This window comes from Streptomyces sp. NPDC056628 (assembly GCF_042792555.1).
In the GTDB taxonomy this organism is placed as follows: domain Bacteria; phylum Actinomycetota; class Actinomycetes; order Streptomycetales; family Streptomycetaceae; genus Streptomyces.
The window spans coordinates 66023-121389 of the sequence record NZ_JBHTWG010000016.1; the positions used below are offsets into that span (position 1 = coordinate 66023).

The 55367-nt window shown below is 72.8% G+C and carries 53 protein-coding genes, 7 tRNA genes and 1 pseudogene (1 of these 61 cut by a window edge); 43 read left to right on the forward strand and 18 right to left on the reverse strand.

Annotated elements, in window-relative coordinates:
* Window positions 1-653: hypothetical protein (locus ACFRAC_RS20525; protein WP_382925515.1), on the reverse strand; the 653-nt coding region annotated here is incomplete at its 3' end.
* A gap of 269 nt (window positions 654-922) precedes the next feature.
* On the opposite strand from ACFRAC_RS20525, the gene argH reads away from it, so the two are divergent.
* The 4 genes from argH to ACFRAC_RS20545 all read left to right on the forward strand — a co-directional run bounded on the left by argH (window position 923) and on the right by ACFRAC_RS20545 (window position 5567).
* A complete protein-coding gene (gene argH, locus ACFRAC_RS20530) occupies window positions 923-2353 on the forward strand; it encodes an argininosuccinate lyase (protein ID WP_382925517.1) in 1431 nt (476 codons plus the stop codon).
* 77 nt (window positions 2354-2430) lie between these two features.
* Window positions 2431-3402, forward strand: a complete 972-nt coding sequence (locus ACFRAC_RS20535) for an aldo/keto reductase (RefSeq protein ID WP_382925519.1) — start codon at window positions 2431-2433, stop codon at window positions 3400-3402.
* Between the two features lie 84 nt (window positions 3403-3486).
* Entirely contained in the window at window positions 3487-4038 is a 552-nt protein-coding gene (locus ACFRAC_RS20540; RefSeq protein WP_382925521.1) for a TetR/AcrR family transcriptional regulator, read from the forward strand.
* On the forward strand, window positions 4035-5567 hold the full coding sequence (locus ACFRAC_RS20545) for an MFS transporter (RefSeq protein ID WP_382925523.1): 1533 nt from the start codon (window positions 4035-4037) through the stop codon (window positions 5565-5567). Before ACFRAC_RS20540 ends, ACFRAC_RS20545 begins: the two co-directional genes overlap by 4 nt.
* A 24-nt stretch (window positions 5568-5591) precedes the next feature.
* Here ACFRAC_RS20545 and ACFRAC_RS20550 read toward each other — a convergent pair whose 3' ends face one another.
* The gene (locus ACFRAC_RS20550) at window positions 5592-6266 is read right to left on the reverse strand and encodes a lysophospholipid acyltransferase family protein (RefSeq protein WP_382925635.1); all 675 of its coding nucleotides are present in this window, start codon (window positions 6264-6266) and stop codon (window positions 5592-5594) included.
* Between the two features lie 364 nt (window positions 6267-6630).
* Here ACFRAC_RS20550 and ACFRAC_RS20555 point away from each other — a divergent pair, with 364 nt between their 5' ends.
* The 3 genes from ACFRAC_RS20555 (at window position 6631) to ACFRAC_RS20565 (ending at window position 8918) form a co-directional block, all read left to right on the forward strand.
* The gene (locus ACFRAC_RS20555; RefSeq protein WP_382925525.1) at window positions 6631-7791 is read left to right on the forward strand and encodes a glycerophosphodiester phosphodiesterase; all 1161 of its coding nucleotides are present in this window, start codon (window positions 6631-6633) and stop codon (window positions 7789-7791) included.
* 74 nt (window positions 7792-7865) lie between these two features.
* Entirely contained in the window at window positions 7866-8375 is a 510-nt protein-coding gene (locus tag ACFRAC_RS20560) for an RNA polymerase sigma factor (protein WP_382925527.1), read from the forward strand.
* Between the two features lie 45 nt (window positions 8376-8420).
* Window positions 8421-8918: a GNAT family N-acetyltransferase gene (locus tag ACFRAC_RS20565; RefSeq protein ID WP_382925529.1), complete on the forward strand. Its 498-nt coding sequence runs from the start codon at window positions 8421-8423 to the stop codon at window positions 8916-8918.
* On the opposite strand, the gene ACFRAC_RS20570 is transcribed toward ACFRAC_RS20565, so the two are convergent.
* Window positions 8908-9345, reverse strand: a complete 438-nt coding sequence (locus ACFRAC_RS20570) for a hypothetical protein (protein WP_382925531.1) — start codon at window positions 9343-9345, stop codon at window positions 8908-8910. The genes ACFRAC_RS20565 and ACFRAC_RS20570 overlap by 11 nt on opposite strands.
* Window positions 9326-9685 carry a hypothetical protein gene (locus ACFRAC_RS20575; RefSeq protein WP_382925533.1) on the reverse strand — a complete coding sequence of 120 codons (360 nt, stop codon included), beginning with the start codon at window positions 9683-9685 and terminating at the stop codon, window positions 9326-9328. Before ACFRAC_RS20575 ends, ACFRAC_RS20570 begins: the two co-directional genes overlap by 20 nt.
* Window positions 9686-9756: 71 nt before the next feature.
* On the opposite strand from ACFRAC_RS20575, the gene ACFRAC_RS20580 reads away from it, so the two are divergent.
* The 9 genes from ACFRAC_RS20580 (at window position 9757) to ACFRAC_RS20620 (ending at window position 21897) form a co-directional block, all read left to right on the forward strand.
* Entirely contained in the window at window positions 9757-10404 is a 648-nt protein-coding gene (locus tag ACFRAC_RS20580) for an HAD-IA family hydrolase (protein ID WP_382925534.1), read from the forward strand.
* A gap of 369 nt (window positions 10405-10773) precedes the next feature.
* Entirely contained in the window at window positions 10774-11808 is a 1035-nt protein-coding gene (locus tag ACFRAC_RS20585; protein ID WP_382925536.1) for a methionine ABC transporter ATP-binding protein, read from the forward strand.
* Window positions 11805-12530: a methionine ABC transporter permease gene (locus tag ACFRAC_RS20590; protein ID WP_382925537.1), complete on the forward strand. Its 726-nt coding sequence runs from the start codon at window positions 11805-11807 to the stop codon at window positions 12528-12530. Before ACFRAC_RS20585 ends, ACFRAC_RS20590 begins: the two co-directional genes overlap by 4 nt.
* A 73-nt stretch (window positions 12531-12603) precedes the next feature.
* Window positions 12604-13437 (forward strand): MetQ/NlpA family ABC transporter substrate-binding protein, encoded by an 834-nt coding sequence (locus ACFRAC_RS20595; protein WP_382925539.1) that lies wholly within the window; start codon window positions 12604-12606, stop codon window positions 13435-13437.
* A 161-nt stretch (window positions 13438-13598) separates the two neighbouring features.
* Window positions 13599-14237, forward strand: coding sequence for a GNAT family N-acetyltransferase (locus ACFRAC_RS20600; RefSeq protein ID WP_382925541.1), 639 nt, complete (start codon window positions 13599-13601; stop codon window positions 14235-14237).
* Between the two features lie 114 nt (window positions 14238-14351).
* Window positions 14352-15563 (forward strand): precorrin-6y C5,15-methyltransferase (decarboxylating) subunit CbiE, encoded by a 1212-nt coding sequence (cbiE, locus tag ACFRAC_RS20605; protein ID WP_382925542.1) that lies wholly within the window; start codon window positions 14352-14354, stop codon window positions 15561-15563.
* A 368-nt stretch (window positions 15564-15931) separates the two neighbouring features.
* A complete protein-coding gene (cobT, locus tag ACFRAC_RS20610) occupies window positions 15932-19594 on the forward strand; it encodes a nicotinate-nucleotide--dimethylbenzimidazole phosphoribosyltransferase (protein ID WP_382925544.1) in 3663 nt (1220 codons plus the stop codon).
* Window positions 19595-19761: 167 nt separating this feature from the next.
* Window positions 19762-21015, forward strand: a complete 1254-nt coding sequence (gene cobA / locus ACFRAC_RS20615) for a uroporphyrinogen-III C-methyltransferase (RefSeq protein WP_382925546.1) — start codon at window positions 19762-19764, stop codon at window positions 21013-21015.
* Between the two features lie 63 nt (window positions 21016-21078).
* Window positions 21079-21897 carry a TrmH family RNA methyltransferase gene (locus ACFRAC_RS20620; protein WP_382925548.1) on the forward strand — a complete coding sequence of 273 codons (819 nt, stop codon included), beginning with the start codon at window positions 21079-21081 and terminating at the stop codon, window positions 21895-21897.
* A 2-nt stretch (window positions 21898-21899) separates the two neighbouring features.
* On the opposite strand, the gene ACFRAC_RS20625 is transcribed toward ACFRAC_RS20620, so the two are convergent.
* A complete protein-coding gene (locus tag ACFRAC_RS20625) occupies window positions 21900-23279 on the reverse strand; it encodes a serine/threonine-protein kinase (RefSeq protein ID WP_382925637.1) in 1380 nt (459 codons plus the stop codon).
* Between the two features lie 614 nt (window positions 23280-23893).
* Here ACFRAC_RS20625 and ACFRAC_RS20630 point away from each other — a divergent pair.
* The 3 genes from ACFRAC_RS20630 (at window position 23894) to ACFRAC_RS20640 (ending at window position 25595) form a co-directional block, all read left to right on the forward strand.
* Entirely contained in the window at window positions 23894-24091 is a 198-nt protein-coding gene (locus ACFRAC_RS20630; protein ID WP_361340185.1) for a hypothetical protein, read from the forward strand.
* A gap of 187 nt (window positions 24092-24278) precedes the next feature.
* Entirely contained in the window at window positions 24279-25223 is a 945-nt protein-coding gene (locus ACFRAC_RS20635; RefSeq protein WP_382925550.1) for a phosphotransferase family protein, read from the forward strand.
* A gap of 81 nt (window positions 25224-25304) precedes the next feature.
* A complete protein-coding gene (locus ACFRAC_RS20640) occupies window positions 25305-25595 on the forward strand; it encodes a zf-TFIIB domain-containing protein (protein ID WP_382925552.1) in 291 nt (96 codons plus the stop codon).
* A 51-nt stretch (window positions 25596-25646) separates the two neighbouring features.
* On the opposite strand, the gene ACFRAC_RS20645 is transcribed toward ACFRAC_RS20640, so the two are convergent.
* From ACFRAC_RS20645 to ACFRAC_RS20665, 5 genes are all read right to left on the reverse strand, one after another.
* A tRNA-Val gene (locus tag ACFRAC_RS20645) sits at window positions 25647-25718 on the reverse strand.
* 34 nt (window positions 25719-25752) lie between these two features.
* Window positions 25753-25824, reverse strand: a tRNA-Val gene (locus ACFRAC_RS20650).
* Window positions 25825-25858: 34 nt separating this feature from the next.
* Window positions 25859-25930, reverse strand: a tRNA-Val gene (locus tag ACFRAC_RS20655).
* A 1-nt stretch (window position 25931) separates the two neighbouring features.
* Window positions 25932-26005, reverse strand: a tRNA-Cys gene (locus ACFRAC_RS20660).
* Window positions 26006-26043: 38 nt separating this feature from the next.
* Window positions 26044-26116, reverse strand: a tRNA-Gly gene (locus tag ACFRAC_RS20665).
* A 179-nt stretch (window positions 26117-26295) separates the two neighbouring features.
* Here ACFRAC_RS20665 and ACFRAC_RS20670 point away from each other — a divergent pair.
* From ACFRAC_RS20670 to ACFRAC_RS20680, 3 genes are read left to right on the forward strand one after another with little or no spacing between them, the layout of a single operon-like run.
* Window positions 26296-27342: a chorismate-binding protein gene (locus ACFRAC_RS20670; protein WP_382925554.1), complete on the forward strand. Its 1047-nt coding sequence runs from the start codon at window positions 26296-26298 to the stop codon at window positions 27340-27342.
* Window positions 27339-28160, forward strand: coding sequence for an aminotransferase class IV (locus tag ACFRAC_RS20675; RefSeq protein ID WP_382925555.1), 822 nt, complete (start codon window positions 27339-27341; stop codon window positions 28158-28160). Before ACFRAC_RS20670 ends, ACFRAC_RS20675 begins: the two co-directional genes overlap by 4 nt.
* Before the next feature lie 49 nt (window positions 28161-28209).
* Window positions 28210-29034, forward strand: coding sequence for a GNAT family N-acetyltransferase (locus tag ACFRAC_RS20680; RefSeq protein WP_382925557.1), 825 nt, complete (start codon window positions 28210-28212; stop codon window positions 29032-29034).
* Here the strand turns inward: ACFRAC_RS20680 and ACFRAC_RS20685 are convergent.
* The gene (locus ACFRAC_RS20685; protein WP_382925559.1) at window positions 29031-29564 is read right to left on the reverse strand and encodes a DsbA family protein; all 534 of its coding nucleotides are present in this window, start codon (window positions 29562-29564) and stop codon (window positions 29031-29033) included. The genes ACFRAC_RS20680 and ACFRAC_RS20685 overlap by 4 nt on opposite strands.
* Window positions 29565-29743: 179 nt before the next feature.
* Here ACFRAC_RS20685 and ACFRAC_RS20690 point away from each other — a divergent pair, with 179 nt between their 5' ends.
* Together ACFRAC_RS20690 and ACFRAC_RS20695 are read left to right on the forward strand one after the other, a co-directional pair.
* On the forward strand, window positions 29744-30187 hold the full coding sequence (locus ACFRAC_RS20690) for a hypothetical protein (protein WP_382925560.1): 444 nt from the start codon (window positions 29744-29746) through the stop codon (window positions 30185-30187).
* A gap of 155 nt (window positions 30188-30342) precedes the next feature.
* On the forward strand, window positions 30343-30495 hold the full coding sequence (locus ACFRAC_RS20695) for a hypothetical protein (RefSeq protein ID WP_004002639.1): 153 nt from the start codon (window positions 30343-30345) through the stop codon (window positions 30493-30495).
* Between the two features lie 65 nt (window positions 30496-30560).
* Here the strand turns inward: ACFRAC_RS20695 and ACFRAC_RS20700 are convergent, their stop codons facing one another.
* Window positions 30561-31121, reverse strand: coding sequence for a CGNR zinc finger domain-containing protein (locus tag ACFRAC_RS20700; RefSeq protein ID WP_361340205.1), 561 nt, complete (start codon window positions 31119-31121; stop codon window positions 30561-30563).
* A 324-nt stretch (window positions 31122-31445) separates the two neighbouring features.
* The gene (locus ACFRAC_RS20705) at window positions 31446-31859 is read right to left on the reverse strand and encodes an SsgA family sporulation/cell division regulator (RefSeq protein WP_004002642.1); all 414 of its coding nucleotides are present in this window, start codon (window positions 31857-31859) and stop codon (window positions 31446-31448) included.
* Between the two features lie 191 nt (window positions 31860-32050).
* Between ACFRAC_RS20705 and ACFRAC_RS20710 the strand changes: the two genes are divergently transcribed.
* The 3 genes and pseudogenes from ACFRAC_RS20710 to ACFRAC_RS20720 all read left to right on the forward strand — a co-directional run.
* A complete protein-coding gene (locus ACFRAC_RS20710) occupies window positions 32051-32509 on the forward strand; it encodes a TIGR02611 family protein (RefSeq protein WP_382925562.1) in 459 nt (152 codons plus the stop codon).
* Between the two features lie 85 nt (window positions 32510-32594).
* Window positions 32595-32666, forward strand: a tRNA-Val gene (locus ACFRAC_RS20715).
* 255 nt (window positions 32667-32921) lie between these two features.
* Window positions 32922-33603 (forward strand): annotated as a pseudogene (locus ACFRAC_RS20720) (ABC transporter substrate-binding protein); the annotation flags it as partial.
* Between the two features lie 55 nt (window positions 33604-33658).
* Here ACFRAC_RS20720 and ACFRAC_RS20725 read toward each other — a convergent pair.
* Complete coding sequence (locus ACFRAC_RS20725; RefSeq protein WP_382925563.1) at window positions 33659-36043, reverse strand: SCO7613 C-terminal domain-containing membrane protein; 2385 nt, start codon at window positions 36041-36043, stop codon at window positions 33659-33661.
* Window positions 36044-36147: 104 nt separating this feature from the next.
* On the opposite strand from ACFRAC_RS20725, the gene ACFRAC_RS20730 reads away from it, so the two are divergent.
* Together ACFRAC_RS20730 and ACFRAC_RS20735 are read left to right on the forward strand one after the other, a co-directional pair.
* Complete coding sequence (locus tag ACFRAC_RS20730; protein ID WP_382925565.1) at window positions 36148-36606, forward strand: SRPBCC family protein; 459 nt, start codon at window positions 36148-36150, stop codon at window positions 36604-36606.
* Window positions 36607-36645: 39 nt separating this feature from the next.
* Window positions 36646-36717: transfer RNA gene (locus ACFRAC_RS20735), tRNA-Val, on the forward strand.
* Between the two features lie 46 nt (window positions 36718-36763).
* Here the strand turns inward: ACFRAC_RS20735 and ACFRAC_RS20740 are convergent.
* Window positions 36764-37489 (reverse strand): 3'-5' exonuclease, encoded by a 726-nt coding sequence (locus ACFRAC_RS20740; RefSeq protein WP_382925639.1) that lies wholly within the window; start codon window positions 37487-37489, stop codon window positions 36764-36766.
* 167 nt (window positions 37490-37656) lie between these two features.
* On the opposite strand from ACFRAC_RS20740, the gene ACFRAC_RS20745 reads away from it, so the two are divergent.
* The 3 genes from ACFRAC_RS20745 to thrS all read left to right on the forward strand — a co-directional run bounded on the left by ACFRAC_RS20745 (window position 37657) and on the right by thrS (window position 41553).
* Window positions 37657-38223, forward strand: a complete 567-nt coding sequence (locus ACFRAC_RS20745) for a DUF4365 domain-containing protein (protein ID WP_382925567.1) — start codon at window positions 37657-37659, stop codon at window positions 38221-38223.
* A complete protein-coding gene (locus ACFRAC_RS20750) occupies window positions 38220-39449 on the forward strand; it encodes a hypothetical protein (protein WP_382925569.1) in 1230 nt (409 codons plus the stop codon). The genes ACFRAC_RS20745 and ACFRAC_RS20750 overlap by 4 nt, the downstream gene beginning before the upstream one ends.
* 127 nt (window positions 39450-39576) lie before the next feature.
* A complete protein-coding gene (thrS, locus tag ACFRAC_RS20755) occupies window positions 39577-41553 on the forward strand; it encodes a threonine--tRNA ligase (protein ID WP_382925571.1) in 1977 nt (658 codons plus the stop codon).
* Window positions 41554-41582: 29 nt separating this feature from the next.
* Here thrS and ACFRAC_RS20760 read toward each other — a convergent pair whose 3' ends face one another.
* A complete protein-coding gene (locus tag ACFRAC_RS20760) occupies window positions 41583-42242 on the reverse strand; it encodes a potassium channel family protein (RefSeq protein ID WP_382925573.1) in 660 nt (219 codons plus the stop codon).
* Between the two features lie 78 nt (window positions 42243-42320).
* Here ACFRAC_RS20760 and ACFRAC_RS20765 point away from each other — a divergent pair, with 78 nt between their 5' ends.
* Window positions 42321-42869 (forward strand): HIT domain-containing protein, encoded by a 549-nt coding sequence (locus tag ACFRAC_RS20765; RefSeq protein ID WP_361340225.1) that lies wholly within the window; start codon window positions 42321-42323, stop codon window positions 42867-42869.
* Between the two features lie 55 nt (window positions 42870-42924).
* Here the strand turns inward: ACFRAC_RS20765 and ACFRAC_RS20770 are convergent, their stop codons facing one another.
* Together ACFRAC_RS20770 and ACFRAC_RS20775 are read right to left on the reverse strand one after the other, a co-directional pair.
* On the reverse strand, window positions 42925-44586 hold the full coding sequence (locus ACFRAC_RS20770) for a hypothetical protein (protein WP_382925576.1): 1662 nt from the start codon (window positions 44584-44586) through the stop codon (window positions 42925-42927).
* 268 nt (window positions 44587-44854) lie between these two features.
* Window positions 44855-47053 (reverse strand): elongation factor G-like protein EF-G2, encoded by a 2199-nt coding sequence (locus ACFRAC_RS20775; RefSeq protein ID WP_382925578.1) that lies wholly within the window; start codon window positions 47051-47053, stop codon window positions 44855-44857.
* 303 nt (window positions 47054-47356) lie between these two features.
* Between ACFRAC_RS20775 and pgsA the strand changes: the two genes are divergently transcribed.
* The 10 genes from pgsA to ruvB form a co-directional block, all read left to right on the forward strand.
* Window positions 47357-48043, forward strand: coding sequence for a phosphatidylinositol phosphate synthase (gene pgsA, locus ACFRAC_RS20780; RefSeq protein ID WP_382925580.1), 687 nt, complete (start codon window positions 47357-47359; stop codon window positions 48041-48043).
* Window positions 48040-48948, forward strand: a complete 909-nt coding sequence (locus ACFRAC_RS20785) for a phosphatidylinositol mannoside acyltransferase (RefSeq protein ID WP_382925581.1) — start codon at window positions 48040-48042, stop codon at window positions 48946-48948. The genes pgsA and ACFRAC_RS20785 overlap by 4 nt, the downstream gene beginning before the upstream one ends.
* A complete protein-coding gene (locus ACFRAC_RS20790; protein ID WP_382925583.1) occupies window positions 48945-50123 on the forward strand; it encodes a glycosyltransferase family 4 protein in 1179 nt (392 codons plus the stop codon). The genes ACFRAC_RS20785 and ACFRAC_RS20790 overlap by 4 nt, the downstream gene beginning before the upstream one ends.
* Before the next feature lie 311 nt (window positions 50124-50434).
* Entirely contained in the window at window positions 50435-50977 is a 543-nt protein-coding gene (locus tag ACFRAC_RS20795) for a hypothetical protein (protein ID WP_382925584.1), read from the forward strand.
* A 126-nt stretch (window positions 50978-51103) separates the two neighbouring features.
* Window positions 51104-52009 carry a pyridoxal 5'-phosphate synthase lyase subunit PdxS gene (pdxS, locus tag ACFRAC_RS20800; RefSeq protein WP_382925585.1) on the forward strand — a complete coding sequence of 302 codons (906 nt, stop codon included), beginning with the start codon at window positions 51104-51106 and terminating at the stop codon, window positions 52007-52009.
* Window positions 52009-52614, forward strand: a complete 606-nt coding sequence (gene pdxT, locus ACFRAC_RS20805; protein WP_382925587.1) for a pyridoxal 5'-phosphate synthase glutaminase subunit PdxT — start codon at window positions 52009-52011, stop codon at window positions 52612-52614. Before pdxS ends, pdxT begins: the two co-directional genes overlap by 1 nt.
* A gap of 48 nt (window positions 52615-52662) precedes the next feature.
* Complete coding sequence (locus tag ACFRAC_RS20810; RefSeq protein WP_361340244.1) at window positions 52663-53415, forward strand: YebC/PmpR family DNA-binding transcriptional regulator; 753 nt, start codon at window positions 52663-52665, stop codon at window positions 53413-53415.
* 112 nt (window positions 53416-53527) lie between these two features.
* Complete coding sequence (gene ruvC, locus ACFRAC_RS20815; protein WP_361340247.1) at window positions 53528-54067, forward strand: crossover junction endodeoxyribonuclease RuvC; 540 nt, start codon at window positions 53528-53530, stop codon at window positions 54065-54067.
* The gene (gene ruvA / locus ACFRAC_RS20820) at window positions 54064-54669 is read left to right on the forward strand and encodes a Holliday junction branch migration protein RuvA (protein ID WP_382925589.1); all 606 of its coding nucleotides are present in this window, start codon (window positions 54064-54066) and stop codon (window positions 54667-54669) included. Before ruvC ends, ruvA begins: the two co-directional genes overlap by 4 nt.
* Before the next feature lie 73 nt (window positions 54670-54742).
* Window positions 54743-55367 carry the 5' portion of a Holliday junction branch migration DNA helicase RuvB gene (gene ruvB / locus ACFRAC_RS20825; protein WP_382925590.1) on the forward strand. 449 nt of this gene lie beyond the right edge of the window, so only the first 625 of its 1074 coding nucleotides appear in the window; the start codon lies at window positions 54743-54745; the stop codon falls past the right edge of the window.

Consider the following 55367-nt stretch of genomic DNA (forward strand, 5'->3'; position numbering starts at 1 on the left):
GTCTGGAGGAGGGTGAGGTTGCGGTCGACCTCGGCCCGGGCGGAGGCGGGGATCGCGGGGAGCTTCCCGGTGACGTCGGGGCAGGTGATCGTGCCCACGCCGGTGTTGCCGCCGCCGTTTCCGTTGTTCCCACCGTTCCCGTTGCCCTGGCCGGCGCCCGCGCCCCCGCCGCCCGAGGTCTGGCTCGGCGCGGGCGTGGCCTGCGCCCCGCCGGTGTTCAGCGTGCAGGTGGCGAACGCCTCCAGCCCTTGCGGCTTCGCCGCCGTGCGCCCGATTGAGAGGGCGATGCGGTCGAGGGTGGCGACGCGCTTGTCCTTGAGCGGGCCGAGGATGGCGTTCTGGACGAAGTCGGGGCCGCCCTGTCCGACGGTGTCCGCGAGGCGCTGGTCGGCCTCGGTGATCTGGGTCTGGAGGAGGGTGAGGTTGCGGTCGACCTCGGCCCGGGCGGAGGCGGGGATCGCGGGGAGCTTCCCGGTGACGTCGGGGCAGGTGATCGTGCCCGGACCGGCCAGGGTGCGGGCGGTGCCGGCGCGCTGCCCGTCCTCCCCGGCCAGGGCGAATCCGGCGATCACCGTGCCGGACAGCGCCACCGCGGCGGCGCCGCCGGCGAACGCGACACGACGCTTGCTGTACTTCGGAAGAGCCCTGGACATACGGATGCCTCACTCGGGTTCGGGGTGCCGTCGGGTGAGAACGCGGCGCCTGCGCTCGCCGGGAGATACGAGTAAGCGGTTACCCGTGTTCAACGGGAGCCCGCGCTTTCCGCTCCGACCCGGCCCGGATTGACGAAACATGCAGACCTCTGCATACTCATGCAGGACAATGCGTGGTGAGCCGGCCGGCGCCCACTAGCGTGGCGACGGCCCCTCGTGCACCCCACGGGGGACCGACGCCACACCCAGACCTCCGAGGAGCACAGCGAGTGAGCAGCAACAGCGGTGACGTCCGGCTCTGGGGCGGCCGTTTCGCCGACGGTCCCGCCGAGGCCCTGGCCAAGCTGTCCGCCTCCGTCCACTTCGACTGGCGGCTGGCGCCCTACGACATCGCCGGGTCCCGTGCGCACGCGCGCGTGCTCCACGCGGCGGGACTGCTCACCGAGGACGAGCTGACCCGCATGATCGCCGGCCTGGAGCAGCTGGAGGCGGACGTCGCCGACGGTTCGTTCGTGGGCACCGTCGCCGACGAGGACGTCCACACGGCCCTGGAGCGTGGCCTGCTGGAGCGCCTCGGCCCCGACCTCGGCGGCAAGCTGCGCGCGGGCCGGTCCCGCAACGACCAGGTCGCCACCCTCTTCCGGATGTACCTGCGCGACCACGCCCGGATCATCGGCGGCCTGATCGCCGACCTCCAGGACGCGCTGATCGGGCTCGCCGAGGCCCACCCGGACGTGGCGATGCCCGGCCGCACACACCTCCAGCACGCCCAGCCTGTGCTCTTCGCCCACCACGTCCTCGCCCACGTCCAGTCCCTGTCCCGGGACGCCGAACGGCTGCGGCAGTGGGACGAGCGGACGGCGGTCTCGCCGTACGGCTCGGGCGCGCTCGCGGGCTCCTCGCTCGGGCTGGACCCGGAGGCGGTGGCCGAGGACCTCGGGTTCGAGCACGGCTCCGCCGCCAACTCGATCGACGGCACGGCCTCCCGTGACTTCGTCGCCGAGTTCGCCTTCATCACCGCGATGATCGGCGTGAACCTCTCCCGGATCGCCGAGGAGATCATCATCTGGAACACGAAGGAGTTCTCCTTCGTGACCCTCCACGACGCCTTCTCCACGGGCTCGTCGATCATGCCGCAGAAGAAGAACCCGGACATCGCCGAGCTCGCCCGGGGCAAGAGCGGCCGTCTGATCGGCAACCTCACGGGCCTGATGGCCACGCTCAAGGCGCTGCCGCTCGCCTACAACCGAGACCTCCAGGAGGACAAGGAGCCGGTGTTCGACTCCTGCGACCAGCTGGAGGTGTTGCTCCCCGCCTTCACCGGCATGATGGCCACCCTCACGGTCAACCGCGCGCGCATGGAGGAACTGGCCCCGGCCGGCTTCTCCCTGGCCACCGACATCGCCGAGTGGCTGGTCAAGCAGGGCGTCCCCTTCCGGGTCGCCCACGAGGTCGCCGGCGAGTGCGTGAAGGTCGCCGAGGCCGAGGGCAAGGAGCTCGACGAGCTGACGGACGAGCAGTTCGCGAAGATCTCCGCCCATCTGACGCCCGAGGTGCGGACCGTGCTGAACGTGCCCGGCGCCCTGGCCTCCCGCAGCGGCCGCGGGGGCACCGCCCCGAGCGCGGTCGCCGTCCAGCTCGCCGAGGTCAAGGCCGACGTGGCGGCCCAGCACGCCTGGGCCACGGCCAAGAAGGGCTGAGGCCCGCCCCGTGGGCCGGGGCGTCGCGGGTTACGTTGGTCGGACAGCGGTACGCAGCCGACCGAACGGAGCCCGCGATGCCCTTCGCCCGACTGGCGACAGCGACGACCCCGACCTGCCACATCGGACTCGGCCTCGCCGCCGTCGGCCGCCCCGGCTACATCAACCTCGGCCGCGACGACGACCTCGGGGCCGACCGCAGCGTCGAGGCGCTGCGTACCCGCACCCATGAACTCCTCGACGCCGCCTACGCCCAGGGCGTGCGCTACTTCGACGCCGCCCGCTCCTACGGCCGTTCGGAGGAGTTTCTCGCCGGCTGGCTGACCGCACGGCCGGACGTCGACGATGTCGTCGTCGGCAGCAAGTGGGGCTACACCTACACCGCGGACTGGACGACGGACGCCGAGCGGCACGAGGTCAAGGACCACGGCCTCGCCACCTACGAGCGCCAGCGCGCCGAGACCGCCGCGCTGCTCGGCGACCGTCTGGACCTCTACCAGATCCACTCGGTCACCCCGGACAGCCCCGCGCTCACCGACAAGGAACTGCACGCGCGCCTCGCGGAGGCCGCGGCGCAGGGCGTCACCATCGGTTTCTCCACCAGCGGCCCGGCCCAGGCGGACGCCGTGCGCGCCGCCCTCGCCGTGACGGTCGACGGCGAACCCCTCTTCCGCACGGTCCAGTCGACGTACAACGTCCTGGAGACCTCGGCGGGCCCTGCCCTCGCCGAGGCGCACGACGCCGGGCTCACGGTGATCGTCAAGGAGGGCATGGCCAACGGCCGGCTCGCCGGCCCGACCGCGCCCGAGGCGCTGAAGGCCCTGGCCGCCGAGACCTCCCAGGGCTGCGACGCGGTCGCCCTCGCGTTCGTCCTGCGCGAGCCCTGGGCCGGTGTCGTCCTCTCCGGTGCGGCGACCACCGAGCAGCTGGCGTCCAACCTGCACGCCGCCGTGGTCGACCTGGACGAGGACCGGCTGGCACGGCTCACGGCCCTCGCGGAGGAGCCGGGCGTGTACTGGGAGAAGCGCGGCCACCTGCCCTGGCACTGATCTCTCTTCGCCTCCGGCGACCGGTGATGAGTCGCGCACGCCCTGAATGAGACATTGCTGTCTCATGTGCGTTACCCTCGTGTCATGGCTGTCGATCGTGAACACGTGCTGCGCAGTGCCGCGGCCCTGCTGACCCGCAAGGCCACCGCGACCATGGACGAGGTCGCCAAGGCCGCCGGGATCAGCCGCGCCACCCTGCACCGGCAGTTCGCGGGACGCGAAGCGCTCGTCCGCGCCCTGGAGTCGCTGGGCATCGCCGAGTGCGAGGCCGCGCTGGACGCGGCCGACCTCGACAGCGGCTCCGCGTCCGACGCCGTCCGCCGGCTCGTACGCGCGATCGAGCCGGCCGCGGGACTCCTCGCCTTCCTCTACACCGAGAACCAGCTCTACGAGGGCGAGGAGATCAACCCCGGCTGGACCGCGATCGACGAGCGCATCGCCGCCCTGTTCCGGCGCGGGCAGCTCGGCGGCGAGTTCCGTATCGACCTGACCCCGGCCTGGCTCACCGAGGCGCTGTTCGGACTGATGGCCTCCGGCGCCTGGATGGTGCAGAGCGGCAAGGGAGCGCCCAGGGACTTCCACCACATGATCGTCGGGCTGCTGCTCGGCGGCGCACTCCGGAGAGAGGAATCATGACCAGCACCCTGCGGCCGGCGGAGACGACCGAGGCGGTGACCAGGCGCCGGGGACGTTGGCTCGCGCTGTCCGTCCTCGTCCTCGCCGTGCTGCTGGTGGCCGTCGACGCGACCGTCCTCGGTCTCGCGACCCCGTACATCAGCGAGGACCTCAAGCCCTCCGGCACCCAGCTCCTGTGGATCGGCGACGTCTACTCGTTCGTGATCGCGGGTCTGCTCGTGTCGATGGGCAGCCTCGGCGACCGCATCGGCCGCAAGCGGATCCTGCTCGTCGGCGCCACCGCGTTCGGCGCGCTGTCCGTCCTCAACGCCTACGCCACGAGCCCCGAGATGCTGATCGCCGCCCGGGCGCTGCTCGGCGTCGCGGGCGCCACCCTGATGCCGGCGACCCTCGCCCTGATCCGCAACCTCTTCCACGATCCGCGCGAGCGCAGCCTCGCCATCGGCATCTGGGGCGCGACGGCGTCCGCGGGCACGGCTGTCGGTCCGATAGCCGGCGGCTTCCTGCTCGAACACTTCTGGTGGGGCTCGGTCTTCCTGATCAACCTGCCCGTGATGGTGGTCCTGGTCCTCGTCGGCGTCCGGCTGCTGCCCGAGTCCCGCGATCCGGCCCCTGGCCCCTGGGACCTGCCCAGCGTCCTGCTGTCGCTGCTCGGCATGGTCGGCGTCGTCTACGCCGTCAAGGAGGCCGCCGCGCACGGCTTCACCTGGCTCACGCTCGTCGCGGGCCTGGCGGGCGCGGGCGCCCTGTACGGCTTCGTCCGGCGCCAGCTCACGATGCCGGCGCCGCTGCTCGACATGCGGCTGTTCCGCCACCGGGGCTTCAGCGGCGCCGTCCTGGCCGACCTGCTCACCATCCTCGGCCTGTCCGGACTGGTCTTTTTCCTGTCGCAGTTCCTCCAGTTGGTGCAGGGCAGGGGACCGCTCGAGGCGGGTCTGGCCGAACTGCCCGCGGCGATCGGCGCGGTGGTCGCCGGGCTGGTCGCGGGCCGTGCGGCCCGCCGCTTCTCGGTCCGGGCCGTCGTCTCGGCCGGCCTCGCCGCGATCGGCGTCGCACTCGCCGTGCTCACGGTGGTCGACCGCACCACGGGCTACCCCCTGCTGGGCGCGGCTCTCCTCGTGGTGGGCGTCGGCGCGGGCTTCTCCTTCACGGTGACGTCGGACGTCATCCTCTCCTCCGTGCCGAAGGAGCAGGCGGGCGCCGCGTCGGCGGTGTCGGAGACGGCGTACGAACTCGGCGCGGCCCTCGGCATCGCGGTGCTCGGCTCGATCGTCACCGGCGTCTACCGGGGCTTCACCGGCCCGGCCGGCACCCCGGCCGAGGCCCACGAGTCGCTGGGCGGAGCGGTGGAGGCGGCGGCGGACCTGCCCGCCCGAACCTCCGAGGCGATGCTGGACGCGGCCCGCACCGCCTTCGTCGACGGTCTCGCCCTGGCGGCGGGAGCCGGAGCCGCGGTCCTGCTGGCGGCGGCGGTGGCGGCGTGGTTCCTGCTGCGGGGGCAGCGACTGGACGACTCGGCGTCCCGGTAAGGGCGGCCCCCGCGGTGGGCCGTGTTACGCCGCTTCCTTGGCCTTGCTGGCGTACATGTCCACGTACTCCTGCCCGGACAGCCGCATGACCTCGGTCATCACGGAGTCGGTCACCGCGCGCAGCACATAGCGGTCGCGGTCCATCCCCTCGTAGCGGGAGAACTCCATCGCCTCGCCAAAGCGCACGGTCACCTTGCGCGGGCGGGGCATGCCGGCGCCGTTCGGCTGGATCTTGTCGGTGCCGATCATGGCGAAGGGCACGACCGGCGCGCCCGTCATCAGCGTCAGGCGGGCGATGCCGGTGCGGCCCCGGTACAGGCGGCCGTCGGGGGAGCGGGTGCCCTCGGGGTAGATGCCGAAGACCTTGCCCTCCTCCAGGATGCGGCGCCCGGTCATCAGCGCGGCGACGCCGCCCCGGCCGCCGTCGCGGTCCACCGGGATCATGCCGACGCCCGTGAAGAACCAGGCCATGAGGCGGCCCTTGACGCCCTTGCCGGTGACGTACTCGTCCTTGCCGATGAAGTAGACCTGCCGGTCGCACACCAGCGGAAGGATCATCGAGTCGATGAACGTGAGGTGGTTGCCGGCCAGGATGACCGGACCGTCGCCCGGGATGTGCTCCGCGCCCTCCACCTGTGGGCGGAACATCAGGCGCATGATCGGTCCGAGCACTGCCTTGATGAGCGCGAAGCGGGACAACGGGCCCTCCGGTGTCAAGGGATTCATCTATGTCTGTGCAGGTGAGGACGATACTCGCGGTCGCCGCGTTCCCGCACATCGGGGACGCGGACTTCACCCAGGTCTTACTCGCCGTTGACCTGCGTTCACCTGCGGTGACGCGGCGCCGCCGGGCCGTAACGCGGTCGCAACGGTGTGACGGACGTCGCTCGTGCGGCGCATCCCGGGTTCCCCGCCCGGGCGTGGCGAATCCGACGATCCGTCACCTCGCCGCCCCCACACGCCATCCGGCGTCACCCACGTGTTCGGCTCGGGGTCTCCCCTCTGTCATGCACGCGCACCTACGATCGGCGCGCACCGACGCATCGAGGCAGGAAGGGCGCTCATGGGAACCCAGGACAACGAGCAGACCGCCACCACCGGACGGCGGACTCTTCTCGGCGCGGCCGTACTCGGGGCGGGAGGCGTCCTCGGGCTCTCCGGTCAGGCGGAGGCCGCCGGCGGCGGGCACGGGGGCGGTGGACTGGAGAGCCTGCCCAAGCCGACGATCATCGGGCACCGAGGCGCCAGCGGCTACCGGCCCGAGCACACCCTCGGCTCCTACCAGCTCGCCCTCGACCTCGGGGCCGACATCGTGGAGGCCGGCGACCTCGTCCCCACCCGGGACGGCCACCTCGTCTGCCGGCACGAACCGGAGATCGGCGGTACGACCGACGTCGCGAGCCGTCCCGAGTTCGCCGGCCGGAGGAAGACGAAGTCGCTCGACGGGGTCGCGACGACCGGCTGGTTCACCGAGGACTTCACGCTGGCCGAGCTGAAGACCCTGCGGGCGACCGAGCGCATCCCGGCCAACCGCCCGCACAACACCCTCTACGACGGCCGCTGGGCGATCCCCACGTTCGAGGAGGTCCTCGCCTGGCAGGACGAGCAGACCCGCAGGCGGGGCAGGCAGGTCTGGATCTACCCCGAGCTCAAGCACCCCACCTACTTCCGCGAGCAGGGCCTCGGCCTGGAGGAGCGGGTCGCCAAGGTGCTGCGCCGGCACGGCAAGGACCGGCGGGACTCGCCCGTCATCCTCCAGTCCTTCGAGCCCACCAGCGTCCAGCGCATGGACAAGCTCGTCGGCAACCCGCTCGTCGTCCTGCTCTCCGGGGCGGCCACCCGCCCCTGGGACTTCGAGAGGACCGGGGACCCGCGCACCGTCGCCGACCTCGTCACCCCGGCCGGGCTGCGGGAGATCGCCTCCTACGCCCAGGGCATCGGGCCCACCCTGGACCTGGTCATCCCCAAGGACGCGGCCGGGCGGCTCACCACCCCCACCACCCTGGTCCGGGACGCGCACAGGGCGGGGCTCCTCCTGCACCCCTACACGATGCGCAACGAGAACCCGTTCCTGCCCGCCGAGTTCCGCAAGGGCACCGACCCGGACGCCTACGGCGACGTCTTCGGCGCCTACCGCGCGTACTTCGCCACCGGGATCGACGGAGTCTTCACCGACAACCCCGACACCGGGCTGCTGGCCCGCCAGGACTTCGTCAACCGCTGAGGCGCGGCCCCCGGTTGGGGTGACCCGCGGCCGCCCAGGCAACCCCGCGCCCGGGCGGCCGCGTCGTGCCGCACATGAGGGACGACCTGGTGACCACCCTGCACCCCCTGCTCGCCGCCGAGGCCCGGGCCGAGGCGTCCGCCTCCGGAGCCGAGCCCGCCGACCTGGAACAGGCGGTGTGGCTGCGTCTCCTGGAACACCTCGACGCGGACGGCCCGCCCGCCGACCCGCACGCCTGGCTGCGCCGCGCCGTCCGCGCCGAGTCCCGCCGCAGCCGCCGTACGGCCCGGCACGAACGGCCCTACGAGCGCGAGCCCGTGGCCGACACCGACCGGCACGATCCCGAGCGCCTGGCGCTGGCCGCCGCCCGCCGCCGCGCCCTGCGCGACGCGGTCCGCCGGCTGCCCGGCCGCTGCCCCCGTCTGCTGGAGGCGCTGCTCTCCCCGGACGACCCGACCTACCGCGAGATCGCGGGGGAGTTGGGTATCTCACAGGGCAGTCTCGGCCCGGAACGTTCCAGATGCCTGGGATGTCTGCGTCGACTGCTCACACCGGAGGTTGCGGCCCGCAGTGCGCGGGGATAGGAGTGAGGGACGACCGGTGATCAGGTGAGCGGGAGGCGTGCGCACATGGGCATGAGCGTGACCATCTCTGCGGCGACCGAGCAGGACGCTGAGCAGATCTTCAGGCTGCAGTACCTGTGCTTCCAGAGCGAAGCGGCGCTGTACGGCAACTACCGCATCGCCCCGCTGATCCAGAGCCTGGACTCGGTCCGGGCCGAGGTCGCCGCGGACTGCGTCTTCGTGGCCCGGCTCGGCGAGGAGGTCGTCGGCTCGGTCCGCGGCCATGTCAGCGAGGACGGCGCCGCCGCCATCGGCAAGCTGTGCGTCCACCCCCGCCTGCAGGGCCACGGCATCGGCGCCCGCCTGCTGCGCGCGGCCGAGGCCGCCCTGACCGAGCAGCGCGGCGCCAGGCGGTTCCGCCTGGAGGCCGGTCACCGCAGCGAGGGCAACCTCCGCCTCTACCGCAAGGTCGGCTACGCGACGGTCGGCACCTCCCAGGGCGCCGACGGCGTCCCCATGATCGTCCTGGAGAAGGAGGCGGGCGCCTTCGCCGCTACGGCGTGACGGCGCGGGCCCTGCGGAGCCAGTACAGGGCCGACAGGGGCAGCAGTACCGGGATGAAGAGATAGCCCATGCCGTAGTCGGACCAGACCGTCGCGTCGGGGAACGCCGAGGGCTCCACCAGGGTCCAGGTGCCGACGACGAGGACGCCCACGAGCTCGGCGGCGCAACACGCCAGCGCCGCCCTGCGGGCCCGCTCCCCGCCCCGCACCAGCGTGTACGTGATGAAGCCGTACACCACGCCGGCCACCGCCGACAGCGTGTAGGCGAGCGGCGCCCGGCCGAAGTCCGTCGCGATCTGGTACGCCGAGCGCGACACGGCGCCGACCACCATCACGCCGTACAGCCAGACCAGCAGCACGCCGGGCCCGCCGATCAGTCGCGCCGGCCCGTCCTCGGTCGTGGCCACCTCAGCCTCCCCAGATGTCATAGAGTCGCACCTCCAGCACGGCCAGCACCACGCCGCCCGCGGCGACCGTCACCGAGCCCCACTTGGACCGCTCCGCCAGCGACATGAAGCCCGCCGCCGGCACACACGCGAACGCGCCCAGCAGATAGGCCACGAAGATCGTCGTGCCCTGCTCCGGCTTCTCGCCCCGCGCCAGCAGCACGATCCCGGCGACCAGCTGCACCAGCGCCAGCACCGTCACGACGGCCATGCCGATGAAGTGCCAGTCCTTCGTCGGCTGGTCACGGGAGGCGGCCCAGCCGCACCACGCGGCGAGCAGCAGCGCGGCGACACCGGTCACCAGCATCAGGGCAGCGAACATGCCGGTGAGCCTATTACGGGCCAAAAGGCCTGATGCGGCCGCCCCCGGACAGCGGCCGTACGCTCGGGGGCATGAAGATCCGTGCACAAGCCCTCCTGTTCGACAACGACGGCACCCTCGTCTCCTCCCTCGCCTCCGTGGACCGCTGCTGGACGCGCTGGGCCGCGGAGTACGGCGTCACGGAGGCGTTCGGCAGGGTCGAGCTGCACGGGCGCCCGGCCGTCGAGATAGTGGCCGACCTGCTGCCCGCGGCACGCGTTCCCGAGGCGCTCGCCCGGATCGAGGCGCTGGAGGTGGAGGACGTGCCGAACGGCGGCGTCCAACTGCTGCCCGGCACCCGGGACTTCCTCGACGCACTGCCCGCCGACCGCTGGGCCGTCGTCACCTCCGCCACCCGCCGGCTCGCCGAGGCCCGGCTCGGAGCCGTCGGCATCCTGCCGAAGACGATGGTGACCGCCGACGACATCACGCGCGGCAAGCCCGACCCCGAGCCCTATCTGCTCGCCGCCCGTGAGCTGGGCGTCGACCCGGCCGACTGCGTCGTCTTCGAGGACGCCCCCGCGGGCCTCGCGGCCGGCCGGGCCGCCGGAATGACCACCGTGGCGTTGACCACAACCCACCGGGCCGACGAGCTGGACGCCGACCTCGTCGTGAAGGACCTGTCGGCCTTGTCCGCGCTGGCAGGCGACGGCGGCGTGGAGATCTCCGCCCGCGTCTGACCCTGTCCGCCGCTGTCCAGCATGCGGACAGCGGCGGCCGGTAAGGACCGTACGTCTGCTTTACTGATCGCATGACCACGACGAGCAGCCGCATTCCCGCGACCGAGGCGCCCCTGACGCCCGGTGCTCGTTGTATGTGTCGAATGTGCGCCTTCTAGAGGGCCCCCGCACCATCCGAGCCTCGCGCCCCGAAGCGAGCCGGCTCAGGTCCGCCCGCCCCGGGTTCCAGGACTGAGCCACGCCCCCGCGCACACGTTCTCCGCGTTCCGCCCTTTCACGGGACCGTGCTGCGCCCGGCTGCCTTCGACCACGTATGCCCCGTGCCCGGCGACCACGACGCGCCGCGCACTCGACAGTGACGGAACTCCAGTGATCACCACTTCGGGCCTCATCAAGGTCTACCGCTCGCGCGGCCGCGAGGTCACCGCCCTCGACGGCGTCGACCTGCACGTGCGCGAGGGCGAGGTGTACGGCGTCATCGGCCAGTCCGGCGCCGGCAAGTCCTCGCTCATCCGCTGCGTCAACCTGCTCGAACGCCCCACCTCCGGCACCGTGACCGTCGCCGGTCAGGACCTCACCGCCCTGGCCGGACGCGGCCCCCGGGCCGGCCGGGAACTGCGGCGGGCGCGCAGCCGTATCGGCATGGTCTTCCAGCACTTCAACCTGCTGTCCTCCCGGACCGTCCAGGACAACGTCGAGCTGCCGCTGGAGATCCTCGGCACGTCAGGGAAGGAACGTTCCCGCAAGGCGCTCGAACTGCTCGACCTGGTGGGCCTCGCCGACAAGGCGAAGGCCTACCCCGCCCAGCTCTCCGGCGGGCAGAAGCAGCGCGTCGGCATCGCCCGCGCCCTGGCCGGCGACCCCAAGGTGCTGCTGTCCGACGAGGCCACCAGCGCCCTGGACCCGGAGACCACCCGCTCGATCCTCCAGCTGCTGCGCGACCTGAACCGGCAGCTGGGCCTGACCGTTCTGCTCATCACCCACGAGATGGACGTCGTGAAGTCGATCTGCGACTCCGCCGCCCTCATGGAGCGCGGCCGGATCGTCGAGTCCGGCACCGTCGGCGAACTGCTCGCCACCCCCGGCTCCGAACTGGCCTCCGCCCTCTTCCCGGTGGGCGGCGAGGCCTCCGCCGACGACCGCACCGTCGTCGACGTCACCTTCCACGGCGAGACCGCCACCCAGCCGGTCATCTCCCAGCTCTCACGCACCTACAACATCGACATATCGATCCTCGGCGCCGCCATCGACACCGTCGGCGGTCTCCAGGTCGGCCGGATGCGCATCGAACTGCCCGGCCGCTACGAGGACAACGTCGTGCCGATCGGCTTCCTGCGCGAACAGGGACTCCAGATCGACGTCCTGGGCCAGGAGCCCGTTCTGCTGAAGGAAGGCGCCAAGTGACCTGGTCCGAGATGCAGCCCCTGCTGGAGCAGGCGTGTTGGGACACCCTCTACATGGTCGGCTGGTCCACCCTCATCGCGGTGGTCGGCGGACTCCCGCTGGGCATCCTGCTCGTCCTCACCGACCGCGACGGGCTCCTGCAGAACGTCCTCGCCAACAAGGTCATCGGGCAGATCGTGAACGTCGCCCGCTCGATGCCCTTCATCATCCTGATGGTCGCCCTGATGAGCTTCACGCGCTGGGTCACCGGCACGACCATCGGCCGCGAGGCCGCCATCGTTCCGCTCGCCATCGGCGCGATCCCCTTCTTCGCGCGGCTGGTCGAGACGGCCGTCCGCGAGGTGGACGGCGGACTCGTCGAGGCCGTGCAGGCGATGGGCGGCAACACCTGGACCGTCGTGCGCAAGGTCCTCGTCCCCGAGTCGCTGCCGTCCCTGATCGCCAGCACCACGACCACGATCGTCGCCCTCATCGGCTACTCGGCCATGGCCGGCACGGTCGGCGCCGGCGGCCTCGGCGACATCGCCATCCGCTACGGCTTCCAGCGCTTCGAGTCTGAGCTGATGTGGATCACGGTGGCGATCCTCGCCGTCGTCATCTCCGTCATCCAGGCCGCCGGCGACTACGCGGCCCGCTCCCTGCACCACCGCGGCGGCCGCTCCGGACCCGCGCCGAAGCTGCGCCTGCTGAAGGCCGCCACCGCCACCAGCAAGACCGTCTAGGCCCTGCTCGCACCCCCCGAACTCCCCGGGCACCCACGCCGGGGTCGCACCACCCCTAGGAAAGGCACTTTTCGTGCGTAACACCGCCAAGATCACCACCGCCGCCCTCGCCGTCGGAGCCCTCACCCTCGGGCTCACCGCCTGCGGCTCGGACAAGGACTCCGGTTCCGACGCGAACGCCCCGCTCAAGGTCGCCGCCACGCCGACCCCGCAGGGCGAGATCCTCACCTACATCAAGGACAACCTCGCGAAGAAGGCCGGCCTCGACCTCGAGGTCAAGGAGTTCACCGACTACGTGACGCCGAACACGGCCGTCCAGCAGGGCGAGGTCGACGCCAACTACTTCCAGCACCAGCCGTACCTGGACGACTTCAACAAGAAGAACGGCACCGACATCGTCGCCGTGCCGAACGCCACGGTGCACCTGGAGCCCCTCGGCGTCTACTCCCAGGGCGTCAAGAAGCTCACGGACCTCAAGAAGGGCGCCACCATCGCCCTGCCGAACGACACCACCAACGAGGCCCGCGCGCTGAAGCTGCTGGAGGCCAACGGCCTGATCGAGCTCAAGGCGGGCGTGGGCTACGAGGCGACCCCCAAGGACATCGCCTCCAACCCGAAGAACCTGAACTTCAAGGAGCTGGAGGCGGCCCAGCTGCCCCGCTCCCTCGCCGACGTCGACGCCGCCGTGATCAACGGCAACTACGCGCTCGAGGCCGACCTCAGCCCCGCGAAGGACGCCCTCGCCGCCGAGTCCCCGAAGGACAACCCGTACGGCAACTTCCTCGCCGTGAAGAAGGGCCACGAGGACGACCCGCGCGTCCAGAAGCTCGCGAAGCTGCTCACCTCGCCCGAGGTGAAGAAGTTCATCGAGGACAAGTACGACGGCGCCGTCGTCGCCGCGTTCTGAGCCGCCGCCCGTCGTCTGACGGGGCGTTCGACGCGTTTCGCCCACCACGGGGTCCACACCTTCACCGGGTGTGGACCCCGTGGTGCGGTGAGGTGCTTTCATGCTGCATGCTGGGCAGTTCGCAGGCCCTGAAGGCACTTCCGACGGTTACGGAGCGGCGCATGACTGGCACCTTCCCCACCATCTCCATCAGCACGGAGCGGTTGGTGCTGCGTCCCCTGGACGAGGACGACGTGCCCGCCCTGGCCGAGATGATGAACGACGAACAGGTCGGCGCCTGGACCGACGTGCCCCAGCCGTTCACCGAGGACCGCGCGCGCACCTGGATCACCGAGCGCGCCCCCGCCGAACGGGAGGCCGGCCGCGGACTCGACCTCGCCGTCACCGAGTTCCTCACCCAGCGCCTGGTCGGCATCGTCCAACTGGCCAAGACCAACTGGCACGTACGCGCCACCGAACTCTCCTACATCGTCGCCCCCTGGGCCCGCGGCGAGGGCTACGCCTCCGAGGCCGCCCTCGCGACCGCCCAATGGCTGTTCAGCGACCAGAAGTTCGAGCGCATCGAGCTGCGCACGGCCGCCGACAACACCGCCTCCCAGCAGGTCGCCCAGAAGATCGGCTGCATCAGCGAGGGCGTCCTGCGCAACGCCTGCATAGCCCATGTACGCGCCGAGGACGGCACCTGGACCGATGTGCGCACCGACTTCATCGTGTGGAGCCTTCTGCCCGAGGACCTCGACGGCGCCGGGGACCACCTGGCCGGATCCGACGGCTTCACCTCGTACGGCGAGTGGAACTGACCCGGACCCGCCCCCCGGGCCCCGGCGGCGGCCGCGCCGCGACCAGGTACGCTCACGAGGCCCGGTCCTCGGGCTCCCCATGACGACCTGCGCGAACCCAGGAGACTGACGACGATGGCCGACCGCGTCACCGTGATCGGCTGGGACGGCTCGCCGCTGACCGCCGCGGCACGCTCCGCCCTCGGTGCGGCCACCCTCGTGGCCGGCGCCGCCCACCACCTGGCACTCCCCGAGGTGCCGCCCACCGCCGAGCGCGTCCGCCTGGGCAGCGTCTCCCTCGCCGCCCGCCGCATCGCCGGCCACCGCGGCACCGCGGTCGTGTTCGCCGAAGGCGACCCCGGCTTCTTCGGCGTCGTACGCACCCTGCGCGCACCCGAGTTCGGCCTCGAGGTCGAGGTCGTCACCGCCGTCTCCCCGGTCGCCTCGGCCTTCGCCCGCGCCGGAATGCCCTGGGACGACGCACAGGTGGTCGTGGCCCACCCGCGCACCCTGCGACGCGCGGTGAATGTGTGCCGGGCCCACACCAAGGTCGCCGTGCTCACCTCCCCGGGCGCCGGCCCCGCCGAACTCGGGCTGCTCCTGGAGGGCGTCCACCGCACCTTCGTGATCTGCGAGGAACTGGGCACCGACCGTGAGCAGGTCACGGTCGTCACCTCCGACAAGGCCGCCGACCACACCTGGCGCGACCCCAACGTCGTGATCGTCGCCGGCGGCACCGCCCCCACGCCCGACGGCGTCGGCTGGATCGCCGGCCGCGACCCGTCCACCGGCCCGCGCGGCTGGACCCTGCCCGCGCAGTCCTACGGCGGCCTGATGGGCGAGGGCGAGCTCGAACCCCTGCGCGCCGCCCAACTCGCCCGGCTCGGCCCGCGCCTCGGCGACCTCGTCTGGGACATCGGCTGCGGCAGCGGCGCCTTCGCCACGGAGGCCGCGCGGGCCGGCGCGGCCGTCATCGCCGTCGACAGCGACCCGCGGGCCTGCGAGCGCACCGAGGCCAACGCGCGCGCCTTCGGCGTCCAGACCCAGATCGTCCACGGCACCGCCCCGCACGTCCTTGAGGACCTCCCCGAACCGGACGTCGTCCGCGTCGGCGGCGGGGGAGCGGCCGTCGTCTCCGCCGTGGCCGATCGGCGCCCGCAGCGCATCGTCACCCACGCCGCGACCCGGGACGCCGCCGAACTCGTCGGCCGCGACCTCACGGAGCACGGCTACGACGTCGAGTGCGCCCTGCTGCAGTCCGTCGAACTCGACACGCGAGCCTGGACGGAACGCGAGCGGAGCGTCGCCTTCCTGCTCAGCGGGGTTCTGCCCGATCGCTCGGTGTGACCGTCCGGCCATCCCCGTGATCCTGTTGTCGTACCGCTCGCGGTAGGCTGGCCGATCGTTGTACCGCATGCGGGCGCCCGGCAGTTCGTCGGTCAATGTCCGGAAAAACGCTCCCGGTTCGGGGCGGGTGTGGTACGGCGGAACCGGAGGACGCGCAACGTGGCGCAGTCCACAGCGGCACGTCGCGGATCAGCCTGTCGCGACGGCCGAACGGCCAGGACAATGCCACTCAATGGCTTTGTCGCCTTTTTTGGGCGGGTCGTTCGTGCCGCTGGGCTCGGACGCTCGTTCTTCATAGCGGGGGCGGTCGGTGCGCCGTCCCCGGTGAGCAGGTCGTAGAAGCACTAACCGATGGGCGAGGGGTACGCATGACCGACACCGGCCAGGTCCCGGGCGAGGGACTGCCGGAGAGTGCAGGCATGGTGGAGCAGCCGGGTGTCCCCGCGGCACCGGATGCGTACAGCTACCTCTCCGAGACTCCCGCCGAGGAAGAAGACCTGCTCCTGCCCGGTTCCCAGGGCGCCTGGGGCAACGAGGTCGCTCCGCCCGCGCCGGAGCCGCTCGTCGAGGCCGTGCACGAGCCCGACGCGCACGAGCTCTCCGGCCGCGACAGCGGCTCCGTCGACCTGAGCGGCGTGCGGCTGCCCGGACCCTCGGCGCCCACGGCCCCCACGACGCCGATCCCGCCGATCACACCCCGGCGCCCCCTGCACCTGGGCCCGCCCCTCCCGGACGCCTCCGCCAGCCCGGTCCGTTCGCTGGCCGACCGGGGCGCCGTCGGCATGCCGGTCCGGCAGCCGGGCCCGGTCGCCCCCGAGTACGCCCGGACGCAGGCCCCGCCCCAGGCGCCCGCCTGGGAATCGCCCGCCCCCGCGCCGGTCGGCACCGAGGCCCAGGCTGCCGAAACGGTTGTCCCGGTCGCCGAGCCCGTCGGGGCCGCGCAGGCGGTCGTGGCGCGCGTCGCCACCGAGGCCGGTGCCGTCACGGGCGTCGCCGAGGCTGCCGAGGCCGGTGCCGCGCAGGCTGCCGAGGCCCAGGCGCCCGTCGCCCAGGACGAGACGTACGGCGCACCCGAACCGTCGCCCGAGCACGCCGCGGCCGTCCCCGGCCAGGCCGGTGCTCCGGCCCCGGTCGCCCACCAGCCGCACGGGGAGACGGCCGCTCCGGCCGCGACCGGCGGGAACCCTCAGGACGCCGCCGAGCCCCAGGCCGTCGCCGCCCCGCAGGACGTTCAGCCCGGCGAGCCCGCGCAGACCCCGGCCGCTCCCGAGGTGCCCGAGGCCCCGCAGAGCGCCGAGATGCCGGCGCCCGAGGCCGCATCCGTCGCCGAGGCGCCGGAGCCCGAGGCGATCGCGCCCCACGACGGCGGGCCCGTCGCCGAGGCGGCGCCCGTGGACCCGGCGCAGGACGCCCCGGCCCCCGGCGCGGAGGCCCCCGAGCCCGCCCCGCAGGAGGTCGAGACCCCCGCCGACGGCGAGCTGCCGGCTCCGGAGGGCACCGACGCACAGCCCCAGCCCGAACCGCCCCAGAGCCTTGAGCCCGTCCCGGCACACGCCCCCGAGCCCGTGGCGGAGGCGCACACCCCCGAGCCCGCCCAGGCGCTCCCGCCCCTGGCCCCCGAGGCCGTCCCCGCCGACGTACTGGAACAGACCGAGCCGCAGGCGGCCCCGACCGCCGTACCCGAGCAGCCCGAACCGGAAGCCGTCGCGGCCCCCGAACCGGCCGTCCAGGCCCCCGCCGACGTGCAGCCGGCCGAGCCCGCCCCGGCCGAACAGCCGGCCCCGATCACCGACGCGGTGGCGGCCCGGGCCGAGCAGCCGGTCCCGGACTCGGCCCCCGAGGCCGTCGCCGCCGGGCCCGCGGAGGCGGTCCAGCCGCTCGCGGCGGCCGTCGCCCCCGAGCCGGTCGCGGCCGAGCAGTACGTGGCCGGGCAGTACGTCGCCGAACCGGCGGGCCCGCAGCTCAGGCCGGCCGCCGGGCCGGACGACGCCGTGGCCGTGATGCCGGGTGCCGTCCCCCAGGAGCCCACGCCCGGCCAGCCCCTCGGCCAGTTCGTCCCGGTCGACGGCACCGTGCCGACCACCCCGCACCTCGCGCCCACCCCGCCGCAGCCGCTCGTCCTCCCCACCGAGGAGCCCCCGGCCCCCGCCGCCGAGGTGCCCGCGCCTCGCGAGGCCGACCCCGGGCTCGTCCAGCACGCCGACGACCTGGACACCCGGGCCGCCGACGAGGACCGGGCCGGCCAGGACGCGCGCGCGGAGGAGAGGCCGGCCGAGGAGGAGCCGCGTCGGCCCGGCGGCGCCCCCGCACCCGCGTACGACGACGCCGAGCGCGAGGCCGTCCTCAAGGTGATGCGCGAGCGCCGCGACATCCGCAACGGCTTCCGCAGCGACCCCATCCCGCACGAGGTGCTGCTGCGGGTCCTGGAGGCCGCGCACACGGCGCCCTCCGTCGGCCACTCCCAGCCCTGGGACTTCGTCGTCATCCGCTCGTCGGAGACCCGGCGCACCATGCACGAACTGGCCATGCGCCAGCGTGAGGCGTACGCCAAGTCGCTGCCCAAGGGCCGCGCGAAGCAGTTCAAGGAACTGAAGATCGAGGCCATCCTCGACACCCCGGTGAACATCGTCGTCACCGCCGACCCCACCCGCGGCGGCCGCCACACCCTCGGCCGGCACACCCAGCCGCAGATGGCGCCGTACTCCGCCGCCCTCGCCGTCGAGAACCTCTGGCTCGCCGCCCGCGCCGAGGGCCTCGGCGTCGGCTGGGTCAGCTTCTTCGACGAGCGCGAGATGGTCCGCGCCCTCGGCCTGCCCGAGCACCTGGAGGTCATCGCCTACCTGTGCGTCGGATACGTCGACGAGTTCCCGGACGAGCCCGAGCTGCTCCAGGCGGGCTGGTCCAAGCGCCGCCCGCTGTCCTGGGTCGTCCACGAGGAGACGTACGGCCGCCGCGCCCTGCCCGGCGAGGAGCCGCACGACCTGCTCGCCGAGACCGTCTCCCAGATCCGCCCGCTGGACGCCAAGGCGCTCGGCGAGGCGTGGGAGCGGCAGAAGCGCATGACGAAGCCGGCCGGCGCGCTCGGCATGCTGGAGATCATCTCCGCGCAGCTGTCCGGCCTGTCCCGGCAGTGCCCGCCCCCGATCCCGGAGCCCGCGGCCGTCGCGATCTTCGCCGGTGACCACGGCGTGCACGCCCAGGGCGTCACCCCGTGGCCGCAGGAGGTCACGGCCCAAATGGTGGCCAACTTCCTCGGCGGCGGCGCGGTCTGCAACGCCTTCGCCGCCCAGGTCGGCGCCGAGGTCTGCGTGGTCGACGTGGGCGTGGCCGCCGACCTCCCGGCCACCCCGGGCCTGCTGCCCCGCAAGGTCCGCGCCGGCACCGCCGACATGACGACCGGCCCGGCGATGACCCGCGAGGAGGCCAAGCAGGCCATCGAGGTCGGCATCGAGACCGCCCGCGACCTGGTGGCGGCCGGCAACAAGGCACTGCTGACCGGTGAGATGGGCATCGCCAACACCACGGCGTCCGCCGCGCTGATCTCCCTGTACACCGGCACCGACCCGGCCGAGGTCACCGGCCGCGGCACCGGCATCAACGACGAGACGCTGGCCCGCAAGACCGAGGTCGTCCGCCGCGCCCTGGAGTTCCACCGGCCCGACCCGGCCGACCCGATCGGGGTCCTCGCCGCGATCGGCGGTCTGGAGCACGCCGCGCTCGTCGGTCTGCTGCTCGGCGGCGCCTCCCTGCGCACGCCGGTGATCCTGGACGGCGTGAGCGCCGGCGCCGCCGCGCTGGTGGCCCGCGCGATCGCCCCCGAGGTGCTGGCAGCGTGCATCGCGGGGCACCGCAGCGCCGAGCCCGGACATGTGGCCGCCCTGAACAAGCTGGGTCTGCGCCCCCTGGTCGACCTCGACCTGCGGCTCGGCGAGGGCACGGGCGCGCTCCTGGCCCTCCCGCTGGTCCAGAGCACGGCCCGGGCGATGCACGAGGTGGCGACGTTCGACTCGGCGGGCGTCACCGAGAAGTAGCCGGGTGCCTGGGGACCCGGAGCCGCGCGCCCCGGGTCCCCTCGCCGTGCGCGGAGACCCGAGGGCCGCCCAGCCCTCGGACCCCTCGACCGCCGGTGCCGTCCGCAGCATAAAATCCGCACGTCAGGGCATCGCCCCGCCGCCACCTCCAAGGGAGCCGCACCCTCATGGCCGAACACCCCGCCTATCCCGTAGGCCTGCGCCTCACCGGTCGCCGGGTCGTCGTCCTCGGCGGTGGTCAGGTCGCCCAGCGCCGCCTCCCGGCGCTCGTCGCGGCGGGCGCCGACATCCGGCTGGTGTCCCCCGAGGCGACCCCGTCGGTCGAGGCGATGGCGGACGCGGGGGAGCTCGCCTGGCACCGGCGCCGCTACGAGGAGGGCGACCTCGCGGACGCCTGGTACGCCCTGATCGCCACCAGCGACCCGGAGGCCAACACGGCTGCCTCCGCCGAGGCCGAGCGGCACCGCGTGTGGTGCGTCCGCTCGGACGACGCCGACGCCGCGACGGCCTGGACGCCGGCCACCGGTCACAGCGAGGGGGTCACCGTCGCCGTCCTCACGACCGAGGCCCGCGGTCGCGATCCCCGGCACACCGCCGCCATCCGGGACGCGGTCGTCGAGGGCCTGCGCGACGGCACCCTCGTCGCCCCGCACCACCGCACCCGCAAGCCCGGCGTCGCCCTCGTCGGCGGCGGCCCCGGCGACCCGGACCTGATCACCGTGCGCGGACGCCGGCTGCTCGCCGAGGCCGACGTGGTCATCGCCGACCATCTCGGCCCGCGCGACCTCCTCGCGGAACTGCCGCCGGGCGTCGAGGTGATCGACGCGGCCAAGCTGCCGTACGGCCGCTTCATGGCCCAGGAGGCCATCAACGAGGCGCTGATCGAGCACGCCAAGCAGGGCAAGTCGGTGGTACGGCTCAAGGGCGGCGACCCGTTCGTCTACGGCCGGGGCATGGAGGAGGTCATCGCGCTCGCGGAGGCCGGCATCCCGTGCACGGTCGTGCCCGGCATCTCCAGCTCGATCTCCGTGCCGGGCGCCGCCGGCATCCCGGTGACGCACCGGGGCGTGGCCCATGAGTTCACGGTGGTCAGCGGCCATGTCGCCCCGGACGACGAGCGGTCCCTGGTGGACTGGCCGTCGCTCGCCAAGCTCACCGGCACACTGGTGATCCTCATGGGCGTCGGTACCCTCGGCAAGGTCGCCGAGACGCTCATCGCCCACGGCAAGTCGCCGGACACCCCGGTGGCCCTGGTCCAGGAGGGCACCACGGCCGGGCAGCGCCGGGTCGACGCGACGCTCGCCACGGCCGGCGCCGCGGTGATCGAGCACGAGGTGAAGCCGCCCGCCGTCATCGTCATCGGCGAGGTCGTGAAGGCGGGCCCCGCGCCCTCCGCCCCCTCGCGGACCCCTCACGCGTAACCGCGGGTAACAGACCCGCCCCGCACCGTTGGCACCACACCCAGGACAAGGCAGTATCACTCTGTGGCCGATCTCATCACCGTCGACGACCCCGACGACCCGCGTCTGCGCGACTACACGGGCCTGACCGACGTCGACCTGCGCCGCCGCCGCGAACCCGCCGAGGGCCTGTTCATCGCCGAGGGCGAGAAGGTCATCAGACGGGCCAAGGAAGCCGGCTACGAGATGCGCTCGATGCTGCTGTCGGCCAAGTGGATCGACGTGATGCGCGACGTCATCGACGAACTCCCGGCACCCGTCTACGCGGTCAGCCCGGACCTCGCCGAGCAGGTCACCGGCTACCACGTGCACCGCGGCGCCCTGGCGTCCATGCAGCGCAAGCCGCTCCCCGGCGCCACCGACCTGCTGCGCACCGCCCGCCGCGTCGTGGTCATGGAGTCGGTCAACGACCACACCAACATCGGCGCGATCTTCCGCTCCGCCGCGGCCCTCGGCATGGACGCCGTGCTGCTCTCCCCGGACTGCGCCGACCCGCTGTACCGCCGCAGCGTCAAGGTCTCCATGGGCGCGGTCTTCTCCGTGCCGTACGCCCGTCTGGACACCTGGCCCAAGGCGCTGGAGACGGTGCGCGAGGCCGGCTTCTCCCTGCTCGCCCTCACCCCGGACGAGAAGGCGAAGACCCTCGACGAGGCCGCCCCGCACCGGATGGACCGGGTGGCCCTGATGCTCGGCGCCGAGGGCGGCGGCCTGTCCACGCAGGCCCTGGTCGCCGCCGACGAATGGGTCCGCATCCCCATGGCGCACGGCGTCGACTCCCTCAACGTGGGCGCCGCGGCCGCCGTGGCCTTCTACGCGGTGGCCACGGGCCGTCCCGAGGTGTAGCCCTACTCCGGGATCTCGAACTCCGAGGAGTACCGCTCGTCCATCGTCCCGTGGTCCGGCGCGACCCGCTCCTGCACGGGACCCCCGCCGCCGGTGCCGCCGAGGCCCCGGTCCGGACCCTGGCAGCCCTGGGCGGCCGCGATCCCCAGCGCCACGAGCAGTGTCACCACGACGAAGACGAACAGCCGCTGCCGCAGCAACTGCGGATTGGCGGGCCGGCGCCCGGTCCCGGTGTTCCGCGGAGCCGTACGGCCGGTGCCGCCCCGTGTCGCGGGCCTGCCGCCGTTGCGCGGGGTGCCGCGCGGCGCGGGCATCGGCCGGGAACCCGCGCGGGACGCGGAGCCGCCACCGGTCCTCGGCGCGGAACCGTCCCGGGCGGGACCGGGCACCCGGCCCGCACCCGCGCCGCGCGGTCCGGCCGCCCCCCGCGGCGGGGGAGTGCCCGGCGAGCGCCGCTGCACCCGCTGCGGTTCCGGATACGTGTCGGCGAGCCGTCCGGTGACCCGGTCCGCCTCGGCGGCGCGCTGCGCCGGCGGGCGCACGTCCCCGAGCCCCTGCGCCTCCCGGGCGGCGATCTCCTTCAGACGCAGCGAGAGCTGCACGGTGCTGGGCCGCTCCCCGGGGTCCTTCGCCAGACAGGCGCGCACGAGCGGCGCGAGGGCGTCCGGCACACCGTGCAGCTGCGCCTCCTCGTGCACGACGCGGTACAGCATCACCTCGGAACTGCCGTGCCCGAACGGCGAGTCACCCATCGACGCGTACGCGAGCGTGGCGCCCAGGGAGAAGACGTCCGTGGCCGGGGTGACGGTGGCGCCGCGCACCTGCTCCGGGGCGAGGAAGCCGGGCGAGCCGACCGCCGTGCCGACGTGGGTGAGGGTCGAGGCGCCCGTGGCCCAGGCGATGCCGAAGTCGATGATCCGCGGCCCCTTGGGGGACAGCAGGATGTTGGACGGCTTCAGATCCCGGTGCACGACCCCCGCCTCGTGGACCGCGACCAGCCCCTCGGACAGGGCGGCCCCCACGGCGGCGACCTCCGCGGCCCCGAGCGGCCCCTCGTCGGCGACCTTGTCGTGCAGGGAGGGGCCGGGCACGTACTGCGTGGCGAACCACGGACGTTCCGCCTCCAGATCGGCGGCCACCAGCCGGGCCGTGCACCCGCCCCGGATCCGCCGTGCCGCCGAGACCTCCCGCGCGAACCTGGAGCGGAACTCCTGGTCCTCCGCCAGGTCGGGCCGGATCACCTTGAGCGCGACCCGCTGCCCCTTCTTGTCGGAGCCCAGGTAGACAACGCCCATTCCGCCCGCGCCCAGCCGTCTGTGAAGCCTGAACGATCCGACGACGCGCGGGTCCTCGCGCCTCAGGCGCATCATCGCCATGTTCATCCCCGCTGCCCGGTCCGTGTGACGTGCCACAGCTTACGTTTCCACGGGCCGCCGTGCGCAGAGGCCGCGCCCTCTCGGCCCGGTGGATTGTCGGGCGCCTGCCGCGAAGGTGAAAGGCGGTCAGAGAGCTGACGGACAAGGCGACTTCACCCCTCCTTCGGTGCCAACCCGCAACGGACCGGGGGAGGTTGGGTCCGTGCCGGGCGGGGACCTGGCGAGGGAGACGGGGGAGCGGCACGCCGGCCGTAGCGGACCGCCGACGGCGGGCGGGAGCGGACGCCTCCGGAAGATCGCGGGCCCGTCGGCCGACACCGAGTGAGAGAAGTCACCCCGGTGGAGCCTGCCGGACCCCCGGCGGGCACCCCGGAGAAAACGGGCGGAGCGGACGTCCCCTCCGGGAAGACCCCGAGACCCGCGCGCCGGTCTCCACCCAGGGGAGTACTCCGCCCGCGAGGGCTCATCCTCCGGGAGGCCCGCCAATCGGTACGAGGGCATGACGTGCGGAAGGGGGCGCGCCCCTAGATTTGAGGTCAAGCGGCGGGTGCAGCACTCGTCCCCCGAGGTCAGACGCCCGCCGCTGCCGACGAGATCCGACACAGGTCAGGAGAGGGACCATGGCCCAGACGGCACCGCGGGCACTGATCCGCACGCAGGCGCGGCTCATGCCGCGCCCCCGCCGCCAGGGCCGCCGCCACCCGCTGGTGGCGACGCTCATGGCCCTTCCCCTGGCGGCCCTGCTCCTCCTCGTCTTCGACGGGTGGGAGACGGTGGCCACACAGGCGTCGTCCGTGGGTGTGATGCTGGGGCGCTGAGCGGCGACCCCAGGCCCGGAAGAGCGGTCCGGGCGGGGACATCCATCCATGAAACCCCGTGGGGACGGGGGTGCGGCGGACGGCACAGATGCCGGCGCAGCTGGGGAGCTGCGCCGGCACTGCTGTTGCCCGGCACCACCGGCAAACGCGTACGCTCCCCCCAGCCGACCCGCCTGCGAGGGACCCCGTGACGCCGAACCGCCTCCTGCCCGACCTCGCCGCGCGCGCCGAGGCCACGGCCCACTCCCTCGCACCGGACTGCGGCGCCTGCACGGACGTCACCCTCGCCGACCGCCCCGACGCCACGGTCGTCCGCCACGCCGGCACCGTGGCCAAGGCGCACCCCCCGGACAGCACCCCGGCCGACCTGGTCCGGCGCCTCACCGCCGCAGCGCGGCTCCCGGGCCTCCTCCTGGCCCCGCTCACCCCCGCGCCCGCCGACCTGCACGGCCGCCTCGTCACCTGCTGGCCGTACGGCCGCCCCGTGGACCCGGCCGACCCGGACGCGGCGCCCTGGGAGGAGGCGGCCGCGCTGCTCGCCAGCCTGCACCGCACGCCCGCCCCGGCCGGCCTGCCCGCCATGCGGGGACCGGTGAAAGCCGCCCGCGCCGTGACCCGGCTCCGCTCCGCCTCCGCCGCCCCGCGCGCGGCGGTCACCGCCGTCCTGCGCGCCTGGGACACCCTCCCGCCCTGGGCCCGCGCCGAGGCTCCGCAGCCGGCCCCCGGCGCCCTGTGCCACGGCGACTTCCACCTCGGCCAGCTCGTCCGGCACCCGGCGCCCGACGGGCCGTGGCTGCTGATCGACGTCGACGACCTCGGCACCGGCGTACCCGGCTGGGATCTGGGCCGTCCCGCCGCCTGGTACGCCTGCGGACTGCTCCCGCCCGACGAGTGGAGCCGCTTTCTGACCGCCTACCGGGCCGCCGGCGGCACCGCGGTCCCCGACGCGGGCGACCCCTGGCCGGCGCTGGACGTCCCGGCCCGCGCCCTCACCGCGCAGGCGGCGGCCAGGGCGATCACCAAGGCGCAGGCCGGGGGCCGTCCGCTGGACGAGGTCGAGCAGTGCCTGGTGGACGCCTGTGACCGAATGGCTTCCGTCCCTGCGGAGTTGGTCCGAGAAGAGGCGAAGTAGGGTGCAACCGACCGCAGCCGGGCAGAGTCTGTCCTGGCGAGACGCGAAGCAGGACCGACCGGCGAGGAGTTGAGCCGAACGATGCAGTGTCCGAAGTGCCATGCGCCGATGCACACCTACAACCGCAACGGCGTCCAGATCGAGCAGTGCAGTGGCTGCCGTGGGATCTTCCTGGACTACGGCGAGCTGGAGGCCCTGACCCGCCTGGAGTCCCAGTGGGCCCAGCCGGCCCCGCCGCCCCCGGCCGCTCCGCAGGCGTACCCGGCCGCGGCCCCGCAGGCCCCGGCGTGGGGTGCCCCGCACGGCGGCCACGGCGGCCACTACGGCCACGGCCGCCACAAGAGCTTCGGCCACATGCTGTTCTCCAGCTGAGCCGCCAGGCCACGAAGAAGCCCCCGGTCGTCGACCGGGGGCTTCGGTGTGTGGACGATACTGGGATTGAACCAGTGACCTCTTCCGTGTCAGGGAAGCGCTCTCCCGCTGAGCTAATCGTCCTCGGGACCACGGCCCGGGGGCCATGGGCACTGCGTGCGCGATACTGGGATTGAACCAGTGACCTCTTCCGTGTCAGGGAAGCGCTCTCCCGCTGAGCTAATCGCGCAGGTCAGACCTTCGGCGTTCCGTCGAAGATCCAGTGGACGATACTGGGATTGAACCAGTGACCTCTTCCGTGTCAGGGAAGCGCTCTCCCGCTGAGCTAATCGTCCTTGGAGGTGGAGACGGGATTTGAACCCGTGTAGACGGCTTTGCAGGCCGTTGCCTCGCCTCTCGGCCACTCCACCAGGAGTGAGGGGGTCGGGAAGATCCCCTTGTTCCTTCGAGCGGACGACGAGGCTCGAACTCGCGACCTCAACCTTGGCAAGGTTGCGCTCTACCAACTGAGCTACGTCCGCTTGACGTTTCCGTTCCGCTCGCGCGGCCCGGCGACGAGTTGAACTCTAGCGGATTCCGGGGCCAGCACAAAAACGCGTTTGCGCAGCGTGCTGCGCCTCACCTGCTCGGCGAGCCGGGGAACCGTCCGCAGCGGACAGGGCCAGGTCGCCGCGGAAGCACCGGCCATAGACTCGACGGCGTGCACGACCTCCCGCCTCTCGCCCGTTTCGGCGACCGCGTCGCCACCGGTCTCCTGGACGTCACCAGCGACCCCGCGGCCCTCGACTCCCGTGGCTTCTGGGCCGTCTGCGCCGACTTCGAGGGCGCTCTGACCTGCGCCCGCTTCCGCGACGTACGGCGGGAGGAGGTGCCCGCCCCGGTGCCGGGCGCCTGGACCGGGCCGGCGGCCGGTGACTGGACGTCGTCCCTCGACCGCGCCGCGTACACGGCCGGGGTGCGGCGCATCCGCGAGCACATCGCGGCCGGCGAGGTCTACCAGGCCAACCTCTGCCGCGTGCTGAGCGCGCCCGTCGGCGCGGACGCCGACGTCGACGCGCTGACCGCCCTCCTGGCGCGCGGCAACCCGGCGCCGTATGCGGGAACGATTCGGCTGCCGGGACACGGCGTGGAGATCGCCACCGCCTCGCCCGAGTTGTTCCTGCGCCGCGACGGGCGTGTCGTGGAGTCCGGGCCGATCAAGGGCACCGGCCGCACCGAGGCGGACCTGCTGGAGAAGGACTACGCCGAGAACGTCATGATCGTCGACCTCGTGCGCAACGACATCGGCCGGGTCTGCGCCACCGGTTCGGTGTCCGTCCCCGACCTGTGCGCCGTGGAGAAGCACCCGGGGCTCGTGCACCTCGTCTCCACGGTCCGCGGCGAACTGCGCCCCGGCACGGGCTGGCCCGAACTCCTCGACGCCGCCTTCCCACCCGGCTCGGTCACCGGCGCGCCCAAGTCCAGTGCGCTGCGGATCATCGAGGCGCTGGAGACGGCACCGCGCGGGCCGTACTGCGGAGGTGTCGGCTGGGTCGACGCCGACCGGGGCACCGGTGAGCTGGCCGTCGGCATACGGACCTTCTGGATCGACCGGGAGGCGGGCGAACTACGTTTCGGCACCGGCGCGGGGATCACCTGGGGGTCGGACCCGGAGGGGGAGTGGCGGGAGACCGAACTGAAGGCGTCCCGGCTGCTCGGGGTAGCGTCGGGTACGTACGAGGTGAGTGGAGAGGGACTGCAACCGTGAAGATCTGGCTCGACGGCGGGTTGAAGGACATCGAGACCGCCCGCGTCTCCGTCTTCGACCACGGTCTGACCGTGGGCGACGGCATCTTCGAGACCGTGAAGGCGGTGGACGGCCGGCTGTTCGCGCTGACCCGGCACCTCGACCGGCTGACGCGTTCGGCGCTGGGGCTCGGCCTGCCCGCCCCCGACCACGACGAGGTCCGCCGGGCCTGCGCCGCCGTCCTGGAGGCCAACCCGATGCCGCTCGGCCGGCTGCGCATCACCTACACCGGCGGGCAGGGCCCGCTCGGCTCCGACCGCGGCGAGCACGGGCCCACGCTCGTCGTCGCCCTCGGCGAGACCAGCCGCCGCCCCGACAGCACGGCCGTGATCACGGTCCCCTGGACCCGCAACGAGCGGGGCGCGCTCACCGGCCTGAAGACCACCTCGTACGCCGAGAACGTCGTCGCCCTCGCCCGCGCCCATGAACGCGGCGCCTCCGAGGCGCTGTTCGCCAACACCGTCGGGCAGCTCTGCGAGGGCACCGGCTCCAACGTCTTCGTCGTCCTGGACGGAGAGATCCACACCCCGCCGGTCGCCTCGGGCTGTCTCGCGGGCATCACCCGCGCCCTCACCGTCGAGTGGACCGGCGCCAAGGAGACCGACCTGCCGCTGGACGTGCTGGAGCGGGCCGACGAGGTCTTCCTCACCTCCACCCTGCGGGACGTCCAGGCCGTGCACCGCGTCGACGACCGCGAACTGCCGGGCACGCCAGGGCCGGTGACCGCCAAGGCCATGCGGATCTTCGAGGAGCGCTCCGGCGACGACCTCGACCCGTGACCGGGAATTCGGTCGCCGCAGGCCCGGCCCGCTGGGTAGAACTCACAGGATGACCACAACCCTGCGGCCGACCGAGCCGCTTCAGCACCATGCCGACGGGACCCGTTCGCGCCGCTACCAGGTGTGTGTGAACGGGCGCCCCGTGGGCGACCTCCTCCTGGGCACGCACCCCGTCTTCGGCGAGGGCGTGGCCCGGATGACGGAGCTGCGCATCGAGGAGGCCGACCGGCGGCGCGGGCGGGCCACCGTCGCCGCCCTCGCCGCGGAGGAGGTGGCGCGCGGCTGGGGCTGCCACCGGATCGAGGTGACGGTCCCCGGGGACGCCGTCCCGGCGCTGCGCCTGGTCACCGCCCTCGGCTACCTCCTGCGCAACCGGGGCATGGCCAAGGCCCTCGGCGACACCCCGCCCGCGCTCCCGGCGGGCACCCGGGCGCGGTCCATGACCGAGTCCGAGTACGACACGTGGCTGGTCAAGAGCGACGAGGACTACGTCCGCAGCTGGGTCGAGCGCGGCGTCCCCGAGGACGAGGCCCGGGCCAAGTCGCGGCGGGACCACCAGGCACTCCTGCCCCAGGGGCTTCGCACGCCCGGCACCTCCATCGACGTCCTGGAGCACGAGGGGACCCCGGTGGGCACCGTGTGGGTCGGCACCCGGCAGGGCCGGGCCTATGTGTACGACGTCGAGACGGCCCCGGAGCACCGGGGCCGGGGCCACGGCCGTTCGCTGATGCTCCAGGCCGAGGGCCGGGCGATCGCCGCCGACCACCGGATGATCGGCCTCAACGTCTTCGCCGGCAACACCGCGGCCGAGCGGCTGTACGACTCGCTCGGCTACGAGACGACGGTGTACGCCCTCTACAAGGCGCTGCTCTAGCGGCCGTCGGGTCCCGCCTGCTCCTCCAGCAGCCGGTCCGCGATCTCCTCGACGCGCTCGCGCAGCCCCTCCTGGCTCTTGCCGCCGTCGAGGCGCTCGCCGTCGATCACATAGGTGGGGGTGCCGGTCACGCCGATCGCCTTGCCCTCGGCCTGGTCGGCGTCGACGATCAGGATGTGCCGTCCGTCGATCAGCGCGGTGTCGAACTCCTCCGCGTCCAGGCCCAGTTCCCGGGCCACCTCGATCAGGAAGGGCTCGCCCTTGCGGTCCAGTTCCTCGACCCGGCCGAGGACGGCCTCGATGTACGGCCACCCCTGCCCCTGCTCCAGGGCCTCCTCGGCGGCCTGCGCGGCGGCGAAGGCGTGCTTGTGCTTCTCCAGCGGGAAGTGCCGCAGCCGCACCTCCAGCCGGTCGCCGTAGCGGGAGCGCAGGGCGCGCAGATCGTCCAGGGCGCCGCGGCAGTCGGGGCACTGGAGCTCGCACCAGAAGTCGAGGACGACGGCGGTGCGCTCGGGGGAGGAGTCGTTCATGGTGCCAGTCTCCCAGCCCCGCCCGGGCCGGCCCAATCCGGCCGTGACCGGCACCTGCGGAGGAGACGACCCGGAGTTCTCCCTGATGTCGGCTCGAGCCGTGGCCGGGCGAGGTGGCGACGGTGCAGGATGGAAGGGACGAAGTGCCCCGTCGGACGCAGCCCCGCCTGGAGGACCGGATGATTGCCGAGACCGTCTGTTCCGCCGTCGCCGTGGCCGGCCTGGGCATCGCGGCGGTCACGGCGTACCGCAAGCGTTTCCTCGCGGCCACGCGCGTCGCGGCCTACGCGCTGGTGCCCTTGGGGCTGGTGATGACCGGTGTCGTGGAGTGGCTGGCCGACACCGCCTTCAGTCCGACGGCCTGGGCGGGCTTCGGGGTCCTCGGGCTGGCCTGGGTGCTGTTCGCGAGCACCCGTGCGGTGGAGCGCCGCCGGGGCGGCACCCGCGCGGAGCGCAAGGAGGCCCGCGCGGCGGAGCGCCGCGAGGCGGTGGCCCCGGCGGCCTCCGCGCCCTCGCTGGGGGAGGGGTCCAAGCCGGCGAGGCGGCCCGCGAGCGCCCCGCGCGCAGAGCCCGCCGACGACTTCAGCGACATCGAGGCCATCCTGAAGAAGCACGGCATCTGACCCGGGCGCACCGGGTGGAAGCGACACAGTGGGTCGCCCTCCGGCCCTGAACGATCACCATTCGGACCGGACATCACGGATTACGGCGAACACCCGCTCATTCCGGGCGCGCTGATCGCGAAGCGGGGCTGATCTGCGCCATCATCGCCCGCGAGATGCTGGACACGACACAGAGCGAGGCCGCGCCACCTCAGGACGAGCCTCGTGGGTGCCTCTTCGCCCTTTCCCAGCCACCGCTGATGATCTTCCTTGCGGTGATCGGGTGTCTGCTGCTCATGGCTGCGCTGCACGATCTGCTGCTGCTCTGAGCCGTACCCGCGGTCCCCGGCGCCACCCGCCGGGGCCCGCGTCGACACTCCGTCCGGCCGGCGTCTCAGCCGGTGGCCTCCTTGCGGCGCGCCCGGTAGGCGGCCACATGCAGCCGGTTGCCGCAGGTACGGCTGTCGCAGTAGCGGCGGGAACGGTTGCGGGAGAGATCCACGAAGGCGTGCCGGCAGTCCGGTGCCTCGCAGCGCCGCAGCCGCTCCTGCTCCCCGGCCACCACGAAGAAGGCCAGCGCCATGCCGCAGTCCGCCGCGAGATGGTCCGCCACGGACGCGCCGGGAGCGAAGTAGTGCACATGCCAGCCGTGGCCGTCGTGGTCGGTCAGACGCGGTGTGGTGCCGGCCGCCGCCACGAGTTCGTTGATCTGCCCGGCCGCGGCCCTCGGATCCGTCGCCGCGAAGATCGACGCGAACCGTCCGCGCACCTTGCGCACCGCCGACAGGTCGAACTCCGACAGCACCCCCACATCGCTGATGTCGTGCTTGCGCACGAAGTCGGCGAGGGCCGTGATGTCCGACAGCCCGTCCGCGGCGCCGTCCTCGTCCGGCGCGGTGTTCACCAGGTCCACCACGACATCTAGTGCGCACCGGGCGTCATGGGTGATCAGCACGTTCTGCTCCCTGGCCTGGAGGTGGGCGTGGGCGCCCGCCGATGCTGGCCGATGGTAGTGGCTCGCACAGCCGGCACACCGCCGTCGTCCGCACATGGCTTCGAATAGAACGCCCGAGGAGCGCTTGCGGTTCCCACGGCGGCGGACCGGCCCTCCGGGCCCCCGAGGCGGCGCACCACGGCCCTCGGACCGCTCACAGGCCCCGAGACACCGGCGCCGCCCTCGCGACAGCGAGGACGGCGCCGGTGGCCTGCCTATGCGGTTGTCCTGGCCCGAGCCGTCACCCCGAGTCGACGGCGCCGGGCGGCTTGCGGGGATCTCGCCCTAGCTTTCCGCCAGGATGTGCGAGAGCTCCTGGTCGAGGTCGAAGTGGCGGTGTTCCGTGCCGGGGGGCACGGCGGCGTCCGTCCGCTTCAGGAAGGACTCCAGGGCTCGCGCGGGGGCCTCGAGCAGTGCCTCGCCCTCAGGAGAGCTCAGGGCGATGCAGACGACCCCCTGACCATGACTGCGCGACGGCCAGACACGGACGTCGCCGGTACCGGTGGGCCGGTGGAGGCCCTCGGCGAGGAGGTCGCGGGCGAACACCCACTCGACGGTCTCCTCGGCTCCGGTGTGGAAGGTGGCGTGCACGGCGTAGGGGTCGGCCGTGTCGTACCGCAGGCCTGCGGGGACAGGCAGGGAGGACTCGCTCGACACAACGAGGCGCAGGTGCAGCTCGCAGCTGACCGTGGTGTTCATAAGCGCCAGGGCCTTTCGCTCAGTGTGCGCTCGGGGATTCGCACGTCGGCGAAATCGACATGCCACCTACGGTGCCGTTGTAAACCCCTCTGAGTGTTTTGCGTGGGATTACGTAACTCTTCCGGCCGAGAACCCGTTCGTGCGGTACGACCATTTCGGTGGCCGGATTCGGTCCGGTAGGGTTTGGCCGTATGAATACGGGGAGTGACGAGTCGGGTGGCGCCGTACTGGCGTCCGAAGGGGCGCGGGTGAGCAAGGCGCGGGACGATGGAGAGCGGGCTCTCGGATCCCGGGCGCCCGAGTTCGTCAAAGCGCGCCGCCTGCTGCACCTGAGCTGGCAGGTCGGCGTCTTCGTCATCGGCCTCGCGATCGTGGTGGCCGGCATCATCATGCTGCCCCTGCCCGGTCCCGGCTGGGTCGTGATCTTCGGCGGCATGGCGGTCTGGGCGACCGAGTTCGTCTGGGCCCAGCTGGTGCTGCGCTGGACCAAGCGCAAGGTCACCGAGGCGGCGCAGAAGGCGCTCGACCCGAAGGTGCGCCGGCGCAACATCGTTGTGACCTCGATCGGCCTGGTGATCATGGCCGTGCTGGTGGGGATCTACGTGTGGAAGTTCGGCGCCGTCATGCCGTGGAAGATCCAGGACCAGTGAGCGCGCGGGGTGCGGATGCCCTCCCGGCCGGTTCCGGGGCGGTCACCCGCACCCCCTGACTTGGGGTAATGTTCTTCCTGCGCCGGGGCGATTAGCTCAGTGGGAGAGCGCTTCGTTCACACCGAAGAGGTCACTGGTTCGAACCCAGTATCGCCCACCCGGATCCGACGGCCCGCCTGTGAGACCACAGGCGGGCCGTCGGCGTGAGAGGGCGCGGTTCCCGACCCCCTCGGTGCCTTCCGGGACGGCCGCCGCCGCGTGCCCCGCCTGAGGCTCCGGCCGTCCGGTGCGGTCGTTCGCCCGGACAACCCCTGGCCGCCTTCCCGGGCCGCGCGGCAATTCCTGTCCGCATCGTCGACGCGCCGTCGGGCCCCCGTACCTCGTGCCGGCAAGCGCTTGCTCGCAATGATTCATGCCGGCGGCGACACTGCGGGGAGGCCCGGCCGCGGAAACGAGAAGGGGTGTCGGGCGGCGCACCGTCCTGAAGGCGGCGGGTGCCACGGGCGGTCGTCCGGGGGCTCGCCGCCGTCACCGGCTGCGGCGGCGACGGAGAGGCCGCCGCGGATGGGATGGTGACGATCCGTTATGCGTGGCGGGGTGTCGAGGACCTCGCCGAAAGGATCGACAGGATCATCGCGCTCTTCGAGAAGAAGTATCCGAAGATCAAGGTCAAGACGGACTTTCAGCCGTACACGGACTTCTGGAAGAAGTTCAACACCCAGTGGCGCGGAGGGAATCCGCCGGACGTCCAGAATGCGATCGGATTCCTGCGCAAATACGACGCGGAGAATGTGCTGCTGGATCTTCGCGAACCGGTGGAGGCGAGCCACCTTCGACGGACGGTTTCCGGGTCGGCCCCGACACCTTCGGTGAGATCGACGGCAGGCTCCTTGGCGTCCCGGTCGGCTCGAACTCGCCGGCCCTCGTCATCGGCGAGCCCGTCCGCACCAAGGCCGGGGTCACCCCGAACAGGGCCGGACCTGGGACGACTTCGACGCGGCCCTCAAGCGGGCCAGCTTGAGGGCCGCGCCCGGACCGGTCGGGCCGGTGACAGCGGGATGCACGGCGTCATATACCTCTACGACCTTTACTTGACGCCGGATGCCGAAGGACCGGGACCGCGCGGCCGCGCGGTCCCCCACCCCTTCGTCAGTGCATGGTGCCCAGGAACTCTCGTACCCGCCGGGCGTCCCTCAGGCGCTGCTCGTACGTCGCCCCGACGGCCAGCAGCAGGAGGCCGGCGAGCGCGGGCGGCACCCAGCGGGGCAGTGCGTCGGTCACCTGGACGATGTACGGGGCGAGTTCGTGCAGGGCGTCCAGGGCGAGGACCGTGCCACCCAGCAGGAGCGGTGCCTGCAGGCGGTGACGGGCGCCCAGCAGGGTGACCGCCAGCGCGGCCAGGCCGAGCAGCAGGGGGCGCGCCCAGTGCGTGTCGCCCCAGGCGGCCACCAGGCTCGGCACGAGCGTGGCGGCGAGCCCGGGACCGTAGGCCGACCAGGACGAGACCCGCGGGTCGCGTCGCCTGCTGAGGGCGCCGACGAGCAGGGCGGCGACGGTGACCGGCAGCGTGTACGCCTCCGGTGTGCCGACGTCCCACGCCGCCAGGCGCACCCACGCGGCCAGCACGAACAGCGCGGTGCCCGCGAAGGCGACGGGACGGCGGTCCGGGCGCAGCGCGGTCCCGGACGCGATCACCCCGCACAGCGCCAGCACGAGGGCCAGCATCGGCAGATCGCCGGAGGCGACGGCCAGGCCGATCGCGACAAGGGCGGCCGCCGCACCCGTGACCTCGACCGGGACCGTCGCCCGGCGGGTGTCCCCGAGCCGGGCCGCGAGCAGGGCCGCCGCCAACGGGACGACCAGGACCAGCACGGCGGTGTCCTGCGGCCGCCAGCCGGCCGCGGCCCCCGACGCGCAGGCGAGTGCGGTCGCGTACGCGAAGGCGGCCGGAGCCGTGACCGGCGCGAGACGCGGCGTTCGGGACGCCGCCGCGAACAGCGCGGTGAGGGCGGCCGTCACGGTGAGGGTCGCGTCCTGGCGGGCCAGGGACAGCAGGACGAGGGGCAGGGTGGTCAGCGGCGCGAGCACCGTCGCGGTCATGGGAAGGGGCAAGGGCCGCTCGGGCGTCCGGGGCCACGTGGCCGCCGCGAGCGCCCCGGCGGTGAGGCATCCGAGCGCCGCCAGGCCCACGGCGTACGGGACGTCGAGCACCGCCGGCAGCACCAGCGCCGTCGCCCAGCCGAGAACCAGTGCCCCGGTCAGTGCGCGGACGCGTCCCACCGCCTCGCGCGCCAGGACCAGGACGCCGGCGACCGCCACCAGGACGACGGGCACCGTCTCGGAGTACGGCGGCCACGGCACATCGGTGGTGACCGCCGCACGCAGGCTTCCGGGCGCCCCGGACCCCACCTGCTCGACCCAGGCGACCGGACCCGTGAGCGCGACCCCCATCAGCGGCAGGGTCCACAGCAGGGCCAGCCCCTGTACGGCGGCGGAGGCGTGCACCAGGCCCTGGCGCACCGCCTGCGGCAGCCGGGCCGACCGGGTCGCGGCCAGCAGGGCGATCCCGCAGGCCAGATATGCCGGGACCGTCCACACGGCGGGCAGCGCGGGCCGGACCGTACCGCCGGCCGCGGCGACCGTGAGGAGCCCGGCGGCGACGGCCAGGCCGCCCGCCTGCCGCTCGGCCGACGGATGCCGGGCCGCCGTCAGCGCGACGCCCGCCGCGAGGAGAAGGAGCGCCGCCGCACGGGCGGCGGCGCTCGGGCCGGTGGCCGTCCACGACAGCCAGCCGGCGGCCCACGCTCCCCAGGCACCCAGGCCGTAGCCACCGACGACGGCGGTCCGCCGGACGGGCCCGGCGGACCCCCGCAGCGCCACCGCCGTGTCGCAGGCCGCCGTCACCAACACGGCCAGGGTGACGCCGAACGAGCCCGCGTCGACGGCCACCGCCCCGAGCACGAGCGGTAGTTGGGCGGCCACCAGGGCCGCGGGCAGGGGCAGTCGCAGCGCCGAGGCGCGCGGCAGCAGACCGTACGCCGTCCACAGGGCGGCGAGCGCCGCCGAGGCGGCGGCGGAGTACCCCGTGGCGTCCGCGCCGGGCAGCGCCGCCTCGTGCAGCGCGTACGCGTCGAGCACGGTCAGGACGAGCCCGAGGCCCGCCACCGATTCGGCCGTCGAGCGCAGCCCCCGCTTGAGCAGCGGCACCGGCGTGGCGAGCACCCCCACGGTGATGGCGCCCAGCACCAGCGCACGCCCCACCATGCCGAGTTCACCCCAGCTGACCAGGGTGAAGGCGATCGCCGCGACGGTGAGCAGGACACCGCCGAGCAGCAGCAGGACGTTCTGCACGCGGGGCGCCGAGGCCTCCGGGCGCGGCGGTGCGGCGGGCGCGGGGGCCGGCGGTGCGGCCGCGTGGAGGGCCGTGACCAGCCAGGCCCGCCGGTGCAGCAACTGGGCACGGCGGGCGTCCAGTCGGCGCAGCTCCAGATCCAGGAGCCGCAACTCCTCGGCCGGTGGCGGAATGTGCGTCATGGCGGGAGTGTGGTCCGCGTCACGCCCGCCCGGCATGAGTGCGGGTACTCAGAGGACGTACTCAGATCCCGTGCGGACCCGCTCCCACGGGGCACACTCGGGCCATGGACTGGAGCCACTACCGCTTCCGCAGCCTGTGGGAACTCCCCGCGCCCCCCGCCGTCGTCCACGAGGTGCTGGAGCGGGCCGAGGACTACCCGCGCTGGTGGCCGCAGGTCCGCGAGGTGCACCGGATCGATGACACCACCGGCGTGCTCACCGTAAGGTCCCTCCTGCCCTACGACCTCACCTTCACGGCCCGCGAGGTGCGGCGCGACCGCGCCGCCGGCGTCCTGGAGATCGCCATCTCCGGTGACCTCGACGGCTGGGCACGCTGGACGATCACTCCCCACGGCGCCGGGTGCCTGGCCCGCTACGACCAGGTCGTCGACGTGAACAAGCCGCTGCTGCGCCGGTTCGCGGTGCCGGGCCGGCCGGTCTTCCGGGCCAACCACCGGCTGATGATGCGCGCGGGCCGCCGCGGCCTGCTGGGGTTCCTGGCCGAACGCGGGCAAGCGGTTTGAACGAAGCGCGCGGGGACCTGTATGGTTCAGTGCGTTCCCGGGCGATTAGCTCAGTGGGAGAGCGCTTCGTTCACACCGAAGAGGTCACTGGTTCGAACCCAGTATCGCCCACCGGGAGAAAGCCGGTCCGCTTGACGCGGGCCGGCTTTTCCGCTGTTCAGGCCGCCGCCGGCAGGTCCGGGCGCAGTGGCCACGCCGGGTCCACCGACTCCTCCGCGCCGCTGCGCGCGAACCACGCCTGGAGTCCGCGTGCCTGTGCCGCGTGCCACACCGCCTGGAGGGTGTGCAGCTCCGCCGGGGACAGCCGCTCCAGGCGGGCCGCGAAGCGGCGGCCCACCGCGCGGACGACCTCCAGCGACGCCAGGGCGTCGGCCGCCGCGTCGTGCGCGTCCGCCAGTTCGACCTCGTAGTGCGCGCACAGGTCCGTCAGGGTGCGGCGCCCCTTGCGGTAGCGGTCCAGATGCTTGTCGAGGACGCGCGGGTCGAGCACCGTCAGCGACGCCGTCTCGAACCAGCGGGACAGCGACGAGGCGCGATGCCGCCGCAACTCGCGGTCCAGCAGCGTCAGATCGAACGGCGCGTTCATCACCACCAGCGGCCGGCCCGCCGCGGCCTGCACCGCCAGCTCCTCGGCTATCTCCTGCATCACCGGCGCCGGCCAGCGGCCGTTGCGCTGGAGGTGATCCTCCGTCAGCCCGTGCACCGCCGTCGCCGCCTCCGGCACCGGGACACCCGGGTTCACCAGCCAACGCGTCACCCGGGGCCGGGTCCCCGGGGCGTCCTGGACGACGACGGCCGCCGAAACGATCCGGTCGGTCTCGACGTCCACGCCTGTCGTCTCCGTGTCGAATGCCGCCAGCGGGCCCTCGTACCAGCACGCCATACCGCTCAACCCCTCCTCCATCCATGGCAGCTGACGTACCGTCTTCTGCCCGTTTGGTGATACCCGGGCCGTTTGCGACGTACGCCGGCCGGACACAACAGGAGTGCGGGTCTTTGCAGTTCAGCGGCCCGCCACGGGGATTCACACTGCCTGGAAGGCTGTTCGTCATGGCGATTGCGCAGCCCGAGCGGAGCGGGCTGCTGCCCGAACGGACGGGCCCCCCTCGCGGTTCACTCGCCACCACCGCGTGCATGGAGACACTGCAGGTGGGCTATCTGCACGCGGTCGCCGCGGCGGCGGGATGCTCGCTGTCCCAGCCGTTCCCGGACAACGGCATCGACTGGCACGTCAGCCACAGCGCGCCCGGCCACACCGTCGACGACGAGGTCACCATCAAGGTGCAGCTGAAGGCGACGTACCAGGTGGCGCCCGATCCGCCCGGCCGCTTCTTCTCCTTCACGCTCGACAACGCCCATCTGGCGAAGCTCGCCCGCACCCCGGTCTCGGTGCACAAGATCCTCGTCGTGATGATCGTGCCCCGGTCCCAGGAGCAGTGGCTGCGCGCCGGACACGACCGGCTCGACCTGAGGCACTGCTGCTACTGGGTCAATCTCGCCGGTCACGCGATCACCGGCCGGCGCCGCACCACCGTCCGGATACCGACCTCCCGCATCTTCGACGACCGGGCGCTCTGCGAGATCATGACGCGGGTCGGGACCGGAGGCAGACCATGACGCACCGCCCGCTCCAGGAGCCCGCCCGGCCGGTCCGGCCCCACCCCGTCGACGTGGCCTGGGACCGGCCCCCCGAGCCCGGCGACGTCGACCCCGCCGTCCTCGGAGCCCTGCTGCGCCGGCACGGCTGGCAGCGGCGCGGGGGAGCGGCGGGCCGCTACGGCCGCTGGACCCCGCCCGGGCCGGGAGGCGGCGGCACCAGCCTGCTGGTCCCGGAGTCCCGCGCCTTCCCCGACAGCGACGACCTGCTCGCCGAGGCGCTGACCGCGCTGTCCCGCAGCGGCACGCCCGCGGCCCGCGAGGTGCTGGTCTGCCTCGCCGTGCCCAGCGACGAGATCCGCTGGTGGCGGGACGCCCCGGCCGGCCCGGCCGGGGCGGCGCCCTGGACCGCCGAGGAGGAGCTGCGCACCGCCGCCCGCCGCACCCTGCTCGCCGCCGCGCTGGCCACCCGCGGACGGGCCGGATACCACGGCACCCGGCACCGCCGCGCGGCCGTCGGCATGCTGGAGGACGTCCTCGTCGGCTCCGCGCCCGACGGCCGGGGCCTGACCGCCTTCGTGCCCGTGGCCACCGGCCGCCCCCTCGCCGTACGCCTCCACCAAGCGCTGTACGCGGCCCGCGAGGCCGTCGACTACCAGCGGGCCACCGGCGGCATGGACGCCTTCGACGGGGCCGTCGAGGCGGGCGTCAGCCGGGAGCTGGTCGAGGGCCTGATCGCCCTGGTGCGCGGCACGGAGGGCGCGCGGGTCGCCGTGGCGTGGGCGCCGGCCGCCGGCGCCCCCGAGGACTGCGCGGCCGACGGCGAGCCCGTCGAGTTCTCACCCGGCGACCTGCCCGTCCTGCGGGCGGCCGGGGCCCGCTATCTGCGTGAGGAGCCGTCGGTGCCGGTTCGGATCACCGGCGCCGTCGTGCGGATGCGCCGGACCGGCACCCGCGGGGAGGGCACCGTCCGGCTGCGCGTCATCGCGGGCGCGGACGTCTCGCACGTCCGGCTGACGCTGGACGAGGAGGCGTACCGCATCGCCGGGCACGCGCACCTCGTCGGACTGCCGGTGCGGGTGCGCGGCCGGCTGGAGAGCCGGGGCGGTTTCCGCAGGCTGGCCGGGGCCTCGGAGGTGGTCCCGGTCCAGGTCGACGACGCCGAGCGGGACCGGCTGATGAAGGCGCTCCAGGAGGACCTGGACTTCTTCGAAGAGGTGTGCGCGGGCGAGGACACCGGCGACTGACGGCGGCCGGAGCCGGAGGGGGCCGCGGGTGACCGTTTCGCGATCGGAGGTCGCGGGTCGGTACGATCGCAGTCATGCGCGCGCTCCTGGTATGGCGCCGCACCCCACCTTCAGTCAGGAGAGACCGGTGTCAGACGTCCGTGTGATCATCCAACGCGATTCCGAGCGGGAAGAGCGCGTGGTGACGACGGGCACTACGGCCGCCGACCTCTTCGCCGGCGAGCGCTCCGTCATCGCCGCGCGCGTGGGCGGCGAGCTCAGGGACCTGTCGTACGTGCTCTCCGACGGCGAGGAGGTCGAGGGCGTCGAGATCTCCTCCGAGGACGGTCTGAACATCCTGCGCCACTCCACCGCGCACGTGATGGCCCAGGCGGTGCAGGAGCTCTTCCCCGAGGCCAAGCTGGGCATCGGCCCGCCCGTGAAGGACGGCTTCTACTACGACTTCGACGTCGAGAAGCCGTTCACGCCCGAGGATCTCAAGGCCATCGAGAAGAAGATGCAGGAGATCCAGAAGCGCGGCCAGAAGTTCGCGCGTCGCGTCGTCACCGAAGAGGACGCCCGCGAGGAGCTGGCGGACGAGCCGTACAAGCTGGAGCTGATCGGTCTCAAGGGCGCGGCGTCCCACGACGACGGCGCGGACGTCGAGGTCGGCGCCGGCGAGCTGACGATCTACGACAACCTCGACGCCAAGACCGGCGAGCTGTGCTGGAAGGACCTCTGCCGCGGTCCCCACCTGCCGTCGACCCGCGCGATCCCCGCCTTCAAGCTCATGCGCAACGCGGCCGCCTACTGGCGCGGCAGCGAGAAGAACCCGATGCTCCAGCGCATCTACGGCACCGCCTGGCCGTCCAAGGACGAGCTGAAGCAGCACCTGGAGTTCCTCGCCGAGGCCGAGAAGCGCGACCACCGCAGGCTCGGCAGTGAACTCGATCTCTTCTCCATCCCGGAGCAGATCGGCTCCGGCCTCGCCGTCTTCCACCCCAAGGGCGGCATCATCCGCCGGGTCATGGAGGACTACTCGCGCCGCCGGCACGAGGAGGAGGGCTACGAGTTCGTCTACACCCCGCACGCCACGAAGGGGAAGCTCTTCGAGACCTCGGGCCACCTGGACTGGTACGCCGACGGCATGTACCCGCCCATGCAGCTCGACGAGGGCGTGGACTACTACCTCAAGCCCATGAACTGCCCGATGCACAACCTGATCTTCGACGCGCGCGGGCGTTCCTACCGTGAACTGCCGCTGCGCCTCTTCGAGTTCGGGACCGTGTACCGGTACGAGAAGTCGGGCGTCGTGCACGGCCTGACCCGCGCACGCGGCTTCACCCAGGACGACGCGCACATCTACAGCACCCGCGAGCAGATGGCCGAAGAGCTCGACCGGACCCTCACCTTCGTCCTGAACCTGCTGCGCGACTACGGTCTGACCGACTTCTACCTGGAGCTGTCCACCAAGGACCCGGAGAAGTTCGTCGGCACCGACGAGGCGTGGGAGGAGGCCACCGAGACGCTGCGCCAGGTCGCCGAGAAGCAGAACCTGGAACTGGTCGCGGACCCGGGCGGCGCCGCCTTCTACGGCCCGAAGATCTCCGTCCAGACCAAGGACGCCATCGGCCGCACCTGGCAGATGTCGACGATCCAGCTCGACTTCAACCTGCCGGAACGCTTCGACCTGGAGTACACCGCCGCCGACGGCTCCAAGCAGCGTCCGGTCATGATCCACCGTGCCCTGTTCGGCTCGATCGAGCGGTTCTTCGCCGTGCTCCTGGAGCACTACGCGGGCGCCTTCCCGGCGTGGCTCGCGCCCGTCCAGGCGATCGGCATCCCGATCGGCGACGCGCACGTCGAGTACCTGGAGAAGTTCGCCGCCACCGCGAAGAAGCAGGGCCTGCGCGTCGAGGTCGACTCGTCCTCGGACCGGATGCAGAAGAAGATCCGCAACGCCCAGAAGCAGAAGGTGCCCTTCATGGTCATCGCGGGCGACGAGGACATGGCGAACAACGCCGTCTCCTTCCGCTACCGCGACGGCTCCCAGGAGAACGGCATCCCGTTCGACGAGGCCATCGCCAAGATCGGGAAGGTCGTCGAGGAGCGGACGCAGGTCTGATCCACCGGCTCAGGAGGCCCCCGGAAGGCTCAGCCCTCCGGGGGCCTCGTGTCGCCCTCCCGGGCGAAGACCTGCAGCAGCCAGGAGGAGAACGACCCGGTCACCGCGCCGAGCAGGGCCAGCCCGCCGGCCATCATGAACGTCGCGATCGCCCGGCCGCCCGTCGTCACCGGGGCGATGTCGCCGTAGCCGACCGTGCTGAGGGTCGCCGCCGTCCACCACACCGCGTCGCCGAAGGTCCCCATGGTGGCGCCGGGCGCTCCGCGTTCCTGCTGGAAGACGGCCAGGGCCCCGGCGAAGCCGAGGAGCAGCGTGGACAGGCTCGCGTAGGCGACCACCCGGGCGTGCAGGGACAGCCGGGGCCCTCCCTGCCGGTGCTGGATGGCGTCGTAGAGCGGCACGATCCGCAGCGGGCGCAGCAGCGGCAGCAGGACCACGACCGTGTGCAGGAAGTGGGTCCTGGCGAAGCGCAGGAAGCGTTCCCCGCTGAGCTGCTGGCGCACCACGAAGTCGGCGGCGAACAGCAGCCACAGTGCGGCCATCGTGTACACGCACACGTCCTTCCAGAACGGCGGCACGCTCACCGCGAGGACGCGGACGGCGTAGGCGGCCAGGAAGAGGAGCGACGCCAGGAACAGCGGGATCTCGGTGCGGTGCTCCCAGCGGGCGGGAGGGCTGTCGTCGTCCACGGGCCCAGCTTGGCCGGTGGCCGCCGCCCGGACGCCCCGGCGACACGCCGGGAACGGCCGAAGCCATATGCTGCACGTATGACGAGTGAGCCGGAGCAGCAGTGGGGAGTGGGCATCCAGGACGCGTTCCAGCGCCTGTGGACGCCCCATCGGATGGCCTACATCCAGGGTGAGAACAAGCCGACCGGTCCCGGAGCGGACGACGGCTGCCCCTTCTGCGCGATCCCGGCCAAATCCGACGAGGACGGGCTGGTGGTCCGCCGCGGCGAGCAGGTGTACGCGGTCCTCAACCTGTACCCGTACAACGGCGGGCACCTCATGGTCGTGCCCTACCGTCACGTCGCCGACTACACCGACCTCACCGAGCCGGAGACCGCCGAACTGGGGGCGCTGACCAAGCAGGCCATGACGGCCCTGCGCACCGCCTCGGGCGCCCACGGCTTCAACATCGGCATGAACCAGGGCACGGTCGCCGGTGCCGGCATCGCCGCCCACCTCCACCAGCACGTCGTGCCGCGCTGGGGCGGGGACACGAACTTCATGCCGGTCGTCGGGCACACCCGGGTGCTGCCGCAGCTCCTCGCGGACACGCGGAAGATGCTGGCGGAGGCCTGGCCGACGGCCTGACCGCGGGGGAGGGAGCCGGGTCCCGGCCCCCTCCAGTGGCCCGTCGCCGGAGCGCCTACGCGTCGTAGACGTCCGCCTTGCGGGGCGAGGGGTCCTGTACGGCCGTGCTCAGGAACGCCGAGCGCGTGCCGAACTTCTCGGTGTCCACGCCGTTCTCCGCGAGCACCCTGATCGCCGAGGCGTGCACGGCCCGCAGCACCGGGGTGGCCGCGCGCAGCGCGTCGTCGGCCATGAAGCGGTGCCGCCACGGCTGGTCGGCCCAGGCGTGCCGCAGCCCGAACGGCTCGGGCAGGGCGATCGTCCCGCCCAGCCAGTTCAGCGCCGGGGGATACCAGGAGAGCGGGGCCCGCACCGCCAGCCGCACCACCTCGTCGGTGCCGACCAGCGGCAGCTTCACGGAGCGGGTCTCCCACGGCTTCAGCGACTTGGAGACCTCCTTGGTCGGCGCCTCGGGCTTCTCCTGGAAGAGCCCGTTGACCGGACCGAGGGCGTGCCCCGTCACCTCGATGCGCAGCGTCTCGTGCAGCACGGTCACGGTGATCAGCATGGTGATGATCAGCTGGCCGTCCCACAGGGTCCACTGGACGCCCAGGTAGTGCCGGTCACCGCTGCCGAACTGCTGCTTGTTGCAGATGTCCTGTATCGCGTGCGGCTTGACCTGGTACGCCTCGACGTCCGTGCCCTCCGGCCGGGACACCGCCGAGGCGCCCTCGGCGATCGGCGTGACGATCCAGTGGCGTATCGAGGGCTTCGGGAAACCGCCGGTGTTCAGCGGGCCGCGCTCCAGCATGCTCAGCTGGTGGTGGATCGCGCGGATCACGTCCCAGCTGCGGAAGGGATGGATCTCGCGGGCAGGGTCGGTGGGCACCAGTTCCTCGGCCAGCTGCCAGCTGCCCCAGCGGGTGCCCATGCCGAGTATTCCCTTGGGCCCGGCGTAGAAGACCGAGTTGGACTGCTGCTCGGCGCTGAGCTTGGCCAGGGCCTGACGCAGCTGCTCGGCCTGGGTCTCGTTGGGACTGGTCGGCACCGCCTCCGGCACCTTGGCGCCGACGCTGCTGCCGGCGAGCAGGCTGTCCCAGCGCTCCCGCAGGTCCCGCGCGGTGCGCTCGCACACCTGCTTGGCCCAGAACCACCCGAGGACCGGCATCACCACCGAGGCGCGCGCGTACCACGCCCAGATGCCGGTGAACGGCATCTTGAGCAGGAAGAGCACGGCCAGCGCGCCCATCGCGACGAGGAGCACGGAGGCGAGCGCCCCGCCCCGCTTGGCGTCCCGCTTGACGATGGTGGTGCGCAGCGTGAAGACCAGCAGCCACACCAGGAGTCCGGGCAGGAACAGCAGACCGCAGATCACCATGATCGCGCTGAGGGTCCGGTCCCGGGCCTTGCGGATGTTGTTGGCGGCGAGGCAGTGCTCGACGACGACCTGCGGCTCGGTGCCGAAGGACTGGATCAGTGGCTTGCGGCCGTCGCCGAGCATGCGGTCGACCACGGCCCGCGAGAACGCCTCACCGAGGTTGGGCCGGAAGATCTTCGCCCAGGCGCGGCCCGCCTTGACATCCGTCTTGTGCCATTCGTTGTCGGCCTTCTTGATGTCCTCGTACGGATTGTCGCGGTAGGCCGCCGAGGCCAGCGCGAAGGTCGCCGTCTGCCCCTCACCGGCCGTGCGCGGCACCTGCGGACCGAAGATGTCCGCGTAACCGCCTTCAACGGTCATTCCCGCCCCCACTCGCCGCACTGTTGCTCCTGCGGCCTTCCCGACTTCCGTACGGCGCACACCTGTTGATCGGTCGCCGATCGGTGATCAGCGTATCGCCAGCCAGCGACATCCGTCGGCGGACGGCCGAAGCCGCCCGCCGAGGGAGGGGAGCGCTTCACGTGGCGAACGGAAGGCTCCGGCGCGGTCCGTGACGCGACGCGCGCCGAGTGAGCGACCGGGCGGCGCCGGGCGCGCGTCAGGAGGCCACGCACCACGACGCCACGCGCTACGAGGCCACGCTCGCCTCCTCCCGTACCCTCTCCGCGATCTGCTGCGGCATCGGCTCGTGCCGCGCGTACCGCCGGCTGAACCGGGCCGTGCCGTGCGACAGCGACCGCAGGTCGATGGCGTACCGGCCGATCTCGATCTCGGGCACCTCGGCCTTGATCAGCGTGCGGCCGCCGCTGGTCTGCTCGGTGCCGAGGACGCGGCCCCGCCGCCCGGACAGGTCGCTCATCACGGCCCCGACGTAGTCGTCGCCGACCAGCACGGACACCTCCGCCACCGGCTCCAGCAGGTGGATCTTCGTATCGCCCGCGGCCTCGCGCAGCGCGAGCGCGCCGGCCGTCTGGAAGGCCGCGTCGGAGGAGTCGACCGAGTGCGCCTTGCCGTCGAGCAGGGTGACCCGGACGTCGACGAGCGGATGACCGGCCGCGATCCCCTTGGCCGCCTGAGCCCGCACGCCCTTCTCCACGGACGGGATGAACTGGCGCGGCACCGCGCCGCCGACGACCTTGTCCACGAACTCGATGCCCGAACCGCCGGGCAGGGGCTCGACCTCGATCTCGCAGATGGCGTACTGCCCGTGCCCGCCGGACTGCTTCACATGCCGGCCGCGGCCCGCCGCCCTGCCCGCGAACGTCTCCCGCAGCGACACCTTGTACGGCACCACGTCGACCTGCACTCCGTACCGGCTGCGCAGCCGCTCCAGCGCGACGTCGGCGTGCGCCTCGCCCAGAGCCCACAGCACCACCTGGTGGGTGGCCTGGTTCTGCTCGAGGCGCATGGTCGGGTCCTCCGCGACCAGCCGGGCCAGCCCCTGCGACAGCTTGTCCTCGTCGGCCTTGCTGTGCGCCTGGATGGCCAGTGGCAGCAGCGGGTCCGGCATCTGCCAGGGCTCCATGAGCAGCGGGTCGTCCTTCGACGACAGGGTGTCCCCGGTCTCCGCGCGGCTCAGCTTCGCCACGCACGCGAGGTCGCCCGCGATGCAGTGGCTGAGACTGCGCTGCTGCTTGCCGAACGGCGCCGACAGCGCGCCGACGCGCTCGTCGACGTCGTGGTCCTCGTGGCCGCGGTCCTCCAACCCGTGCCCGGACACGTGCACCGTCTGGTCGGGCCGCAGCGTGCCGGAGAAGACGCGCACCAGCGAGACCCGGCCGACGTAGGGGTCGGACGCGGTCTTCACGACCTCGGCGACCAGCGGACCGTCCGGGTCGCACGGGCTCAGCTCGCGCGGCCGGCCGTCGAGCGTGGTCACGTCGGGCGCCGGCCGCTCCGGCGGGGTCGGGAAGCCGCGGGTGATGAGCTCCAGCACCTCGACGGTGCCGAGGCCCTGCCGGGCGCCTTCGGCGGCCGGGGCGGCCGCCAGGACGGGGAAGAAGGTGCCCCGCGCGATGGCCCGCTCCAGGTCCTGGATGAGCGTCTTGACGTCGATCCGCTCGCCGCCGAGATAGCGGTCCATGAGGGTCTCGTCCTCGCTCTCCGCGATGACCCCCTCGATCAGCCGGTTGCGCGCCTCCTCGATCAGCGGCAGCTCGTCGCCGCCCGGCTCGGACTCCTTGCGCTCCCCGGTGGAGTAGTCGAAGAGCTTCTGCGTCAGCAGGCCGATCAGACCGGTCACGGGCGCGTGCCCGTCCGGGCCCGGCTCCCCGTGCAGCGGCAGGTACAGCGGGAGCACGGCGTCGGGGTCGTCGCCGCCGAACGCCTCCGCGCAGATCCGCGTCATCTCCTCGTAGTCGGCCCGCGCCGCCTCCAGATGTGTCACGACGATCGCGCGCGGCATGCCGACGGCCGCGCACTCGTCCCACACCATGCGGGTGGAGCCGTCGACGCCGTCCGAGGCCGAGACGACGAAGAGGGCCGCGTCCGCGGCGCGCAGACCGGCCCTGAGTTCCCCGACGAAGTCGGCGTAGCCGGGGGTGTCCAGCAGGTTGATCTTGATGCCGTCCCATTCGACGGGCACCAGGGACAGCTGGACCGAGCGGTGCTGCCGGTGCTCGATCTCGTCGTAGTCGGAGACGGTGCCGCCGTCCTCCACGCGGCCCGCCCGGTTCACCGCTCCCGCCGCCAGCGCGAGAGCCTCGACCAGAGTCGTCTTGCCCGAACCGCTGTGGCCGACCAGCACCACATTCCGTACGGACGCGGGGTGGTCGGCCGCCGTAGCCCTGCCGGCGGCTCCGGGGTGTGCGTTCGCCTTGTCGCCCATGATCCTGCCTCCCGTGCACGGTGAGGTCACTGTGGGCGCGGACGTACGGTCCCTCTTCCGGGCTCCGGCCCGGAAGGCGCCCCCAGCGATGGCGGCTGCGACGACGCCCGCGGTCCTTCGAGCTTTCCACTCCCCACACGGCGCGTCCATACGACGGACTCGACCGCGCCCTCCGCCCGGGCCCGACGTGCCGCGGTGCCCGCGGACGAGTGCCCGGCGGCCGCCCGCACCCGCGCGTGGCTACGATGGGCCAGCCGGTGGCCAGCAGGGCCGCACGGCGCCACACCGACCCTCGGGAAGGCCATGCTGAACAAGTACGCGCGTGCTTTCTTCACGCGTGTTCTCACGCCGTTCGCCTCATTTCTGATCAGAAGGGGCGTCAGCCCCGACACCGTCACCCTGATCGGGACGGCCGGCGTGGTCGCGGGCGCGCTGGTCTTCTACCCCATGGGCGAGTTCTTCTGGGGCACGGTCGTGATCACGCTGTTCGTGTTCTCCGACCTCGTCGACGGGAACATGGCGCGCCAGCTCGGCCGCTCCAGCCGCTGGGGCGCCTTCCTCGACTCCACCCTGGACCGGGTCGCCGACGGCGCGATCTTCGGCGGCTTCGCCCTCTGGTACGCCGGTGGCGGCGACGACCTCGTGCTGTGCGCGGTCTCGATCTTCTGCCTGGCCAGTGGCCAGGTCGTGTCGTACACCAAGGCCCGCGGCGAGTCGATCGGCCTGCCGGTCGCGGTCAACGGCCTGGTCGAGCGGGCCGAGCGCCTGGTGATCTCCCTGGTCGCGGCCGGTCTGGCCGGCCTGCACAAGTTCGGCGTGCCCGGAATCCAGTACCTGCTGCCGGTGGCCCTGTGGATCGTCGCGGTGGGCAGCCTCGTCACGCTGATCCAGCGGGTCGTCACCGTCCGCCGGGAGTCCGCCGAGGTCGAGGCCGCCGAGGCGCGGGACAAGCCGGAGAGCGCCTCGCACGGGAGCGAGGCCGCCACGTGACCGCCCGGGACCGGCTCACCGACGCGCTGTACGGGCTCGGCTGGGGCACCGTGAAGAAGCTCCCCGAGCCGGCCGCCGTGCGCCTCGGACGCACCATCGCCGACCTGGCGTGGAAGAAGCGGGGCAAGGGCGTGCGGCGGCTGGAGAGCAACTACGCGCGCGTGGTGCCGGACGCGAGCCCGCGGCGCCTGGCCGAGCTCTCGCGCGCGGGCATGCGCTCGTACCTGCGCTACTGGATGGAGTCCTTCCGGCTCCCCGCCTGGAGCGAGGACCGGGTCCGCGACGGCTTCGCGCCCCAGGACGTCCACCACCTCACCGACGGGCTGGCTGCCGGAAAAGGCGTGATACTGGCCTTGCCGCACCTGGCCAACTGGGACCTGGCGGGCGCCTGGGTCACCACCGAACTGAAGACACCGTTCACCACGGTCGCCGAGCGCCTCAAGCCCGAGACGCTCTACGACCGCTTCGTCGCCTACCGCGAGGGCCTCGGCATGGAGGTCCTGCCGCACAGCGGCGGCAGCGCCTTCGGCACGCTGGCCCGCAGGCTGCGCGACGGCGGCCTGGTCTGCCTGGTCGCCGACCGCGACCTGTCCGCCTCCGGCGTGGAGGTGGACTTCTTCGGCGCGACGGCCCGGATGCCCGCCGGACCCGCCCTGCTCGCCCAGCAGACCGGGGCACTGCTGATGCCCGTGACGCTCTGGTACGACGACTCGCCCGTCATGCAGGGCCGCGTCCACCCACCGGTCGAGGTACCCGAGTCAGGCAACCGGGCCGAGAAGGCGTCTGTCATGACACAGGCGCTGGCCGACGCCTTCGCCACGGGTATCGCGGAACATCCGGAGGACTGGCACATGCTCCAGCGCTTGTGGCTCGCCGACCTGGATCCCATGAAGGGGACCTCGTGAGAATCGGCATCGTCTGCCCGTACTCCTGGGACGTGCCCGGCGGCGTCCAGTTCCACATCCGGGACCTCGCCGAGTACTTCGTCCGGCAGGGCCACGAGGTGTCGGTGCTGGCCCCGGCGGACGACGACACCCCGCTCCCGCCGTACGTCGTCTCGGCGGGCCGGGCCGTCCCGGTGCCGTACAACGGCTCGGTCGCCCGGCTGAACTTCGGCTTCCTCTCCGCCGCGCGCGTGCGCCGCTGGCTGCACGACGGACGGTTCGACGTCATCCACATCCACGAGCCCACGTCGCCGTCCCTGGGCCTGCTCGCCTGCTGGGCGGCCTCGGGCCCGATCGTCGCCACCTTCCACACCTCCAACCCGCGCTCGCGCGCGATGATCGCGGCGTACGCGATCCTCCAGGCCGCCCTGGAGAAGATCAGCGCCCGGATCGCGGTGAGCGAGTACGCCCGCCGGACGCTGGTGGAGCACCTGGGCGGCGACGCGGTCGTCATCCCCAACGGCGTCGACGTCGACTTCTTCGCCGAGGCCGAGCCCAACCCGGAGTGGCAGGGCGGCACCATCGGCTTCATCGGCCGCATCGACGAGCCCCGCAAGGGACTCCCTGTGCTGATGCGGGCCCTGCCGAAGATCCTCGCCGCCCGCCCGGGGGCCCGGCTCCTGGTGGCCGGCCGGGGCGACGAGGAGGAGGCGGTCGAGGCCCTGCCCGCCGAGCTGCGGTCCCGCGTCGAGTTCCTCGGCATGGTCAGCGACGAGGACAAGGCCCGGCTGCTGCGCAGCGTCGACCTGTACGTGGCCCCCAACACCGGCGGTGAGAGCTTCGGGATCATCCTGGTCGAGGCCCTGTCGGCGGGCGCCCCCGTCCTCGCCTCCGACCTCGACGCCTTCGCCCAGGTCCTGGACCAGGGCGCGGCCGGCGAACTCTTCGCCAACGAGGACGCGGACGCCCTCGCCGACGCCGCGGTACGCCTCCTGGGGGATCCCGCCCGGCGGGCCGAGCTGCAGAAGCGGGGGAGCGCCCACGTGCGCCGCTTCGACTGGTCGACCGTCGGCGCGGACATCATGTCGGTCTACGAGACGGTGACGGCGGGCGCGGCGGCGGTGGCCACCGACGAGGACTCGGGCTCGGGCGCCGTGGGCGGGCTGAGGGCCCGGCTGGGGCTGGCGCGGGACTGACGGGGGTCACCCGGAAGCCGCGCGGGAGGCCTCGCGCGCGGGACAGCGTCCATGCCCGTGGGGCCGGCGGGACCGACTGGCTGACGGAAGTCGCCGGCGCCCGCCCTGCGCGGCAGGCAGCGTCCGCGTCCGCCGCCCGGCGAGGCTGGTGAGGGGGTCTCAGGGGGCTCCCGGAAGTCCCCGGCGGACGCCCCACGCGCGGGTGAGCGGCCGTGCCCGGGAGGGCCCGCACGCGACTGACCGGCCTCCAGGAGTCGCCGGGGTCCGCCCCGCGCGCGGGGCGGCAGAGGCGGCGCCGCTAGTCTGCGCCCGTGACCGCGACACTCATCTGGATCCTCGGCGTCCTCGTGGCGATCGGCCTCTACCTCAGCTGGACCGCCGGCCGGCTGGACCGGCTGCACGCCCGGATCGACGCGGCGCGCGCCGCGCTCGACGCACAGTTGCTGCGCCGCGCCTCCGTCGCCCAGGAGCTGGCCACCTCCGGCGTGCTGGACCCGGCCGCCTCGATCGTGCTGTACGAGGCCGCGCACGCGGCCCGGCAGGCCGAGGAGGAGCAGCGTGAGGTGGCCGAGAGCGAACTGAGTCAGGCCCTGCGCGCCGTGTTCGCCGAGACGCAGCAGGTGGAGGCGGTCCGGGAGGCGCCCGGTGGCGAGGAGGCGGCCCGCGAGCTGACCGAGGCGGTCCGCAGGGTGCCGATGGCCCGCCGGTTCCACAACGACGCCGTCCGCGCGGCCCGCGCGCTGCGCCGGCACCGCAAGGTCCGCTGGTTCCGCCTGGCCGGCCACGCCCCCTTCCCGCTGGCCTTCGAGATGGACGACGAGCCGCCCGCCGCACTGGTCGAACGGGCCTCCTGACCGGAACGCGCCACCAGCGGGACACGAAAACGAGCCACCGGCTCCCCATTGGCCCTTGCTGTGGACTGGTCCGTTGCCGTTTCCTCAATGCTCGCAACAACCCTTCTCCACCGTGTGAGGTCACCCGTGTCCATCTCCGAAAACCAGGCTCCCGCGACCGGCACCGCCCGTGTGAAGCGCGGCATGGCCGAGCAGCTCAAGGGCGGCGTGATCATGGACGTCGTCACGCCGGAGCAGGCGAAGATCGCCGAGGACGCGGGCGCGGTCGCCGTCATGGCCCTGGAGCGGGTGCCCGCCGACATCCGCAAGGACGGCGGCGTGGCCCGGATGTCCGACCCGGACATGATCGAGGGCATCATCGACGCCGTCTCGATCCCCGTCATGGCCAAGTCCCGCATCGGCCACTTCGTCGAGGCCCAGGTCCTGCAGTCCCTCGGCGTCGACTACATCGACGAGTCCGAGGTCCTCACCCCGGCCGACGAGGTCAACCACTCCGACAAGTGGGCCTTCACCACGCCGTTCGTGTGCGGTGCCACCAACCTCGGCGAGGCCCTGCGCCGCATCGCCGAGGGCGCGGCCATGATCCGCTCCAAGGGCGAGGCCGGCACCGGCAACGTCGTCGAGGCCGTCCGCCACCTGCGCCAGATCAAGAACGAGATCGCCCGCCTGCGCGGCTACGACAACAACGAGCTGTACGCCGCCGCCAAGGAGCTGCGCGCCCCGTACGAGCTGGTCAAGGAGGTCGCCGAGCTCGGCAAGCTCCCGGTCGTGCTGTTCTCCGCCGGTGGCGTCGCGACCCCGGCCGACGCCGCCCTGATGCGCCAGCTCGGCGCCGAGGGCGTCTTCGTCGGCTCCGGCATCTTCAAGTCCGGCGACCCGGCCAAGCGCGCCGCCGCCATCGTGAAGGCCACCACCTTCTACGACGACCCCAAGATCATCGCGGACGCGTCCCGCAACCTCGGCGAGGCCATGGTCGGCATCAACTGCGACACCCTGCCCGAGACCGAGCGCTACGCGAACCGGGGCTGGTGATGACCTCACCCGTCATCGGAGTGCTCGCGCTCCAGGGCGACGTGCGCGAGCACCTCGTCGCCCTGGCCGCGGCCGACGCCCTGGCCAGGCCGGTGCGCCGCCCCGAGGAACTGGCCGAGGTCGACGGTCTGGTCATCCCCGGCGGGGAGTCCACCACGATCTCCAAGCTGGCCGCCCTCTTCGGGCTGATGGAACCCCTCCGCGCGCGCGTGCGCGACGGCATGCCCGTCTACGGCACCTGCGCCGGCATGATCATGCTTGCCGACAAGATCCTCGACCCGCGCTCGGGCCAGGAGACCGTCGGCGGCATCGACATGATCGTCCGCCGCAACGCCTTCGGGCGCCAGAACGAGTCGTTCGAGGCGTCCGTCGAGGTCAAGGAGATCCCGGGCGATCCGGTGGAGGGCGTCTTCATCCGGGCCCCCTGGGTGGAGTCCGTGGGCGCCGGCGCCGAGGTGCTCGCCGAGCACGACGGCCACATCGTGGCGGTCCGCCAGGGCAACGCGCTGGCCACGTCGTTCCACCCGGAACTGACCGGCGACCACCGGGTGCACGGGCTGTTCGTCGAGATGGTGCGCGCGTACCGGACGACCGAGTCCTTGTAGGATTCCTGCGTTCGTTGCAGAGATGGGTTACGCGAAGGAGACAGGCAGATGTCCGGCCACTCTAAATGGGCCACGACGAAGCACAAGAAGGCCGTGATCGACGCCAAGCGCGGCAAGCTCTTCGCGAAGCTCATCAAGAACATCGAGGTCGCGGCCCGGATGGGCGGAGCCGACGCCGAGGGCAACCCGACCCTGTACGACGCCATCCAGAAGGCGAAGAAGCAGTCGGTCCCCAACAAGAACATCGACTCGGCGGTCAAGCGCGGCGCGGGTCTGGAGGCCGGCGGCGCCGACTACGAGACGATCATGTACGAGGGCTACGGCCCGAACGGCGTCGCGGTGCTCATCGAGTGCCTCACCGACAACCGCAACCGCGCCGCCTCCGACGTCCGGGTCGCGATGACCCGCAACGGCGGCTCCATGGCCGACCCGGGCTCGGTGTCGTACCTGTTCAACCGCAAGGGCGTGGTGATCGTCCCCAAGGGCGAGCTGACCGAGGACGACGTCCTCGGCGCCGTCCTCGACGCGGGCGCCGAGGAGGTCAACGACCTCGGTGAGTCCTTCGAGGTGATCAGCGAGGCCACCGACCTGGTCGCGGTCCGCACCGCGCTGCAGGACGCCGGCATCGACTACGAGTCCGCCGACGCCAACTTCGTCCCGACCATGCAGGTCGAGCTGGACGAGGAGGGCGCCAAGAAGATCTTCAAGCTGATCGACGCACTCGAGGACAGCGACGACGTGCAGAACGTCTTCGCCAACTTCGACGTGAGCGACGAGATCATGGAGAAGGTCGACGCCTGACGCGGACGCGAGCCGCACGCGCTCAACGGGCCGACGGGACACTCCCGTCGGCCCGTCGCATTGTCAGCGGCACCCGATAGCCTGCACAAACAGCTGAGCGAAGGGAGGGGCGGTGCGCGTACTCGGGGTGGACCCCGGACTGACCCGCTGCGGCGTGGGCGTCGTCGAGGGGGTCGCGGGCCGGCCGCTGACCATGCTGGGCGTCGGAGTCGTCCGCACCCCCGCGGACGCCGAGCTGGGCCACCGCCTGGTCGCCGTCGAGCGGGGCATCGAGCAGTGGCTGGACGAGCACCGGCCCGAATTCGTCGCCGTGGAGCGGGTGTTCAGCCAGCACAACGTCCGGACCGTGATGGGCACCGCCCAGGCCAGCGCCGTCGCCATGCTCTGCGCCGCCCGCCGCGGCATCCCCGTCGCCCTGCACACGCCCAGCGAGGTCAAGGCCGCCGTGACCGGCTCGGGCCGCGCCGACAAGGCACAGGTCGGCGCCATGGTCACCCGGCTGTTGCGGCTCAGCGCGCCGCCCAAGCCGGCCGATGCCGCCGACGCCCTGGCCCTCGCCATCTGCCACATCTGGCGCGCCCCCGCGCAGAACCGGCTCCAGCAGGCCGTCGCCCTGCACACCGCCACCGCATCGAAAGGCCGTACGGCATGATCGCCTTCGTCAGCGGCACGGTCGCCGCCCTCGCCCCGGACACCGCGGTCGTCGAGGTCGGCGGCGTCGGCATGGCCGTCCAGTGCACCCCGAACACGCTGTCCACACTGCGCCTCGGCCAGCCCGCCAAGCTGCACACCTCCCTCGTGGTGCGCGAGGACTCCCTGACGCTCTACGGCTTCGCCGACGACGACGAGCGGCAGACCTTCGAGCTGCTGCAGACCGCGAGCGGCGTCGGCCCCCGCCTCGCCCAGGCCATGCTCGCCGTGCACACGCCCGACGCGCTGCGCCGGGCCGTGGCGACGGCCGACGAGAAGGCCCTCACCGCCGTCCCCGGCATCGGCAAGAAGGGCGCCCAGAAGCTCCTCCTGGAGTTCAAGGACCGCCTCGGCGAACCGATCGGCGCGCCCGCCGTCGGCGCCCCCGTCACCCAGGGCTGGCGCGACCAGCTGCACGCCGCCCTGATCGGCCTCGGCTACGCGACCCGTGAGGCCGACGAGGCCGTGAGCGCCGTCGCCCCGCAGGCCGAGGCCGCCGAGGGCGCCCCGGAGGTCGGCCGCCTGCTAAAGGCGGCGCTGCAGACCCTGAACAGAGCGCGCTGACCGCCCCACCCGACGACACCGGCGTACGGCGGACCCGCGTACGCCCTCCACCGCGACCCGCGAGGCACACGCAATGAACTGGGACGACGACACCACCGGCACCCCCGCCCCCGAGCGGCTGGTGGGCTCGGTCGCCGACCGTGAGGACCAGGCCGTCGAGGCCGCGCTGCGCCCGAAGGACCTGGACGAGTTCATCGGCCAGCACAAGGTCCGCGAACAGCTCGACCTGGTGCTGCGCGCCGCCCGCGCGCGCGGCGCCACCGCCGACCACGTGCTGCTCTCCGGCGCCCCCGGCCTCGGCAAGACCACCCTATCCATGATCATCGCGGCCGAGATGGGCGCCCCCATCCGCATCACCTCCGGCCCCGCCATCCAGCACGCCGGCGACCTCGCCGCGATCCTCTCCTCCCTCCAGGAGGGCGAGGTCCTCTTCCTCGACGAGATCCACCGCATGTCCCGGCCCGCCGAGGAGATGCTGTACATGGCCATGGAGGACTTCCGCGTCGACGTGATCGTCGGCAAGGGTCCAGGCGCCACGGCCATCCCCTTGGAGCTGCCGCCGTTCACCCTGGTCGGCGCCACCACCCGGGCCGGCCTGCTGCCGCCCCCGCTGCGCGACCGCTTCGGCTTCACCGCGCACATGGAGTTCTACGAGCCCGCCGAGCTGGAACGCGTCATCCACCGCTCGGCCGGCCTGC

What these genes read in the sequence shown, in the direction of transcription:
- ACFRAC_RS20535 (WP_382925519.1), top strand. Translation starts at nt 2,431, where the DNA reads ATGCCCTTCGCCCGACTGGCGACAGCGACGACCCCGACCTGCCACATC.
- ACFRAC_RS20540 (WP_382925521.1), top strand. Translation starts at nt 3,487, where the DNA reads ATGGCTGTCGATCGTGAACACGTGCTGCGCAGTGCCGCGGCCCTGCTG.
- ACFRAC_RS20545 (WP_382925523.1), top strand. Translation starts at nt 4,035, where the DNA reads ATGACCAGCACCCTGCGGCCGGCGGAGACGACCGAGGCGGTGACCAGG.
- ACFRAC_RS20555 (WP_382925525.1), top strand. Translation starts at nt 6,631, where the DNA reads ATGGGAACCCAGGACAACGAGCAGACCGCCACCACCGGACGGCGGACT.
- ACFRAC_RS20560 (WP_382925527.1), top strand. Translation starts at nt 7,866, where the DNA reads ATGAGGGACGACCTGGTGACCACCCTGCACCCCCTGCTCGCCGCCGAG.
- ACFRAC_RS20565 (WP_382925529.1), top strand. Translation starts at nt 8,421, where the DNA reads ATGGGCATGAGCGTGACCATCTCTGCGGCGACCGAGCAGGACGCTGAG.
- ACFRAC_RS20570 (WP_382925531.1), bottom strand. Translation starts at nt 9,345, where the DNA reads ATGACATCTGGGGAGGCTGAGGTGGCCACGACCGAGGACGGGCCGGCG.
- ACFRAC_RS20575 (WP_382925533.1), bottom strand. Translation starts at nt 9,685, where the DNA reads ATGTTCGCTGCCCTGATGCTGGTGACCGGTGTCGCCGCGCTGCTGCTC.
- ACFRAC_RS20580 (WP_382925534.1), top strand. Translation starts at nt 9,757, where the DNA reads ATGAAGATCCGTGCACAAGCCCTCCTGTTCGACAACGACGGCACCCTC.
- ACFRAC_RS20600 (WP_382925541.1), top strand. Translation starts at nt 13,599, where the DNA reads ATGACTGGCACCTTCCCCACCATCTCCATCAGCACGGAGCGGTTGGTG.
- cbiE (WP_382925542.1), top strand. Translation starts at nt 14,352, where the DNA reads ATGGCCGACCGCGTCACCGTGATCGGCTGGGACGGCTCGCCGCTGACC.
- cobT (WP_382925544.1), top strand. Translation starts at nt 15,932, where the DNA reads ATGACCGACACCGGCCAGGTCCCGGGCGAGGGACTGCCGGAGAGTGCA.
- cobA (WP_382925546.1), top strand. Translation starts at nt 19,762, where the DNA reads ATGGCCGAACACCCCGCCTATCCCGTAGGCCTGCGCCTCACCGGTCGC.
- ACFRAC_RS20625 (WP_382925637.1), bottom strand. Translation starts at nt 23,279, where the DNA reads ATGAACATGGCGATGATGCGCCTGAGGCGCGAGGACCCGCGCGTCGTC.
- ACFRAC_RS20630 (WP_361340185.1), top strand. Translation starts at nt 23,894, where the DNA reads ATGGCCCAGACGGCACCGCGGGCACTGATCCGCACGCAGGCGCGGCTC.
- ACFRAC_RS20640 (WP_382925552.1), top strand. Translation starts at nt 25,305, where the DNA reads ATGCAGTGTCCGAAGTGCCATGCGCCGATGCACACCTACAACCGCAAC.
- ACFRAC_RS20680 (WP_382925557.1), top strand. Translation starts at nt 28,210, where the DNA reads ATGACCACAACCCTGCGGCCGACCGAGCCGCTTCAGCACCATGCCGAC.
- ACFRAC_RS20685 (WP_382925559.1), bottom strand. Translation starts at nt 29,564, where the DNA reads ATGAACGACTCCTCCCCCGAGCGCACCGCCGTCGTCCTCGACTTCTGG.
- ACFRAC_RS20690 (WP_382925560.1), top strand. Translation starts at nt 29,744, where the DNA reads ATGATTGCCGAGACCGTCTGTTCCGCCGTCGCCGTGGCCGGCCTGGGC.
- ACFRAC_RS20695 (WP_004002639.1), top strand. Translation starts at nt 30,343, where the DNA reads ATGCTGGACACGACACAGAGCGAGGCCGCGCCACCTCAGGACGAGCCT.
- ACFRAC_RS20705 (WP_004002642.1), bottom strand. Translation starts at nt 31,859, where the DNA reads ATGAACACCACGGTCAGCTGCGAGCTGCACCTGCGCCTCGTTGTGTCG.
- ACFRAC_RS20710 (WP_382925562.1), top strand. Translation starts at nt 32,051, where the DNA reads ATGAATACGGGGAGTGACGAGTCGGGTGGCGCCGTACTGGCGTCCGAA.
- ACFRAC_RS20725 (WP_382925563.1), bottom strand. Translation starts at nt 36,043, where the DNA reads ATGACGCACATTCCGCCACCGGCCGAGGAGTTGCGGCTCCTGGATCTG.
- ACFRAC_RS20730 (WP_382925565.1), top strand. Translation starts at nt 36,148, where the DNA reads ATGGACTGGAGCCACTACCGCTTCCGCAGCCTGTGGGAACTCCCCGCG.
- ACFRAC_RS20740 (WP_382925639.1), bottom strand. Translation starts at nt 37,489, where the DNA reads ATGGCGTGCTGGTACGAGGGCCCGCTGGCGGCATTCGACACGGAGACG.
- ACFRAC_RS20745 (WP_382925567.1), top strand. Translation starts at nt 37,657, where the DNA reads ATGGCGATTGCGCAGCCCGAGCGGAGCGGGCTGCTGCCCGAACGGACG.
- ACFRAC_RS20750 (WP_382925569.1), top strand. Translation starts at nt 38,220, where the DNA reads ATGACGCACCGCCCGCTCCAGGAGCCCGCCCGGCCGGTCCGGCCCCAC.
- ACFRAC_RS20765 (WP_361340225.1), top strand. Translation starts at nt 42,321, where the DNA reads ATGACGAGTGAGCCGGAGCAGCAGTGGGGAGTGGGCATCCAGGACGCG.
- ACFRAC_RS20770 (WP_382925576.1), bottom strand. Translation starts at nt 44,586, where the DNA reads ATGACCGTTGAAGGCGGTTACGCGGACATCTTCGGTCCGCAGGTGCCG.
- ACFRAC_RS20775 (WP_382925578.1), bottom strand. Translation starts at nt 47,053, where the DNA reads ATGGGCGACAAGGCGAACGCACACCCCGGAGCCGCCGGCAGGGCTACG.
- pgsA (WP_382925580.1), top strand. Translation starts at nt 47,357, where the DNA reads ATGCTGAACAAGTACGCGCGTGCTTTCTTCACGCGTGTTCTCACGCCG.
- pdxT (WP_382925587.1), top strand. Translation starts at nt 52,009, where the DNA reads ATGACCTCACCCGTCATCGGAGTGCTCGCGCTCCAGGGCGACGTGCGC.
- ACFRAC_RS20810 (WP_361340244.1), top strand. Translation starts at nt 52,663, where the DNA reads ATGTCCGGCCACTCTAAATGGGCCACGACGAAGCACAAGAAGGCCGTG.
- ruvA (WP_382925589.1), top strand. Translation starts at nt 54,064, where the DNA reads ATGATCGCCTTCGTCAGCGGCACGGTCGCCGCCCTCGCCCCGGACACC.